Consider the following 57,025-nt stretch of genomic DNA (forward strand, 5'->3'; position numbering starts at 1 on the left):
GTATTTTCATATTCAAAATCAGTCGTATTTCTTAATCCTCTGATCAAAAATTGAGCGTCGTACTTTTTGGCTAAGGTAGAGGTAAGTTCATTGTAGACAACCACCTTTACACTTGGAATGGATACATAGACACTCTCGATTTTTTCTACCATTAAGTCGATTTCGAAGTATCTATTTTTTTTGGTGGAATTATAACCAATCCCTACAATGACTTCATCAAAAAGATTTAGACCCCGCATGACAATGTCGTGGTGCCCTTTGGTAAATGGATCAAATGACCCGGGAAAAATTGCTGTCTTTTTCATAGATCAATCATATTGCCAATAAGATTCAAACAGATTCTCAGACTTTAAATGCTTGAATCCATGAGAAAAGTTCTGATTGGCATGTGGTTTTTGTATTCTAAAGTTGGCAAAATAAGTGCTACCCCAAGTTTCTGAAATCCCAGTTTGTTCGGTTGCTCCATAGATACTAACCCTGACATGATTTCGGTCATACTTGAGCGCTTCCATCATAATCAGAATATACTTGAGCACATCTTCTTTTCCCTGAATTTCAAATCTATTGAATACGGCCAGCTCCTGATCTGTAAAGCCAGCTATATACACATGAGAATGAAAGTAATCTACGATGATTTCTTGTCCGATTAGATTAAATCTTTCTTTGAATAAATAAGAAAGGAATGAAGCAGAACCGTGATACAAAGTGACTTCAGCAAACCGGGCCTCCAGATGATTCTTTGTCTTTTGAGATAGAAAAGACAGAATCTGAATATTATTGCTGTCTACCGGTGTAGTAAAAAAATAGGGCGATTCACCTAGATCCCCCAAGATATCCAAGTATTCTTTTTCTTTCCCTTGCTGATAAAGTACACCGGGCACAAGAGTGAAAACTGGATTATGAATGTAGATTTTCGCTGGAACATCCAACTTTAAAAGAGGATCGGAATTGAATTGGTCCTCCATTTTGTTCCAAGAAAACTTCAAATGATGATGTACAGCGATGTTTGCTTGGTTTTTGTCTTTTGCAAAGACAAATAGAGTATTGGGATAAATAAAAAGTGATAAGCTCGCTGTGTCTTCCACATCAAACTTATCACTCTTATATACCTTGAGGTTATTTTCCAAGATCAGTACCGGTTATTTCCAGTTACCTTCTGTAGAAGCATCGGTTCTTGAACCAACTCTCAAAGCTTTTTCGTTATTGTTTGCTCTTCTCTTAGGGTTGATTGGAGATGGATCGCGGATTTCAAACACGTTAACCATGTATCCACCAGTTTTCTCGATTTTATCTGCAAAGAACTCAAATTGCTTTCCACCTGAACCTGGCACTACAGGAAGTAGTTCAAGCTTGAAATCAGGGTATTTTTTAGCACTAAAAAGGGAATCCATCACATTTACAGATCCAAGAGTATCAAAGCTCACCTTGATTTCTTCAGCTCCATAGTCAAGAAGCTTCGTAGTCTCAGTTCTCTGTACAATCCAGATGGTACCTGTCTCGATAAACGTTTTCAAAGAATCCCAAGTGCTCGCATATTTCCCATTTGATGCCTGATATGCCAGTTGAGCATTACGTAGCATTTCTAATTTTTCGATAGTGGCTGCCTCCAGTAAAGCGACTCTTTTTTCTGCTTCAACTACATCATCAACGCCTTTCCAAAGCAAGTAGCCCAGATATGCAGCGACGATAAAGAAAACTAACGAGAGAACTTTTGTAAGATTCATTTTGATTAAGATTTAGAAATCTGGTTAAGGTTGAAGGTTTTTAAAACGTGCTATTTTATAGAAATATTTCCAAAATTAAAATATCCTTTACACAATACCAGCTCAGAAAGTGATTTAATTCCCCAAAATATCCGATGTAGGGTGTTCTTTTCGAGGTAATGTAATTCTTCCAGGCTCATCCAGCGAATTTCAGCAAGTATCTGATTGGAGTTGGAAAGCTCGGGGTCTTTTCCCAGTACTGCAACACCTTTTACACTAATTACCCGAAAAAAGTGTTCCATAGCATGTAGGGGAGGTTCTAAAAATTCATGGACAAAAAGGTAGTCTCCTACTTCAATGGTTAATCCGGTTTCCTCTAAAAACTCTCGCTTGAGGTTATCTTTTGCGCTCATCCCATATACCATACCTCCTCCTGGAGTGGACCAAAATTCTCTGCCGTTGCCCATTAGGTGCTTGACCATTAGGATTTTTTCATTTTCTATCAAAACCCCATTGACTCTTGATCTGAGTTGGTGACCAAATTTTGATTCTATTTCTTTGCTGATCTTATCTTTTGACATTTACATTCGCTTATCAATGGATAAAATTAACCAGGGCAAACCAAAGCCTTCTGACTTGCTCGTAAAATATTTTCCTTTTCAACCCACGAAAGGGCAAGCTGAGTTTTTCAAAAAAATGGATCCTTTTTTTTCTAAAAAATCTGAAGATAAGCCAGTATTTATTTTAAAAGGATATGCAGGTACAGGAAAAACATCTCTGATTTCGGCATTGGTTAAAATTCTTCCTCGAATGGAAATGCGCTCTTTGCTTTTGGCCCCAACAGGAAGGGCAGCCAAAGTAATGAGCAACTATTCAGGAAGGGGGGCATTTACTATTCATAAGATCATTTATAAGCCCAAAGGTGATCCGGGGACCATGGGAAGTGGATTTGTGTTGCAGAAGAATTACTTCAAGGATACCCTTTTTATTATTGATGAATCTTCCATGTTGGCTGACGATGGGGGTATGTCAGGGAATTTGCTTTGGGATGTGATTACCTATGTTTTTTCCGGAGCAGGAAATCGGCTCATCTTTATAGGCGACACGGCTCAGCTTCCTCCTGTTGGCAGTACCTACAGTCCAGCACTTGAGTCTGGGTATTTACTTAGACATTATAGACTTGATGCTGATCAGATTGAGCTATCTGAAGTCATGCGTCAAAAGTTGGAGTCTGGAATTCTTTTTAATGCAACCGTTCTGAGGAACGAACTTGAGGCAGAAAAACCTACGGTCAGAATTCAGACCTTTTTATTCAAAGATATATTCAAGATGACCTCAGAAAGGCTGGAGGATGGCCTGAGGTATGCTTATGGTAAATTTGGAACTGAAAATACCACCATTGTCACCCGATCAAATAAAGCTGCTGTCCAATACAATTTGTACATCAGGCGTGTGATCCACTTTTATGAAGATGAGATCAGTACGGGAGATTTGCTGATGATAGTGAAAAACAATTACACCTATATGGCAGAATCAGAAAAGGTGAACTTTTTGGCTAACGGGGATATGGTGGAGGTGATGAAAATCAGAAGTTTCGAAGAAATGTATGGTTTGAGATTTGCCACTTTGGAACTCCGACTTTTGGATTATCCGGATGAGCCATTTTTTGATGCCAAGGTTATTTTGGACACACTTTATTCATCAAGTCCATCTCTGACTCGTGAGCAATACCGAAGTCTCTATGATCAGGTTTCGGCCGATTATGCCGATGTAGCTAACAAAACCGAGCGAATGGAGCATATCCGAAAAGACCCTTATCTCAATGCACTTCAAGTCAAATTTGCTTATGCCTTGACTTGCCACAAAGCACAAGGGGGCCAGTGGCAGGCGGTATTTGTGGATCAGGGATATTTGGTAGAGGATCAAGTTGACAAAGAATTTGTACGATGGCTTTATACAGCCATTACCCGAGCTACTGATGAGCTTTATTTGGTTAATTTCTCTCCTTCCTTTTTTGTAAAAGGATTAGTAGACCAGGAATAAACACACTTTTGCAAAATTTAACCTTTCCAACCTTAAAGAATTGGCATGTATTTTTCAGATTTGGAATTATATCAACTAGGTCTCGGTTATCTAGCTGAAAAGAGTCAAATTTGAAAATTGAACATCAAATCCTAACAACTTCTATGAAAAAGCTAGCAATTCTATTTAGTCTCTTCGCCTTTGTAATGGTCCTTCAGGCAAATGCTCAGGATGCGGGGTCAGGTGCTGTCATTTCATTCAAAGAAAATTCAATCGATTTTGGTGACATCGTTCAGGGACAAAAAGTAGAGCATACATTTGTTTTGACGAACACTGGAAAAAGTCCTCTTGTCATTTCTAATGTGGCAGCGACCTGTGGATGTACAGTGCCTAGCTGGCCAAAAGAGCCAGTAGCTCCTGGAAAATCAGCTGAGATTAAAGTCTCTTTCAATTCTACCGGTAAAATGGGTAAACAAAACTCTGTAGTTAGGATTTATTCCAATGCAACAGAGCCGATAGAGAAGGTTTCATTGATTTCCAACGTCATTCCAAAAACGAACTAAAATTCAAAATTTTATAAATTTCAAAGCCTGTTGATTCTAACAGGCTTTTTTCGTTCCACTAGATTCCTAACCATAAACTATGTCCCGTACCCAAAATAAAGAGCGCCGTGTCACCATGCGCCAGGTATTTTCTACTATTATTTGGCCTAGAAGAAAACACCTTTTCCTTGGACTTGGGTTGATTATAGTGAGTAGACTTTCAGGTTTGGTTCTGCCTGGAGCAAGTAAATATTTGATTGATGATGTGATTCCCAGCAACGATTTGAATATGCTGAAATGGCTTATTTTGATCGTAATCCTTTCGATTGTGGTTCAGTCTGTGACTTCTTACACACTGACTCAGATATTGAGTGTAGAGGCCCAGCACCTGATCGCTCAACTTCGATCCAAAGTCCAGCAGCATATTATCAAGCTTCCAATTAGGTTTTTTGATAATGCCAAAACCGGAGAGTTGGTATCTCGAATCATGACCGATGTAGAAGGGGTTAGGAATCTTGTCGGAACCGGATTTGCACAGATGATCGGGGGAATTTTGACCGCAATTATCTCACTTGGCTTACTTATATCCATTAGTCCGATGATGACCCTGTATGTGTTATTGCCTGTGCTCATTTTTGGATTGGTGTCCTTGAAGGCATTTGGGAAAATAAGGCCCATATTCAGAGAACGAGGAAAAATAAATGCACAGGTGACAGGTCGACTGACCGAAACATTGGGTGGCATCCGAGTCATCAAAGGCTTTAATGCAGAAGCTCAGGAAATCCGAACTTTCGAAAAAGGAGTCGATGAGCTTTTTCAAAATGTAAAGGCCAGCCTTACCGCCACAAGTTTTGTGACTTCTGCCGGTGCTTTACTGCTGGGTTTAGCCTCTGCGGGAATTATGGGCATCGGAGGATACATGATTATGGAGGGGAAAATGACCTTTGGGGATTTTCTGGCTTTTACCCTTTACCTCGGTTTTATGATTGCGCCGATTGTGCAGATGTCCAATATCGGCAGTCAATTGACGGAGGCATTTGCCGGATTGGACAGGACTGAAGAGATCATGAATATGCCTCTGGAGTCGGATGATCGCAAGCGTACGGTGCAATTGGATCAGGTCAATGGAGAAATTGTATTTGATCAGGTATCCTTTGCTTATGAATCGGGTAAGGAGGTTGTTAAAGGAATTAGTTTCAAGGCTCCAGCCGGCTCGGTGACTGCCTTAGTAGGTACTTCAGGCTCCGGCAAGACTACCATCGCTGGCCTAGCTGCTACATTCCTAAATCCAGACTCAGGGTTGATCTACTTGGATGGAAGGGATCTCCAAACAATCAGTCTTGATTCTTTCAGATCTCAATTAGGGGTGGTATTGCAAGACGATTTCTTATTTGAAGGAACGATCAGAGAGAACATTCTTTTTCCAAGACCCCATGCTAAAGAGGATCAACTGAAAATGGCTGTCCATGCTGCACATGTACAGGAATTTACAGATCGATTTGAGCAAGGATTGGATACGCTGATCGGAGAGAGAGGAGTTAAGCTTTCTGGAGGGCAGCGGCAGCGAATTGCCATAGCTAGGGCTATATTGGCAGATCCGAAAATTTTGATTTTGGATGAAGCTACTTCAAACTTGGATACAGAATCCGAGACCTTGATTCAGGAAAGCTTAAAAAAATTGATGGAAGGTAGAACTACTTTTGTGATTGCACATCGATTAAGTACCATCCGGCAGGCAGATCAAATCTTGGTTATCGAACAGGGCAAAATTGTCGAGCAGGGTAGGCATGAAGAACTTCTTGCCAAGGAAGGTCGCTATTTTCAGTTATATACGTACCAAGCAAGAATTTAAATGCTGTCCAAAATTTTCAGTGAAGTTTTAATCTTTTTAGCCAAAATCCTGTTTCTTTACTTGGAGTTAGTTTGAAATAGATTTGCAGAAGATTCGATAAATTTTGATTGTGGTTGGATTTCTCGATAAAATGAATTTTTTTAATCATTCAAGAATTTAATAATGGACTTGATAATTGTTGGAGCTAACAAATTGGGAGAATACATCGCAAAGAACTTTTCTCAGTTTGGACTGCGCCATAAAATCTTGGGTTTTGCTGATGAAAGTGGCAGCCTTGAAGGAAAAAAGGTTGCAGGTTTTCCAGTATTAGGTCAGCCTGATGAAATTCTTGCGGGTAAGAAAATCGCAGTGGTTATTGCCCTTCCTTCGATTTATGAGAAAGTAGGGATGATAAAAAAATTAGCTTCCTATAAGCAATTAGAATTTCCTAACCTGATCTCCATGGGATCTTGGATTTCAAGAGATTGTATTTTTGGTAAAGGGAATGTTATACTCGAAGGTAGTTTGATCAATTTTGGAACTATGGTGGGTAACTTTAATTTTTTGGGAGAAAAGTGTTCTATAGGACATGAATCTGTCATTGGTGATTGCTGCTACCTTGAAGACGAGGTAAATGTAGGAGGCTATTCTATTTTGGAAGGGATGGTGAATATGAAAAAGGGTTCAGGTATTAACCAAGGGATTCGAGTAGGTAAAGAATCAACAATTGAAAAATTTGCAGAGATCAAGGAAGATCTGCTTCCAAACTCATTGGCAAAGAAATGATCTATTTGGTCGGAAAAGAAACATAAAACTCTGATCCTATTCCTTCTTTACTTTTAAACCAGATTTCCCCGTTAAGCTTTTTGGTCAATTCTTGGACGATATTCAGACCCAATCCTGTTCCTTTTATGTTTCCGACATTTTTAGCTCTGTAAAAAGATCCAAAAATATTGTCATGCTCCTCTCTGGGTATTCCTATGCCATAATCTTTAACCATTATTTCTACATAGTTTCCGATGAAGCTTACTTGAACCTCAGGATCTAAAGAGTTTGGGGAATAGTTTAACGCATTTTGAATTAGATTTCTCAGTACATGGATCAGCATAGACTCATCCGTGTTGATCGTCTTATCGGTTTCGGGTAAAAATAATTTGACGGTTCTTCTTCCAAGGTTTTCGTCATTGATCTCAGCTACAAGCTGATTTACAAACTTTCCTATGAAGACCTTCTTTACGTTAAGGTTGATATCTTGCTGAATACTTTTTTCCAATAGCAATACATCACTCATGATGGATGTCAATCGGTTGCTTTGGTTGAGTACCTTGTCAATATGGCCAAGCAGCTTGGTTTTTATCTCTTCAGAAAATTCCTTGTCGAGGAGCATTTGCATGATCATTACACTGCTCACAATAGTGGCTATCGGCGTCTTGAATTCATGCGAAGCCATGGAAACAAACCTCGACTTCATCTGGCTGAGCTCTTTTTCCTTAAATGCGATGTCTTTAAATTTTTTCAGAACTTGTTCTCGCTCCGTGACATCTTTTCCAACACAAAAAATCAACTTCCCGGGGACTTCACTCAGGGAAACATGACGGAATTGGAATTCAAACATCAAGCTCCGCTTCGTTACCTTGGTTGAAATTGGGATCACCATTTTCTGGTTGGGCTTCATCAGAGGCAATGAAGGAAAATTGATGACTACCTCATTGAATTTGCGGCCAAGATTAGGCAAAACGGGTATTTCCAGTACTTTTTCAAAAGTCTCAGAAAGAAAAACAGCCTCCATTTCCTCATTTAAAATCACCATTACATCCTCGGTGTTTTCGAGGAAGAACTTGAGCATTTCGGGTTTATTAATGTCGATAACAGGAGCTGAATACATGCGAGTAATAGGGGATGATAGCCAAAATAATCTCTGGATATCCATCAATTTTTCATGATATGAATTTACATTGAAACAATTCCTGATTCAAACCTTGCAACAGCTTTATATTTACAATTAATTGCAAAGTGGTTGAAATGAAGGGTCGTATATTTAGTTTAAAACAGGTTTTCATGACTTTATTTCTATTTTTATACTTATGAAAAAAATCTTAATCGTAGAGGACGAGGAAGAATTAGCTTCCAATATTGCCGAGATTTTGACTGGCTTAGATTACCATGTGGCAGCGATAGTAGACAATGCCCAGAGTGCGATGGAGTTTCTCGATGGTAACTTAGTTGATCTTGTCCTGATGGATATTTTGATCAAAGGAGATGTGGATGGGATTGACTTGGCCTATCAAATCCGTGAAAAATATGACTTGCCCATTGTCTTCAGTACTGCGTATTCTGGGACTGAATTTTTGGAAAGGATTTCATCGGAAATTCATGAAGGTTACCTCTTAAAGCCCTTTACCATGGATTCTTTGAAAGCTGCGGTATTTTTTGGCCTCAAGCGACATGAAGAGAAACCTGCCAATTCCAACAAATCAAAAGGATCGCTCAAAGTGATGGATAAGGGATATCTGGTGCCTATTCCATTTAATGAGCTTCTTTATCTTAAAGCAGACGGATTATACACCAAAGTATTTACCAAAGTCAAATCCTACCTTGTCAGAGATATTCTAAAGGGATTTGAAGACAAGTTACCTGAAGAACAGTTTATTCGTGTTCACAAATCTTTCTTGATCAATGTGAATCATGTCACATCATTCAATGCAAAAAAAATTAACCTTGGAGATGTTTCAATTCCTATTCGAAGAGGATTGTACAAGGAGCTGATTGAAAAGCTTCATGTTGAGTAAGTAGCGTTTATTCCCATTGACTATTACCCAAGATTTCAAACCTATTGAATTTATGAAAAGGATTAAAGTGCTGTTGATTGAGGATAATCCTGGAGATGTCCTGCTGGCCACTGAAGCGCTGGAAGACAGTAAGTTTTTGGTGCAGTTGGAGGTGGTTAAAAATGGCAAGGAAGGTGTAGATTACCTGTTTGGAAAAGGGGAATATGCCGACAAGCCAAAACCAGACGTGGTATTGCTGGATATTAATTTACCCTTGAAGACAGGCCACGAAGTACTGACAGAGGTCAAGGAAAATGACGAAACTAGAGAAATACCGGTAATCATGCTCACCACTTCTTCCGTTCAGGATGATATTCTGAAAAGCTACCAAGAACAAGCAAGTTGCTATATCGTAAAGCCAGTCGAGGTGGAGCAATTCACCGAATTTATCAAGGTGTTTGACCGTTTTTGTGAAACTTTAGATATCTGATTTACTTTTTTTCTAAGCTAGATTCCTGATTTGTTGTCTTTGGATAGCGTCAAAAGCACTACGGTGAGTAGAATCAAAATCGTGCCTAGCCAATCTACTCCTGTAAAGGATACTCCAAGCCAAAATACAGCAGTCAAAGCCGCGGCCAATGGCTCCACACTACAGAGGAGGCTAGCATAAGTGGCACCAATGATGGTAACCGATTTTAAGAAAAAGTAAAAGGCGGTCACCGTACCAAAAAGAACAATGTAGGCGAAAGCCAGCCAAGTGCCAGAATCCCAATCGCCTGATACACTCCAAGGCTGTGTGTAAAGCGAAAAAAACAATCCACCTACGAGCATTCCCCAGCCCGTCACTGCCGCAGGAGAGAAAGTCCTCAATAATCCCACGGGTTGTATGGTGTAAAAAGCCAAAGCCAAAGCCGATAGAATTCCCCAAAAGATGGCTTGTTCTGAAATCACCAATTCATCCAAAGATCCATGCGTAACTAGGAGAAACGTACCAGATAATGCGAGAATTAAAGCTGCATACTCGGCGAGAATTGGCCATTTACGATTTTTGATGGCATAAAATGCAACAACAAACACGGGGCCGATGTACTGAAGAATGGTCGCAGTAGCTGCATTGGAAAGGGAGATGCTGTAGAAATACGTAAACTGAACAGCTACCATTCCGAGGATTCCGAAAAGCAAAAGCTTGGTAGCATTCTTTGGTTTTTTCCAGATTTCAAAAGCAACTTTTTTTTCTGTCGCTATTGAGAAAACAACCAAAATCGCACCGGCTAAAATCATCCGCCAAGTCACTAGCCAAGCCGGATCAAGCCCTTTTTTCTCAAAAAGAAATTGGGCACAAGTACCGGATATTCCCCAAAATATGGCTGATGACAAAGCCATTATCAAACCTGGGATTTTTTGATAGGAGGTGGGTTGGGGCATGGTGAATATTTGCTGAGCGAAGATATCAGCCTTAATCCTATTTGAAAAGCCAATTTTAGCGCTCGAACCAGGCTTCTTTTCACAAAAGCTAAAATTTAGTCTAATTCATCAAACAACTCCCGGGTTTCTGAAGGAATTTTAGTAAGATCGAGCTTTATTAAGCAGGTTGTTTTCAAAGTTGCTCTTGCTATGAACTCCGGTTTATTGATCCGTAAAGCCAATAAAGAGGACCAAGATTCCCTCTGGGAAATTATCTGTCCTATCATCAGGACAGGAGGGACCTACGTCTTTGACCCCAATTCCTGTAAGAAAAAGATGATGAATTATTGGTTAAATGACGATAAGCTTACCTATGCGGCAGAGATTGAGGGAGCTATTTTGGGTACATTTTACCTCAATGCGAATCAACCAGACCTTGGGAATCATATTTGCAATGCTGGGTTTATGGTTTCTGAAAAAGCATCCGGAAAAGGAATTGGAAAAGCCATGGGCAAATTTGCTCTGCTCGAGGCAAAGAGACTTGGGTTTGAAGCAATGCAATTCAACTTTGTGATCAAGACCAACGAGAAAGCCGTGGTACTTTGGAAATCATTGGGTTTTGAGGTGATCGGAGAGATTCCTGAGGCTTATCGCCATCCTCAGTTGGGCCCTGTTCCTGCTTTGATCATGTATCAAAAGCTTTGAATTATCTTGAATCGTATTGTATTCTAACCTATCCATGAAGACTGAAAACACTTCTAGAAGAAATTTTTTGAAAACTTCCTCAGCCGCCGTTTTTACCTTGGCTATACCTGATTCGGTGCTTTCTCTTTTTTCTCCAACACAAAAAACCTTCAAGATTGGGATGATCACCGACCTCCATGTCGATATCATTCATGATCCTGACACAAGGTTGAATGCCTTTTTGAATGAGATGAAAAAAGAGGAAGTAGATGCTCTAATCCAGCTCGGCGATTTTGCCATTCCCAAGTCTGAAAATATGCATTATATCCAGGCCTTTAATCAGGCTCATTCCAACGCGTTTCATGTCCTTGGCAATCATGATATGGATGGAGGATATTCCAGAGAAGAAGTGGTGAAGGAGTATGGGATGCCTTACAACTATTACTCAACAGAGGTCAATGACATCCTGCTATTAGTCCTCGATGGCAATGATACGGGCTCTCCAAGCTATAAATCTGGCTATCATTCCTACATCGGCCCTGAGCAACAGGCTTGGATAAGGGAGGAGTTGACTAAGGCTAAAAAACCTGTTTTGATTATCTCTCATCAGCCGATCGCCGGGATTTACACCATTGACAATGCCTTGGAAATACAAGGTTTGCTTAGTGAGTTTTCCGATAAAATCCTGCTCGCAGTCAATGGTCATGCCCATGTGGATCAGTATATTCAGGTAGGCGGTATTAATTATTTGCACCTTAATTCGGCCTCGTATTACTGGGTGGGAGAGAAGCTGGCCCATTTGAGCTTGTCAGCGGCAGAACATGACAAAAATCCATCTCTCCAGTTTACCTGTCCTTATTCGGATGTGTTATTTGGTGTATTGATTCTTGATCCGAATCAAAAAACAATCACCCTAAAAGGAAAAAAGGCCCAATGGATCGGGCCTTCTCCTTTAGAATTAGGATATTCGATTTTGTCGCCTGAGATGCAAAAGCAACATGTCAACCCTCAAATTTCGGATCTGAGGATTTGAGTTATTTTTTCGGTAGACTCTCCAAGACCATTTTCACCAACTCAGCTTTGTCTCCGTTTGGAATCCAACGAGCTACGATCAACAAGTCATTTTCCTGATCTACATAGATCATGTTGGTCCCGGCCCCGATATGCAAAAAGGCTGACTTGGGTGCGGCAGGCACTTCTTTTAGATCGTTGTTGAGAAAGTAATTCATAAATCCATAGCCTGGATTGGCAGGGGTTGGTGTGCGCGAAAGGTCAATCCATGATTTTGGTATGAGTTGCTTTCCATTCCAGTTGCCATTTCTCAATGTGAGGTAACCAAATCTTGCCTGATCCCAGGCAGAAAGCATCATTCCTCCACCCCAATGCGAACCGCCACTGACCGATTGGATAATCTGTCCATCCAGGTTTACATAGGAGTTTTCATAGCCAGTCCATCTCCACGTCGGGCTTGCACCGATTGGATCCATGATTTTTTCTTTGAGCACCACCGGAAGAGGTTTTCTCCAGACGTTCAAAAGTGCCAAAGCCAGCACATTGACCCGTGTGTCGTTGTATTCGTAAGCTGTACCGGGTTCGTTTTGTGGGCGGGTTCGCTTTTGTTTTACTCCCTCAGCAGGTCGATCAGCCCAATCGGGCTTGCCCCAAAGAGTACCTTCCCAGTCTGAGGTTTGACGGAGGAGGTGCTCCCAGGTGATTTTCCGATTGTGCTCGGTGCCAAAAAGGTCAAACACATCCTCCTGATCCAAATGGTCTGCTTTGTTCATCATCAGTCGATAGGGATCGTATGGATAGATTGGAGCCATGTAGGGATGTACGAGGTCTTTTTCTGATTTGATCAATCCCTCAGCTACTGCCAAACCGGCTGTGGTCGAAAGGAAACTTTTTGCTACGCTAAATGTCAGATCTACCCTGCTTGGATCACCCCATTGACCAATTACATAGCCTTTGTAAATAATCAGGCCGGTGGCGGGCCCACGTTCTTTCATTGGGCCGACTGGAAATCCAAAAGGTTCTCTGCCAAAAGCGCTTTCGTAGTGTGCCATTTTCAGATTGGGATTTTCCTTGCTTTCATGGGAAATGGCAAACTGGATGGCTTCTTGAACTTTGATTGGGTTGATTCCCAGTTCTTGGGGAGATTTGCTTTGCCAGTTGTTTTTTTCTGGGAAGTAGGTCTGCGCTAAAGTCCAGTTGGTACAAAGCAAAAGGACCCAAAGGGTGAGGATTGGCGTTTTCATAAGAAATCGGTTTGGTGCGAGTTTACACTTTTAGGAGGTGAAATATTTTCCGTTTGTCAAAAGTTTTTTCGTTTGGTTTCCAACTCAAAACTCTTTCAAAAAAGAACAGTTATCGCATTACCCAAGCACTACTTTTCTCAATTTTGAGAATAAAGCTTTTATTTACGTCCCCAAGGACAAGCACATGGAAGAAAAGAAGATTTATATTGTTGGAGCAGGTTTATCAGGGCTGATTGCTGCATTAGAATTGGAAAAAGGGGGACTTTCTCCCATACTATTAGAAGCCACCGATCGGGTAGGTGGTCGAATGAAGACTGATGAAATCGACGGGTTTAGATTAGATCACGGTTTTCAGGTGTTGAATACCGCCTATCCCGAGGCTAAAAAATACCTTGATTTCAAAGCACTTGGGCTTAAAAACTTTGATCCGGGGGCAGTCATTTTTGATGGAAATGATTCCTATGTGATCACGGATCCGCTCAGAAGTCCTCTCAAAATAGTTGGAATGGCTTTTTCTAGAGTAGGTACATTTTTAGACAAAGTAAAAATGTTTGCCTTGACGCAGGAATTGAAAAAGAAATCAAACGAGGAGATATTTTCTGGTCCCTCGGTGCCCACACACCAATTTTTAAAAGAGTATGGGTTTTCGGACCAGATCATTTCTAATTTCTTCAAGCCTTTTTTTAGAGGGATTTTTCTTGAAAAACACCTGAATACCAGTTCGAGAATGTTTGAATTTGTATTCAAAATGTTCTCACTTGGACATGCTGCTATCCCCGAAAAAGGGATGGGTGAGATTCCTGAAATGATTAAGAGGCAACTCTCCTCTTCCAGAATTTATTTCAATTCTCCTGTAAAGACAGTCGAGGGAAATATCATCACCCTGGAAACAGGAGAGGAACTTAAAGCAGACCGGGTAATTATCGCAGTGCAGCCTGACCGAGTTATGAAGCAGCTTCAGGGGCAATTTCCCCCTCCAAGAAAAGTCGCCAATCTCTACTTTTCCACCCAGAAATCTTTCCTGGCCAGACCGATGATCGGATTATATCCCGGAGATCACTTGGTGAATAACATTGTCTTTATGGATGATGTGTCCAAAGCGTATTCGACCAATGGACGTTCTTTACTATCAGTGACAGTTTTGGAATCAGATCTTCCAGAAAAAGAGTTAATTAAGGCTGTACAGGCAGAATTGGAAGTGATCTCAGGTGTAAAGGCGGAATATTTCAAGCATGTCAAATCATATTACATTCCCTATGCCTTGCCTCAGGTGGATGATTTAAAGTATTCCATTCCGTATACCGAGGCCAAAGTGTTTGACCAAGTATATTTAGCGGGAGATTACCTACTCAATGGATCGATCAATGCAGCGATGACTTCTGGACGGATCGCAGCGGAGGCAGTGATTCATTCGTTTATGTCCACACATTGACAAAAAAAAGGAAGGTGATTAGCCTTCCTTTTTTGTTATTTCTCATCGAGGTTGAAAATAGATTTCAGTTCTACGGCATCTTCCGGTTTCATTCGTTTAGCCAAAACCAGTCTCAGCTGTCTTCTTCTGAGTGCTCCTTCGTAAAGCTCCTGCTCTTCTTCAGATTCAGGGACTACTTCAGGCACTTCGATGGGTTTTCCGTTTTGATCCACAGCCACAAAAGTGAAGAATGCCCGATGGGTCATGATTTTTTTGCTCGCAGGGATGTCTTCAGCAGTCACTTCAATAAACACCTCCATGGATGAATTGAAAGCTCGGGTTACCTGTGAACGGAGCGTGACCACATTTCCCAAATTGATCGGTTGCTTGAAGGAAATGCTGTCTGCTGAAGCAGTGACTACGATTCGATTGGAGTGTTTTTGAGCAGCGATGGCCGCCACGATGTCCATCCAATGCATCAATCGGCCTCCCATTAGATTGTTCAGGGTATTGGTATCGTTAGGAAGCACCATCTCGGTCATGATAGTGACGGATTCCTTTGCTAACTTTTGCTTTGGCATAAAACTGAATTTGAGCAAAAATAAGAATAAAATTTTGTTTTAAGTTTTTGAAAAAACTTGATCAAAATAAAATATTGAAAAACCTGGTAAATCCAGTAATGGGTATCTTTAATCCTCTAGGGATTAATTTTTCCAACCTTCCTTTCCTAGCAAAGGGACAAAGGCAAAACCTTCGAATTCTTCTCTGATATTTTCTCTAGAAGATTTTTTGGTGATTTTAACCATAGCTTGTCGTTGGCGATCACCAACCGGAATTACTAAAATTCCACCCACTTTCAACTGCTGGATTAGCGCATCAGGCACGACTGGTGCACCTGCTGTGACGATGATTTTGTCATAAGGAGCGTGGGCTGGCAGACCTCCGGTGCCGTCTCCATAGAACAGATTCAGGTGTATTCCCAATCGCTGAAGAAATCTGGAGGTGTGTTCGAAAAGTTTTTTTTGATACTCGATGGTGTACACTTGTGCACCTAAAAGGTGTAAAATGGATCCTTGGTAACCAGAACCTGTCCCGATTTCGAGGATTTTATCCCCTGGTTTTACATCCAATAGCTCGGTTTGAAATGCGACAGTGTATGGTTGAGAAATAGTCTGACCCTCACCAATCGGGAATGCTTTGTCTTCATAGGCATGAGAAATGAGGGCCGTATCAAAAAAGAAATGTCGGGGAAGCGTATTGATGGCTTCAAGGACTCGCTCGCTTTGGATACCTTTTTTCCGCAGTTCGGCCACGAGGGCGCGGCGCTTTCCTTTGTGCAGGTAGGTATCTTCAAGTTTTAGCATTCGGGTTGGGGTTTGGTGTTCGAAGATAAATGAATATTTCCCTTACTTTGAACCCTGAAAGGCAATTTTTGCTTATTCAGTTGATTCATCGAAGTTTAAAAATTCAGGCATGTTTACCGGAATAATCGAGTCTTTTGGCACCATCCAACGCATCATCAGAGAAGGAAGCAATGTGCATTATGTATTGAGTTCGCCGATCAGTTCGGAGCTCAAAATTGACCAATCACTAGCCCATGACGGGGTGTGCTTGACAGTGGTAGAAGTGACGCCTGAACAATACCGTGTGACTGCCATCGATGAGACCTTGAAAAAGACCAACCTTTCTAGCTGGTCAGAAGGTAAAAAAGTCAACCTTGAGCGGTGCATGCCTGCCAATGGGAGATTTGACGGTCACATCGTCCAAGGCCACGTTGATCAAGTGGGTACCATCCAATCCATTGCTGACCAAGATGGTTCTTGGCTTTTTGAGGTCTCTTATGACCCAACTTTGGGAAATGTGACGGTGGAAAAAGGATCGATCACCATCAATGGCACCAGTCTGACTTGCTTCAATTCGGGCTTGGGTAAGTTTTCAGTGGCGATCATTCCTTACACTTACGAACACACCAATTTCCATCAACTACAGGTAGGAGATCCGGTCAATCTTGAATTTGATATTGTGGGTAAGTATATCCAGCGGATGGTGAAAGGGTATAGTCAGGGGTGAGTTTTGATTTCGTGTTGTCTGGTTGTCAAGGTTATCGAGTTGTCCGGTTTTCAGGTTGTCTAGTTGTCAAGGTTATCTGGTTGTCAAAGTTATCAGGTTGTCGAGTTGTCTGAAGGTTAGGTATTAGTAGGTAGTAATCTCCTCCGCTTGTTTTTATTGGTCAAGGTTATTATTGAATATGATTGTCCGCTTTTCTGCCAGTAATCAAATAAGATAAAGTTTAAAGTCTGATTAGAGGTGCTGTGGACTGTCGTCTGTGGTCAGTCGACGAATATCCGCGATATTTAGAACCTACGGCCTGCCTAGTGGTAAAATTGCGGATATTCAAATTATTCCATTCTCTCTAATTCTAGTACGATACCTGAGGGAGCATGTAATGCCTCAAGGGCTTTTCTCCCAACAGGTGCTCGATAAAATAATCCCAGCGCTTCTTGGTGAAATAATCTCCGGGAGGTCTGCCAAAGCTGTGATTTCGGCTCGGCCAGATGAACAGGTCAAAGTCTTTTCCAGCTTTGATCAATTCTTCGGCAAACTTGAAAGTTGCTGAGGGATTGACATTTTCATCGATGCCTCCATGGGCCAGAAGCAGGTGCCCTTTCAGCTTGGCGGCATTGGTGATGTTGGATTGCTCGTGATAGTAATCTCCCACAGGATAGCCCATATACATTTCAGGCCACCAGGCTTTTTCCATTCGGAAGTCATGATCGCCGGCCGAAGCTACTCCCACTTTGTAAAAATCAGGATGTAAGAGCATGGCTCTAGCCGCATCATACCCTCCTGCTGAGTGTCCGAAAATCCCCACTCGGCTGATGTCCAAAAATCTGTTTTTGCTCGCCAGTTGGGTGATGGCCAAGACATGATCGGTAGTGCCATCCCCCAAGTTGCGATAGGAGACGTCAGCAAAGGCTTTGGATCTTCCAAAACCGCCTAATCCATCCACTGTCACGACCACAAAACCCAACTCGGCCATCGGTTGCTGATGTCCCATCAGACCTGATTTGAAAGTCTTAGGCACGGTAGAGGTGTGGGGGCCGGTATAGGTGTAGTCGATGATCGGGTATTTCTTTTTTGGATTAAAGTTGGTAGGCAGAAAATACACCGCATGAATTTCGGTCTTTTGATCCTTTGCTGTGGCGGTAAAAGGAACAGGGAATTGATATCCTCTCTTTTTTAGGTTGGTGATGTCTGCTTCTGAGATTTTGGCCAACTGATTTCCAGTAGCTAGATCGATCAAGACGGATTGAGTAGGCTGATTGACGGTGGAGTAGTTATCGACCGCGTAGCGACCACTTGGACTGATTGAGAGTTCGTGAAAGGCATTTTCAGGAGTCAACAGTTTTAGGTTGGAACCGTCTAGGTTGACGCTGTACAGGTGATTGAAGTAAGGGTTTCTTCCGGGCTCTTTTCCTGAGGCTTCAAAATAGAGTACCCCTTTCGATTCATCCAAAAAGGTCAATTTGTTCACTACGTACTCTCCAGAAGTGAGGGGAAAGATTTCTTTTCCCGTTTTCCAATCCATGAGATACAATTGATTCCAACCGGATTTCTCTGATCCCAAAAGAAACTGATCGTTTTTAAGCTTTCTAAAAATATTGTCTCTGTTGATGTGGGTGGGAGATGATTCTGAATAGATTTTTCGGATCGATAAGTCAGAAGTCTGTATCTCTAGCAGATGAAATTCCTTGTAACCCCTTGGAAAATGAAACCCACTTAGACTTCTACTATCATCAGACCATCGAAGCTGAATGCCAATGAAATGTGGGACGCTGAGTTCGGGAATTCGCTTTTCCTCTTTTTTCTCCAAATCAAAAATCACCGGAACATACATCACCACCGTACTGTCTCCGGGAGAACCTCGGTAGTAGGAAAGAAGGTCCGGCCTGAATTTCTCCTCTTTGCTGAAGTCCAGTAGGTACATTTTTTCTGCCAGGCGGAGGTCTACGATTTGGGTGAAAATCTTTTTGGAATCAGGAGACCATTGCACCATAAAGCGATCCGGCCTTTCCCCATTTTCACCTTCGATTAGGTCGCTCCATCCATAGTATGAGGCATATTCCAATCCTTTTTTTCCTTGAGTGCTCAGCTGTGTTTCCTGACCTGTTTCCAGATTTTGAACATAGAGGTTGTAATTTCTGGTGTATGCCTTCCATTTTCGATCAGGTGAAAAAGATTCCATCTCATTCCTCGAATTAATGGGTAGTGCGCTCAACGAATTCTCTTTGGTATTCCAGACCCATTCTTGATTTCTCCATCGAAAGGTGACAATATGACTATTACGCACACCGGTGAAGGTAATCGGCAAGTCCTTGTGATCGAGGGTCTCTCCAGTTTTGGATTGGATCAACTCGGCTAAAACCACGGGGTCAAATGCTTCTGTGGTCTCAAAGGTCTTGGCATCTGTTGTAAAGAACCGTTTTCCTTTCTCGGTAAATGCTGAGTGAACAAAGAGTTTTTCTCCTTCCAGCCAAGTGGGAATAACTTCCAAGTGATACACTTCCTTTTGGATCGAATTAGTCAAAAAGTAGCTGGCGCGATCGTAAGTGGCTTCGGTAATCTGTGATAAGGATGGAAAAGTCAGGATGAGATTGAAGCTGAAAAATAGACCAATGGCCATGGTGAAGTTGTTTTTCAGAGTAATCATAGGGCGAGTTTGGGGTTTTCATGAAGATAACCAAAAACAAAAAGGGCCAATCTGCTTTTTCAACAAATCGGCCCTTTAAGGGATGAGGGGTAAGAATTTTTCTGAGATATTTTTAAAAAATCCTCAGAATTCTAGTTCGGTATAGACGGGATAATGGTCAGAACCCTGAGCAAGTTGAGTTTTTAGGCTTTGAATTACAGGGTCATTTTTCTCCAAAAATGGATTCCAAACTTGCCCCTTCAATACCTTAAGTCCTTGGCTCACTAAAATGTGATCGATCAGCACATTGAATAGATCCCCTGTGATCCGGTCTTTGAACCTACCGGAATAGGGCGTCCAGCCGTGGGCAGTCAGTTTGGGCCGGGGTAGGGTAGACCTCAGGACCCATTCAGGTTTCCACAGATCTCCCAAGAGAATCTCGACCGCACTTTTTGAAAAGCGATTTTCGTAGAAATCCAATTCAAACCCATCATTAATATCACCCATCACAATCACTTGCTGTCCCTTGCTGAGGTATTGATCGCAGCGCTCACGGATGTGCATGCATCCTCCAAAAAGTCTCAATCGATCCCGTTGAGAGAGTTGCTCAAATCGGGCATAATCCACCTTGTCAAAGATCCCCTTGGATTTGGTGTGTGCAATGATGACTCTAGAGAGGAGGCGATTGTCAGGTGCCAGCAGACTGAGCTCCAAGGGCGGGCGGTAATGCTGGTATTGCTCTTTGATCATCCGATTGGTGGTGTCCATCAAGAATGGCTGATTGAATCGGTCTCCTTCTTTGGTTTCGGGAGTGAAGAGGACGTTGAGTTTGTCGGGCTTGTAGAGAGCGCAGAGCTCCTGCTGACCAGCAGATGGATAGCCATGTATCCCTTTGAAAGTCTTGTCGGGCAGGTAGTGTGCGGCCCATGCTTCAAGTTGTTGGGTAGAAGTTTTACTTCCGTTGACAAGGGTGTCAGGACCCTCGACGATTCCGAGGAAATCCGGATCCATCCCCCGAATGATATCAGCGAGTTGCCGACTTTTGATTCCTTCTTTCCCGGTGGTTTTTGGGTTGCCGTTGGATTCAAAAAGATCCCGCATCCAGGCAATGTTGTAGACTCCGATTTTGAGTTGCATAAAAAAAGGCTTTTGGTTAAACAGTCTTGGAAGTTTACTATTTGTGCCAAAAGCCTTTCCTATTCAAAGGTCCTTTTTAGACTTTGACGTAGATTTTCTTCTTATCCATCCAGAGGCCAATCAGCCAAATAAGGAGCATGTAGGCGATGGCAAAAAGGAAAGAAGCATTTTTCGGATCCAGCCAACTGGTAAAGAGATTGGCATAAATCCAGCCTTTGAAGGTGGTGTCTCCTACAGGGATCATGGAGAAAATGGATACGACCACACCCGAACACACATAAAGAATCAGTGGGTTGCGGCCAAATGCCTGAAAGAAATAAGTCCAACGGGTCAGTTTCTGGATTTCAACCAGGAAAATCAAACCTGCCAAGAGCAACAAGTCCCATCCAACAGTGAGCAATACATAGGAACTTGTCCAGATTTTCTTATTGATCGGGAAGCCCAAATCCCAGAGGTAAGCGAGGGCCAAAAGGACGATTCCTGCAATTCCTAACACCTGAACTGTAGAAGTAGTATTTCCTTTTTTCTGTATGAATTTGCCCACAATAAAACCTGCCAGGACATTGACCATGGAAGTGAGTGTGCTCAGGATACCTTCCGGATCAAAAGGAATTCCTTCGCCCATATACATGCGCTTTTCTCCGATCAGGAGTAAATCCAATTTGATTTGCGCATTTCCAGTGAGGCTGTAGGGATCACCTGCATCACCAAAGAAATACATGATAGGCCAAAAAATGACTAAGGAACCAAGCCCTACAATCCAAGCACCTTTATCTCCAGTCCAATACACGACCAAGGCCGCCAGTAAATAGGAGAGAGCAATCCGCTGCAAAACTCCCAACAGTCTGACTTCTGAAAGTTTGACGGCGACCATCACCCCAGCTTCGTTATAATCGAAAAACGGGAAATAATTTAATAGCCAACCAATTAGAAAAATCAAAGCCGCCCGCTTGAATACTTTTTTGTAAAAGTCGGAGGAGCTCATTTCATTAAGCTTTTTCAAGGCGAAGCTCATGGCATTTCCCACCACAAACAGGAAGGTAGGGAAAACCAAGTCAGTGGGGGTGAATCCGTGCCAATCGGCATGAGCGAGTGGTGCGTAGAGGTCTCTCCAGCTTCCCGGTGTATTGACGATGATCATAAAAGCGATGGTCATGCCCCGCAGGACATCCAGCGCCAGATAGCGGTTGTTGAGGATTTTGGATTGGTGGTCAATGGTCATAGAAGGGGTGGTTGTGATGGGTGTATCAAATCGGAATTTGATAATTGATAGAAAGTATGAACTTTATAAAAATAAAGTTTTCATCCAATTCAAAAAACTTCCTGTTGACGTTTTATGATCAATCGTATGCTATCCCGATTCATAGTTGTCTGTACAGTATTTTTCTTTTCGACTCAGATTGGTATTAGTCAAATAAAAGCTGAATGGAAACTAATGGATAATCAACTCACTTCGCCTCAGCGTCACGAAGCAACTATTTCCATTTCAAATGAGAGCACAAATCAGCTTTCGGCAGGATGGAAGCTTTATTTCAATACGGTCTTTATCTCAGTTCGACCTGAATCCCTATTGCCAAACACCACAATTCGACATTTGCAGGGAGATTTCTTTGTATTGGAGGGAAATACGCCTGAGATCCAGGCTGGTCAGCAACTCAAGATAGGGTATAAAAGCCGAGGTGCTTTCTTGAAAAACTCCTATGCGCCGGAAGGATTGATTTTGGTACATGCTGACGGAAAAGTGGAGGAAATTGTGGCTTATTCTACTCAGGTATTATCAGAAAAGGAGTTAGCTGACATGGCTAAATCGACTCCATTACCGATTCCGACTTCTGCCAAAAGGTACGAGGAAAATCTTGCGGTGAGCGAGTTGCTTGGATCGGAGATTCCGCCCTTTTTACCTACACCTAAGAAATGGAGCTACACAGGCGAAGCCTTGAAGATCACCAATGCAGGAGTTGCAGTCGTCGGATCCAAGGAGTTTTTGGAAACTACCAAATACCTGCTTCTCACGCTAAGGGATGGATATAAGCCACAAGTAAACCGAAATGAAGCTCCTGTCAATATCAAAGTAACCAAAGTGGATGGCCTAAAACCTGAAGCTTATCACTTGAAAATCACCAATCGCCGAGTGGATATTTTGGCTTCTGATGAAAGGGGAGCTTTCTATGGAGTTCAATCTTTTCTGGCCTTAATGCCTGTGGATTTTTGGTCCAAACCAGGAAACACGCTCACCTTGCCCCAAGTGGAAATTGAAGATGAACCTGCCTTTGGCTATCGTGGATTCTTTTTGGATGTGGCCAGAAACTTTCAGCCCAAAGAACAAATTCTAAAGATCTTAGACTTAATGGCTTTTTATAAGCTTAATGTATTTCACTTCAATCTTGCTAATGATGAAGGTTGGAGAATTGAGATTCCTGGGCTTCCTGAATTGACCGATTTTGGTGGCAGAAGAGGATTTTCTACCAATGAATCAGAGTTTCTATGGCCGTATTATGCTTCCGGTGAAGATCCTCAAAAGAGCCCTGCCGGTTCAGGATATTATACCGTTTCTGATTTTATGGAAATTTTGGCCTACGCCAAAGCCCGACACATTGAGGTCATTCCCGAATTGGGAGTTCCGGCGCATTCTCGAGCGGCCATTCAGGCGATGGAAAAACGGCATCAAGCCTATCTCAAATCAGGTAATCCAGAGCAAGCTTCTGCTTATCGCTTGGCAGATCCGAATGATCAGTCGAGCTATCTTTCTGCTCAAAATTTCAAAGGAAATACCGTCTGTGTGTGCCAAGAGTCAACCTATGCTTTTTATGAAAAGCTCGTGGTGGAAATCAAGAAAATGTATTCCGATGCAGGTGTCCAACTGAAAAACTGGCATACGGGAGGGGATGAAGTACCAAGAGGAGTCTGGAAGGAATCTCCGATTTGTAAGGATTTTTTGGCTAAAAATCCCGAGGTGAAGCTGGAGGACTTGAATGATTATTTCAGAAGCCGCACCGCCAAGATCCTGGAAAAGCATGGACTAGCCATGGGGGGTTGGGAAGAAGTAGGACAAACACATCGGGGTGATGAAGTGATGCCTAATCCGAAGTTTGCCAACCAAAACTGGAGGCTCTATGCTTGGAATGCCGTGGCAGGATGGGGAGGAGAGGACATGGCTTACCGATTGGCCAATGCCGGCTATCCCGTGGTCATTTGCTCTAGTGCCAATTTTTACTTTGACTTAGCCTACGATTGGGATCCTGATGAGCGAGGTCATACCTGGAGTGGAGTATCCGATATGTATCAATCCTGGAAAACAGTGCCTGGCAAACTCTATCTCTCTCATGATCAGACCATCGAAGGGGAAACTTGGGATTGGACGGAGGCGGAAAAGCGCTTTACCCAATTGACTGAACAAGGAAAAAGAAATATCCTCGGTGTCTCGGGTCAGCTTTGGACGGAGACTGTGAAAAGTCCTGAAATGCTGGAATACTACCTGCTTCCAAAAATGTTGGGCTATGTGGAAAGAGCTTGGGGCGGTGACCCAAATTGGTCCAAGCAGTCCAATATCAAAGAGATGAAAAGTCAACGTGCTGCCGAATGGAATCAGTTTTCCAACTTGGTGAGCAAGGTGGAATTTCCTCGATTGGAAGTCATTTTTGGAGGATTCAACTTTAGGCTTCCCAAACCTGGTGTTACAATCAAAGACGGAAGAGTGTTGGTTAATTCCGAATTGCCGGGTTTACTTATCCGCTACACAGACAATGGCACAGAGCCTAATGAAACTTCTCCGCTTTACCGTGAACCGATCCCCTATTTCAATGGATTTTCTCCAAAGTTTAAATTGTTTTTGCCTTCGGGGAAAAGCGGCAGAGAAGCGACCCTAGATTAAAGCCCCTTCACCAAAGGCTTGTATTGGGTAAGAAGGGCTTGATTATTGGCTTCTCCCGCATCAGAATTGGAGCTGATATATACTTCGGGAGTGATGCCTTCCTCTAAAAGTAATCCCACTGCTTGCACCATGATGGATTGGAGAAGAGCCGTTCCGATTACGGTGGAAGTGGCACCTACTTTTCCATCCAGCCCGTCAAAGGCAATGGAAGCATCTCCGATTTCTCCGAAATTGTCCAAAACCAAATCAGCTATCTGATAGAGTTTAAGCCCTGAAGAATGTCTCGATTGCACCGATTTGCTGTGCTGAAGGTTGGTTATAGCAATGACCTTCGCGCCTTTTTCTTTAGCCAATTGTGCTATTTCGATGGGTACTGCATTCCTTCCAGAATTGGAGGAAATAAAAAATACATCCTTCGAGGAAATGGGATAGGACTCGAGAAGTTTGGCTGCATAACCTTCCGTGCGCTCTACGTCGGTACTTGCAGCGGCATCTTTGTGAAGCATTAGTGCTTCATCAAAGATCGGCCTTACCCTTGCAAATCCTCCTGCCCGATAGAAAATTTCCTCAGCAAGCATGTGTGAATGTCCCGTACCCGTGGTATAAATCCACCCCTCAATTTTCAGACAATCCGCAATCCATCTGGCCGCCAACTGGATTTCTTTTTCCTGACTAAAGGCCTTTTGCAGCTTATCCACCACGGAGTCCTGGTATTGTTTGAAGGGGGCTTTGCTCATTTGGACACTTTGGATAGTTGTTAAATGGAATTGGAAGGGAAATTAATCTTTGAAATCAATTCAATACGATTTCATCCACAAATACCCAACCCTTTGATCCGGCACCCTGATGCCAGGAAGGCAGTTTGCCGATAGGTTTCAGTTTGATTTTAACCTGATCAAAAGAGCCTTGAGGTAGGTCAAATGCAAGTAATCCATATCGGATCTCCTCAGTTTTAGTGGATTGTGGAGTGGGAGGGATCGTGACTTTTGACCAAGTTCCGGCATTTCCTGTCCAGATTTCAACTGTTTCAGGAGGGAAAATATAAGCTCCTTCATGAAGTAGTAAGCTTAACTCAACCGCTTTGGGCTTTTGATCTTTCTCCAAGAAAATCTCTATTTCCAACGGTGAATCGGTGTATCCTAGCCATTCACCTGAAGTATGGTTTGCCTTTCCTTTTACTCCGTCAAAAAGGGTAGTGGCTCCTTTTGCTTTATAGCTTTTATGAGGCTCGTCAGTCAGCTTGTATGATTTGGGTTTCATTCCTTCCCGAAATAGCAAAGTTTTGGTTTCCTCACTTCCAATCCAGCCTTTCGCAAAAGCTTTTGCCCTGATTTGAGATGTTTTCGTCAGAGAAATTGCTTCCTTATACACTGGGGAGTTAATGCTGTCCGGTTCGGTACCATCCAGGGTATATCTGATCTCTACAGAACTTATCGGATGCGTGATTTTTACTTCGGTAGTGCCCTGAAACATAACTTTATCAAAATCAATTTTAGGCGAGTTCAAGGGATAGATGATTCCCTTGTCGTCAAATCCAAAATCAATTTGAACGGTTGAAAGTGCTTTTTTCAATTCTTCTCTTCCACTTTCAGAAATTCCTGACTGCCAAATAAAGAGTCGCTTGAGTTGGGTCAGTTTTTTAAGATTTTCCAATCCTTCTTCTCCAAATGGATTACCTGAAACAGCCAGGCTTTTCAGACTTTGAATTTTTGAAAGTCCTTCCAATTGACCGCTTTTTAGTCCGGTAAAGTTTAATTGAGCTTCTTCAAGGTTTTGGAAATCAGAAAGAAAAGAGAGGTCGACATTTTCAAGAGGCATCCTGTTCAGGTTGATTTTCACCACTTGTTCCTTGATGTTTTTGAGATCAGACAATGAACTGGCATCAAAGGTAGAAGCTCCAAAATAAGCCACTTCCAAAGCAGGTGAGCCAGGGAAAATGGGCTTTACTTTTCTGAAAAAGTTATTGAGCTCCTTGACCTCATCCTCATCTGCTGCGGCAAAAGAATAGGTCTTTTCTGTCGTGAATTTATTGGAAGCTAATTGGAATAGCGGTTCTTCCTGAGGCAGTTCCATGACTTTTTGCTCGAAAGAAGCCCCTGACATCACCCAAAGTCTCAGAATTTCAATTTCTTCCTCAGTAAGTTGTAGCTTGTTTTTCGGAGGCATGTGCTCCTCATTTTCCATAGGAAGATGAATTCGCTGGATCAACAGAGACTCGTCCAAGTTGCCTGCGAGGATAAATGGCCCTGATTTTCCGCCCTTTTGTAATCCTTCCAAATGATCCATTCTCAGTTCACCCTTGATTTTGCCCTCTTTATGACAGGCAATGCACTTCGATTCAAAAATGGGTTGAACCAAGTCTCTGAATACTTCCGCTTCTTCCAAGGCAATCATTTTGTCCTCTTTAGGCATCAGTGGACCAAAAAGGAAATCTTCACCATGTGTCAAGTTGGCGCCAAAGTGCCCGGTAAGTAAAATGAGTACAGCCAATCCCGAACCAGCAAGCCGAAATAAGTTGGCTACTTGATCAAGGAAAAAGTAGATGAATACTGAAAATCCCAAGGATACTACACCCAGCCATTTGTGCCAGGCAAGTGCATCTCCCTCGTAATCTTCAGAGGCTAATAACAAGCCTGCCACCACAGTGATTCCCGTGAAATTAGCTCCAATCAATAAGAGATTTTTACCGAATCCTCTCCAGCTTTCCTCCTTCATCCAAAGCAAAGCGATGGCAAGAAGTAAAAGCACAATCGGGAAATGCAGCATCAGCGGGTGCATTCTGCCCGCCACTTGCAGCCAGGAAGGAATTACTAAATTATCGCCGCCGATCGATAAAATGAGGGACAACCCACACCAAAAGAACAGCAGATTTTCCAGCAAGGAAATGCCTTTGGAATATCGAGACATAAATAGGAATTAAGCGATGATGTCTTTTACTACATGTCCATGGACATCGGTGAGGCGATACCTTCTGCCGAGATGCTTATAGGTAAGCTTTTCATGGTCGATTCCCATCAGGTGCATCACGGTTGCCTGGAAGTCATGCACATGGACTGGGTTTTCGGTGATATTGTATCCAAAGTCGTCTGTTTCTCCATAGACGATTCCTGACTTCACGCCGCCGCCTGCCATGAAAATGGAGAAGGCTCTAGGGTGATGGTCTCGTCCATAGTTTTCCGGAGCGATTTTTCCTTGACAGTAGTTGGTTCGGCCAAATTCTCCACCCCAAATCACTAAGGTCTCATCGAGTAGTCCACGCTGCTTCAAATCCGTAATCAAAGCCGCCGATGCTTGGTCCACATCTTTGGCTTGTCCTATCATTTGATTGGGAAGATTGTCATGTGCATCCCATCCCTGATGGTAGAGTTGCACAAAGCGCACTCCATTTTCGGAGAGTTTTCTGGCCAAAAGACAGTTGGCGGCATAGGTTCCGGGTACTAAGCAGTCCGGTCCATACAATTTCACAATGCTGTCAGGTTCTTTTGTCACGTCTGTGATTTCTGGAACGGCTGTTTGCATGCGATAAGCCATTTCATACTGTTGGACTTTGGCAGTAATTTGGGGATCGTTGAATTCGTTGTAGCTGAGATCATTCATAGCTGCGATCTGATCCAGCATTTTTCTACGCTGATCTCGGGACATACCATTTGGATCGGAAAGGTAAAGTACCGGATCCTCTGAATTGGAAAACTGAACCCCTTGATGGCGGGCATCCAAGAAGCCATTGGACCAAAGCTTGGAATACACCCCTTGGCCATTTCCTTTTCCTCGACTGAGTAGAACACAGAAAGCAGGCAGGTTTTCGTTTTCACTTCCCAATCCATAACTCAGCCAAGATCCCATGCTCGGTCTGTTTCCTACCTGTGCACCGGTTTGGAAAAAGGTTAATGCAGGGTCGTGATTGATAGCTTCCGTATGCATGGATTTGATGATGCAAAGGTCATCTACCACTGAGGAAATATGTGGGAACAGGGAGGAAATCCACGCCCTGCTTTGTCCATATTGGTTGAAATCGAAGTAGGAACCCACCAGTGGAAAAGAGCTCTGTCCCGCAGTCATTCCGGTGAGGCGCTGTCCATTCCGTATGGATTCGGGGAGTTCTTGGCCAAAATTGCTTCGCAACATGGGTTTGTAATCAAAAGTCTCCAGTTGGGAAGGTGCTCCATTTTGGAAAAGGTAAATTACCCGTTTTGCTTTGGGAGCAAAATGAGGTAGCGCTCTCATTAGGGAGTCTTCGGCTTCTTTTTTTCCAGAGAAAAGGTCAGGAATCAACAGAGATCCCAAAGCCACACTTCCAATTCCTAAGCTGATTCGGGAAAGAAATTTTCTTCTGTTATGATTCAACCCCTGCTCTAATATTTCTTTTTCCATGTTAGCTCTTGGTAATGGTTTCTTCTAGGTTGTACAGACTCACGATGACTTGCATCAAGGCAGCGTTTTGTGGGGTCATGGCGCCTGGATTCATCGGGTATTCACCCACATCCAGTGTTTTTTTGACTTCATCCGGATGACTTTCGTAGTGGCTGAGTTCACTTTCGAAGTAGTCCAGTAGTAAGGATTTTTCTTTTGATTTCATTTCGCGGCATACAATCCGCTTGAAGGCTTCTTCAATCGCCTTTTCAGGATCTTGGTGCGACTTGCTGAGTTTTGTGGAAAGGACACGGGAAGCTTCCAATACCATCGGATCATTCATCATGACCAAAGCCTGAAGAGGCGTGTTGGTTCTGTTTCTGGTTATTTCGCATCGGTCTCTGTTGCTCGAATCAAAAATGATCGCTTTGGGAGGAGGGACAGTCAGCTTGATAAAGTTATAGATGCCTCTACGGTAAAGTTTGTCACCCGTATCTTGTACATAAGTGGCCAGCGTACCTCGACCTGAAGTAGCTGCTTCCCACAGACCAGAAGGCTGGTAAGGCTTCACACTAGGTCCTCCAATCTGATTTACCAAAAGGCCACTACTGGCAAGTACTAAGTCCTGAATGTTTTCCGCAGGCAATCTGAGGCGAGGAGCTCGTGCCAAATAGAAGTTATCAGGATCCACTTCCATGTGTTTGTCGCTGATGGAAGCAGATTGGCGGTAAGTCGAGGACGTCATGATCATTTTGAGTAGACGTTTGATATTCCATCCGTTGTCCATGAAGTCCGCTGCCATCCAATTCAACAGTTCGGGATGCGTAGGAAGGTCGCCCTGCATGCCAAAATCGCCTGCTGATTTTACAATTCCTTTTCCAAAAAGTTCCTGCCATACCAGATTGACAAATACTCTTGAGGTCAAAGGATTGTCCCGGTGAGTAGTCCATTTGGCAAGTCCCAACCTGTTTTTTTCAAAATTTTCAGGGAATTTCAACACTGAGCTAGGAGTGGATGCCTCTACAGGAACCGTAGGGGAATCATAAGCACCGCGATCCAAGATGTAGGTCTGTCGTCTTTCAGTTGAATCAAGTTCTCCCATGACAGACACCATTAATTTGGTGGTGTCTTTATGGTTGATAAACTTCATGATGCCATCTATATCCTGCCGTTCAATCCATAGGATAGGGGTTTTGGCGGGTTTAGTTTGACTGATATCCCCTTCGAAGCCCTTTTCTTTGGAGTTGTTGAAAAACGCATACAGCTCAAAATACTCCTTCTGGGATACAGGGTCGTATTTGTGATCATGGCACTGTGCACATTCCATGGTTAGCCCAAGAATACCTTTGCTGAAGGTATTTGTCTTGTCCAGGACATATTCCACCCGATACTCTTCGTGGATGACCCCTCCTTCTTCGGTGTACTTGTGGTTTCTGTTGAACGCTGTGGCAAGAATCTGTTCTTTCGTCGCATTGGGCAATAAGTCACCAGCCAATTGCCAAGTGATGAACTGATCGTAAGGAAGGTTATTGTTAAACGCGTGGATGACCCAATCTCGATAGGGCCATTGACCCCGGGCTTCATCATCTTGGTAGCCATAACTGTCAGAATATCGAGAAATGTCCAACCAAAGAATCCCCATTTTTTCTCCATAGGAGGGCAAGGCCATTAGTTCGTCCAGCAATTTTTCATAAGTGTTTGAGCCTTTGAATCCTGCGTATTTATCCAAGATTTCAGGACTTGGAGGAAGTCCGGTAAGGTCAAGACTTGCTCGTTTGATCAGTTCGTAGGAGTTCGCTTCAGGGTTTGGTTCAAGGCCCTTGGCTTTGATTTTTGCATGGATAAAAGCATCAATTTCATTTTTGCCCCAGTCAGTAGTGGGTACCGATGGCTTTTCGACTTTCATAAAAGCCCAATGCGGTTCGTATTTTGCCCCCTGCTCGATCCAGCGTTTGATCAGATCGATTTCTGCGGGAGTAAGGGAAAGGTTGGATTCAGGTGGAGGCATGATCGCCCCTGGATCTGTGGAGACAATTCGGTGGTATACCTCAGATTCCAGCGGTTTGCCCGACACTAAGGCAAATTTCCCCGGACTTTCTTTCAAGGCAGCAAAGGCACCTTCCTCAGTATCCAATCGAAGATCTGCTTCACGCTTGTTGGCGTCAGGACCGTGGCAGGCAAAGCATTTATCGGAAAGGATGGGTCGGATATGAAAATTGTAACTGATTTGGTCGCCGCTGGCCAAATCCAAATTTTCAGTGCTTTTTTCAGCACAGCTAAATGCCGTAAATAAGGAAACTGTCCAAAATAAGTAGCTGGACTTTTTGAGATAGATCATTTGGGTAAATCTTAATCGGTGATTAAGTTATGAAAAAAAATTATAAAAGTTGAGTTGATATTTTTTAAATTTTTATAATGATCACTAGTAGCAATTACTTATGGATGCGACAAAAAAGTTGAATGTTTGATTTTCTATTTACTTGTAATCCAATCATATAAGGCTTAATTATTAAATCTAAATGTGAATTGATAAGAAGGTTTACCTAGAAAAGCAAAAAGCCACTTTTTGAAAGTGGCTTTTGTGGAAAATGTTATTCTTACTTAAGCTTTGATTACTGAAAAATCGAAGGTCTCCAAAAATTTCGTGGTGAAGTTTCCTTCTTTAAACTGTTCGTTTTCCAGTAAAGCAATATGGAAAGGGATTGTAGTTTTGATTCCATCAATTACAAATTCTTCCAAAGCCCTTTTCATCCTAACGATTACTTCTTCTCTAGACTGACCGCTTACAATCAGTTTAGCAATCATAGAATCATAATTTGGCGGAATCACATAGCCAGCATACACGTGGGAATCGACACGAACTCCTCTTCCTCCCGGAATATGCAGGTAATTGATTTTTCCTGGACTTGGTCGGAAGCCATTGGCAGGATCTTCTGCATTGATTCGACATTCCATCGCATAGAGCTTAGGGAAGTAGTTTCTACCAGAGATAGTTTCTCCAGCAGCCACTTTGATTTGCTCTTTGATTAAGTCAAAATCAGTTACTTCTTCCGTGATGGGATGCTCCACTTGAATTCGGGTATTCATCTCCATGAAGTAGAAATTGCGGTGCTTATCTACCAAGAATTCGATGGTACCTGCACCTTCATAGCCGATTGCTTCAGCACCTTTGATGGCAGCTTTACCCATCGCCTCACGTAGTTCTTCAGTGATAAATGGAGAAGGGGTTTCTTCGACTAGTTTTTGATGTCTTCTCTGGATAGAGCAATCTCTCTCAGAAAGATGGCAAGCTTTTCCGGTCCGATCGCCTACCACTTGAATTTCAATATGGCGGGGTTCTTCTACGAATTTTTCCAAATAAAGACCATCGTTGCCAAAAGCAGCTCCGGATTCCATTTTCGCGTCATCCCAAGCTTTTTTGAATTCTTTGTCTTCTTTGACAATACGCATTCCGCGACCACCACCTCCAGCAGTTGCTTTGAGGATGACAGGGTAGCCCATTTCATTGGCAATCTTCAAGCCTTGCTCAATGGAGTCCAACAATCCGTCAGATCCTGGGATGGTAGGGACTCCTGCTGCTTTCATGGTAGCCTTTGCGGTAGCCTTATCACCCATTTTGGCGATCATATCTGGAGAAGCTCCGATGAATTTGATGCCGTATTCTTCACAGATTCGTGAGAATTCGGCATTTTCAGACAGAAACCCATAACCGGGATGGATCGCATCCGCATTGGTGATTTCTGCGGCGGCAATGATTCTAGGGATATTGAGATAGGATTCACGGCTGGGAGCCGGTCCAATACACACTGCTTCGTCTGCAAATCTCACATGAAGGCTGTCTTTATCAGCAGTGGAATAGACGGCCACCGTTTTGATGCCCATTTCTTTGCAGGTTCGGATTACCCTCAGTGCGATTTCACCACGGTTAGCTATTAAGATTTTCTTAAACACGCTGTTATTGATTTAGTGGAAAAATCATCCTGCAGGATCGACCAAGAACAATGGCTGATCGTATTCTACAGGTGTTGCATTGGAAACTAGGATTTTTACAATCTTTCCTGAAATCTCAGATTCGATTTCGTTGAAAAGTTTCATTGCCTCAATGATGCAGACTGTCTGACCTGCTCTAATTGATGCACCTTCAGTTACAAAAGGAGCGGAATCAGGATTAGGAGTAAGATAGAACGTACCGATCATTGGAGATTTAATTTCTACCAAATTGGAAGGGGTAGAAGCAGGAGCTGCTGCGGGAGCCGGAGCCGGTGCTGCAGGAGCAGCAGCGACAGGAGCCGGTGCAGGGGCATGCATGAACACTTGTGGAGCTGGTGCTACCGCAGCGGAATCAGCGTATTTTTTGATAGAAAGTTCGAACTCTTCTGTCTTGATTTTGACTTCTGCCAGGCCGGAGTTGGAGATATAATCGATCAGCTCCTGAATCTCTTTCGCTTTCATAGGATTCTTTTTTTGTTCAATGTCTTTGGACATCATGTGGTTGGGTTAAAAACAATAAAGCTGTGTAATTTAAAGAAATCACACAGCCGATTATATTTATTTTACTCTTTCTGAGTACGAACCATCTCGGGTATCTACTCTGATCAAAGTGTCTTGATCCACAAAAAGAGGGACCATTACCGTTGCACCGGTTTCTACCGTGGCAGGTTTAAGTGCATTAGTAGCCGTATCACCTTTGATGCCAGGCTCAGTATAGGTGATCATCAATTCTACAAAAGGAGGTAACTCCACCGATAGGGGGGTTTCTGTTTCTGCGTGGACTAAAATATCTACGTTTTGTCCATCCTTTAGTAGTTTTGGTCTTTCGATCAGTCTTTCTTCCAAAGAAATCTGTTCAAAAGTCTCCGTGTCCATGAAGTTGTATCCCATATCATCTGCATAAAGAAACTGATGGGGTCTTTTCTCAACTCGTGCAGTGGTTACTTTTTCACCCGCATTAAAGGTCTTATCCAGGGTTTTACCAGTTCTTAGACTTTTTAGCTTGGTGCGTACGAAGGCTGCTCCTTTTCCTGGTTTAACGTGCTGGAATTCAACGATAGAGAAAATATCGTTGTTCATTTCCAGACAGAGTCCATTCTTAAAATCTGCAGTACTTGCCATAGTTTAGGTATATTCTGTTTGTTTATTTCGGATCCAAAGCCCACTTTAGGTAGATGGCGCCCCAGGTAAATCCGCCACCAAACGCAGCAAGGATCAAGTTGTCTCCTTTTTTAAGCTGGTTTTCATATTCCCATAGACACAACGGGATGGTAGCGGCCGTGGTATTACCATATCGCTCAATATTCATCATTACTTTTTCTGGACCTACTCCCATTCTGTTGGCAGTAGCATCGATAATTCGCTTGTTTGCTTGATGTGGAACTAGCCAAGCAATGTCATCACCTTTCAATCCGTTTCTTTCCATTACTTCGGCACTTACGTCTGCCATGTTGGTTACCGCAAATTTGAATACAGTAGCACCTTCCTGATAGGCATAGTGCTCACGATTCGCCAAGGTCTCAGCTGTTGCAGGTTTACGGCTACCACCGGCCTTCATGTGGAGGTAAGCTTCACCCGAACCATCAGCTTTCAAAATAGCGTCCATAACGCCGTACTCTTCAGTGGTGGCTTCCAATAGAACCGCTCCGGCACCATCTCCGAAAAGGATACAGGTGGTTCGGTCTTGGTAATCCACAATTGCTGACATCTTATCGGCTCCTACCACCACCACTTTTTTGTGAGTGCCGGCTTGGATAAATTGTGCTCCAAGCTGAAGTGCGTAAAGGAAACCAGAACATGCTGCTCCGATATCAAAAGAAAAGGATTTTTTAGCACCTACTTTGTCCGCAATGATGTTTGCAGTAGCAGGGAAAGGCATGTCAGGAGTGACTGTGGCACAAATGATCAGCTCAATGTCCAATGGATCAGTTCCGGTTTTTTCGAGAAGGCCCTTTACCGCCTCGATTCCCATGACTGATGTTCCTTGATTTTCTCCTTTGAGGATTCTTCTTTCTTTGATCCCGGTGCGAGAGGTTATCCACTCATCATTGGTTTCTACCAGAGATTCCAATTCTTTGTTGGTGAGTCTGTATTCAGGGACATATCCTTGAATACCGGTGATCATGGCTCTTATTTTGTCCATTGTGTTGGGTTTGGTAGGTTTGATTGCTTTACAATCGCGTCTCTTCGGATCATTTGGTTCAAAGGCGTTTTCCGAGAGAGGCCAAAAATAGTATAATGACCTTTGTCCACCAAAGCCTTACTTCCTTACTTTATGTAAAGTGTTGGTTTTCAGGTTTCTTGTATTTACGCATAAAAAAATCCACTCTTTTGGAGAGTGGATTTTTATGATTTTTATAAAGAAAATTAAGCTCTAACTTCCTTTTCGATGATTACTTGTCCCTTGTAGTACAGTTTGCCATCAAGCCAAAAAGCTCTGTGAGGCAAGTGCATTTCACCGGTGGTTGGGCATTTTGCCAATCCAGGTGCTTCCAGTTTATAATGAGTTCTTCTCTTATCTCTTCTGGTTTTCGAAATTTTGCGTTTAGGATGTGCCATCTTATACGTGGTTTATGATTGTTCTTTGTTTTTTAATTTTAACAGCTGTTCCCATCTTGGATCAACTGGCTTTGGTTCTTCTTCTTCATTCGAATCTTCAGACTCCTCTGTTTCTTGATCGAGAAAAATAAACCCTCCCTCGGTATCAAAATCGTCTTCGTCGTCCAATTCATTTTTGTAGTCCGGATGGATTTTTTTGGCAGGTAATGCCAAAAGGATAAACTCGTAAATGAGCTGGGCTACATTGATGGAAGGGGTATCCCTCGTGATCATGTAGACTTTTTCGTCTATTTCCTGCTCCTCTGAACCATATTTATAAATCATTTTCTCAGTAAAGTTGAGATCATGGTCAAATATCTCCAGACTCCGGTCACAGGTGAGTTCCACCGTTCCTTTGATCAAAAAGGTTAGCTCAATCACATTGGCTCCCTTTTCCATGATGACCCGTACGGTCAGCTTGCCTTTTTTCAGAAGTTCATTGTCTTCGAAACTTTGAAAGAACTTGTCTTCAATTTCGAAGTCAATTTCGTGGCGTCCTTCTTTAAACTTAATGACTTCAATATCAAATGTTTTCCAGAATTTCACGATTCACGCTCCTGATTTAAGACCGCAAATGTAGGTAATTATTTAAAATAGCTGAAACAGATTTAAAATAAAATTTGGTTTTCAGCTTCTTTTTTGGATTCCCTTAACCTTCTTCCTCTTCGCCTAAGTGCAGATTTACAATATCTGCTGCCAAATGTAGGGCTGCTCTCATAGAACCTTCTTCGGCTACATTTTTACCGGCGATGTTATATGCAGTGCCATGGTCAGGTGAAGTTCTTACCACAGGAAGTCCTGCAGTAAAGTTTACTCCCGTGCTGAATGCCATAGACTTGAAAGGGATCAATCCCTGATCGTGATACATAGCCAGCACCCCGTCAAAGCGTTTTTGGTGCATCATTCCAAAAAATCCATCCGCTGGATAAGGTCCGAATACGTAGTGATTTTTGTCCTTCATCTCCCGGATAGCTGGCTTGAGTATTTCTTCCTCTTCTGTGCCCAATAAGCCATCTTCCCCGGCATGCGGATTAAGTCCCAAAATGGCAATTTTCGGTTTGTCGATTCCAAAATCCTCTTTTAAACTCTTGAGGAAGATGTTGATTTTTTGAAGTACTTTTTCCTTGGTGAGTGATTGAGAAATTTGGGATACTGGGATATGGCCAGTAACTAAACCCACTCTCAAATCCTCACTGACCATCATCATCAGGCTATCTTTTGCACCTACTGTTTGGGTAATGAATTCAGTATGGCCAACAAATGGAAGCTCTTCCGAATTGATATTATTTTTATTCACAGGAGCTGTGACCAAACCTTGGATTCTACCGGATTTCAAATCTTCCATAGCTGCCTTGAGTGACTCCAAAGCAAATTTTCCAGCTTCATGAGTTTCTACGCCTGGGATAACCTCGGGGCTTTCTTCTACGATATTGATCACATTGACTTTTCGGTGCTGAACTTCTTCTATGGATCTGACTTGAGCAAAATTAAACTCCTCTAGGTTTAGAAGTTTTTTATAAAATGATAAAACCTTTCCATGTCCATAAATCAGCGGAGTAAACGATTTGTAAATTCTGACATCAGCCAAAGCTTTCAAAGTGACTTCTACACCGATTCCATTGATATCTCCGATGCTGATTCCGATGATGGGTTTATTTTTTCTCACGTTTATGGTAGTTTAATCTCCCTAGTTGGGTCATTGACAATTTTCCGAAGCATTTTGGAATATTCCCGTATTTTTAGGCCTGCAATTTATGAAAATTTATCACAGCCAACCGATGGAAAAAGTCAAACCCAAAAAGCACCTCGGGCAGCATTTTTTGACCGATTTGAGTATTGCCGAGCGTATTGCTCAGGCTGTCAAAGGTCATGGAGGTGTTTCCAAAGTATTGGAGATTGGCCCTGGTATGGGGGTGTTGACTGATTTTCTATTAAAGGGGAATTTGGACCTTTACTTGATCGATATCGACAAGGAAAGTATCGATTACCTTCACCAGAAGTATCCTCAGCTAAGTGATAAAATCATTGAAGGGGATTTTTTGAGGTACGATTTTTCTCAAATCTTTCCTGAGCCTTATGCCATTGCAGGTAATTTTCCCTACAATATTTCCTCGCAGATCTTCTTCAAGGTGCTGGAAGAAAAAGACCGGGTGACGGAAGTGGTATGCATGCTTCAAAAAGAAGTAGCCCAGCGAATTGCCTCACCTAAAGGAAATAAGGATTATGGGATTCTTTCTGTATTGCTTCAGGCTTGGTATGATATTGAGTATCTGTTTTCGGTGCCTCCTGGAGTGTTTAATCCACCTCCCAAGGTCAATTCGGGAGTGATCCGGCTTACCCGAAATCAGACCGATAAACTGAATTGCAATGAAAAATTATTCAAGCAAGTCGTCAAGGCGGGCTTTGGAAATCGAAGGAAAACGCTTCGAAATTCACTGAAATCCTTCCAACTTGCCGATGAATTCAAATCCAATCCGATCTTGGACAAGCGTGCCGAACAATTGGATGTGGCAGAGTTTGTGTTTTTGACCCAACAAATCGAAAAAGGGCGTGGAACCAATTAAGCAATTTGAGCTATCCAAAGAGTACCTTGAAAGTCTCCAGCTGGGGATCGAAGAGGGAAATATTGACTTCATCCTCGAGTCTCTCGATGGAGTCAATGTAGCCGATATTGCCGCTTTGCTGGACGAATTGTCCATGCAGGAGTCCATCTATGTACTTCGCCTTCTGGAAAAGCAATTGGCATCCGATATTTTGATAGAATTGGATGAGGATACGCTGGCTAAGGTTCTTCCCGAATTAGAAATCCCAGAGATTGCTTCTTGGATTGAATTGATGGACTCCGATGATGGAGCGGATATTGTGAGTTTTTTCCCTGAAAAAGAGCGGGAAGAAATCATCGCAGAGATTCAGGATCGAATCAAATTGGATCAAATTCTCGAACTCTTACGCTACGAGGAGGATTCTGCCGGGGGTATCATGGCCAAGGAATTTATCCGGGCCAATAAAAACTGGAATGTAGTTCAGACCATCAATGAGATCCGCAGACAGGCGGAAAATGTGGAGAAAATCTACTCCATCTATGTGGTTAACAATAAGCAGCAACTTCTGGGACGAGTTTCTTTGAAGAAAATCATTCTGGCTGCGGCCGAAACAAAGATTGAAGACATTTTTGATGAGGATGTAGTTTCCGTGCCTGTTCACATGGACCAAGAGGAGGTCGCCTCTGTCATGAGAAAGTATGACTTGGAATCTGTACCTGTAGTCAATGCTAAAAACAAATTGGTAGGAAGGATTACGGTCGATGATATCTTGGACGTCGTGCAGGAAGAAGCTGATGAAGATATTCAGGCCATGGCCGGGGTGTCGGCGGACATTGAGGAATCCGACTCCGTATTTACCATTTCCAAAGCGCGGCTTCCGTGGTTATTGATTGGGGTGATTGGGGGATTAATGGGGGCGAAGATTATCGGATTTTTTGAAGATGGATTGAGTAAATACTTGGCCCTGGCTTCCTTTATTCCCTTGGTTGCGGCTACAGGTGGGAATGTCGGGATTCAAGCCTCTTCCTTAATTGTACAGTCTTTGGCTTCCAAATCTGCCTTTGATGATACGCCTTGGCAAAGATTCCTGAAAGGCCTTTTGGTGGCATTATTGAATGGTTTTGTCTTAGGCGGATTTGTCTTTTTGGTGGTAGTTTTTCTTTACGGCTTTGACCCAATTTTTGGGATTACGGTAGGAACTGCGCTGTACTGCGTGGTATTACTTTCTTCCTTTATGGGTACAGTGACTCCCTTGGTACTCAACCGATTTGGAATCAATCCTGCCATTGCATCAGGTCCCTTTATCACGACAACCAATGATCTTCTTGGATTAGCCGTTTACTTTGGCGTAGCCATGCTGTTGCTTAAACTATAATGATGAAGATTTTAATCATTGACGAGATGCACTTAAGCATCCTCGATATGCTGGAGAAGGAAGGTTTTCAAGTTACCTATTCTCCAAAAATCACCAGAGCAGAAATCATCGATCAAGTTGGAGCGTATGAAGGATTGATCATTCGGTCTAAAACTCCTATGGATCGAGAGCTTTTGGAAAAAGCCACCCGGCTGAAATTTATCGGAAGAGCAGGGGCAGGCTTGGATCAGATTGATCTCGATTACCTAAATGATCGTGGAGTAAAGCTTTTTCACGCAGCAAAAGGAAATCGGGATGCGGTGGCCGAACATGCCATCGGGGGTCTTTTGGCTCTCTTTAACCATATCCCAAAAGCTGACCAAGAAGTGCGAAAGGGAATTTGGGATCGAGAAGGGAACCGTGGCCATGAGCTGATGGGGAAAACGGTAGGCATTTTTGGCTATGGAAATATGGGAAGTGCTTTTGCCAAGAGGTTGAAGGGCTTTGGCGTCCAAATTTTAGCCTATGATAAATACAAGGTCGATTTTGGTACGGAGACCGTACATGAAGTGATGTGGGAAAAAGTCAAAGCGGAAGCAGATGTCTTGAGTATCCATGTGCCATTGACTCCGGAAACCCGAGATTTTTTTACGTTAGAAGAGCTGAAAAGCTTTGCCAAACCATTTTGGCTGATCAATACCGCACGAGGTGAGGTAATCAGTTTTGAGACACTCAATCAGGCTTTGGATCAGCGAGTCCTCAAAGGGGCAGTGTTGGATGTGTTGGAAAATGAGAAGTTTCAGAAATTCTCAGCCTCACAAAAAGCAGAGTTTGAACGGTTGGCTCAGCGGGAAAACGTGATTTTTTCCCCCCATGTGGCTGGTTGGACTTTTGAGTCATATATCAAGATCAACGAGGTTTTGGTGAAACAAATCAAAAAGGCCTTCAGGAATTAAAATCCCTCAAATTGGGCTTTTTCGCAGTGTTTTGTGGCTTGCTTTGTCGAAATGCTTTCCTATCTTTGCAACGTACATAAAGGCAAAAACAAAGTAACGGTCTCCGACAAGTGACCGTTACTTTGTTTTTTGTGCCTTTCGAAAATCAGTTAGCTATGTCAAAAGTACAGTATTACACCGAAGAGGGACTAAAGAGATTGAAAGATGAACTTCAGGAATTGAAGACCAAAGGAAGAGCAGATATTGCGCGTCAGATCGCTGAAGCCAGAGACAAAGGTGATCTTAGCGAAAATGCTGAATATGATGCTGCAAAAGATGCTCAGGGCCTTCTCGAATTGAAAATTGCTAAGTTGGAAGCTGTCGTAGGCAATGCGCGTGTGTTGGACAATTCACAGATGGATAGCTCCAAAGTGGGTATCCTTAGTACTGTGAAAATCAAAAATGTAAAGAATGGAATGACTGTGAGCTACAAATTGGTGTCTGAGGAAGAAGCCGATTTGAAAGCGGGCAAGATTTCTTTGGCTTCTCCGTTTGGTAAAGGATTGGTTGGAAAGACTGTAGGCGAAATTGCTGAGATCAATGCTCCTGCAGGAACACTTCAATTCGAAATCCTCGAAATCACGTATTAACTATCTTATGGAATCCCGGTAGGTCTATCGGGATTTTTTAATTCTGAAAAGTTATGGCAAGCATCTTTACCAAAATCATCAACCGTGAAATCCCCGCTCAAATCATTGCAGAGGACGAGCAGCACATCGCATTTTTGGACATCATGCCTTTGGTTAAAGGCCATGTGTTGGTAGTACCCAAGCGAGAAGTGAATTATATTTTTGCTATGGAGCCTGATGAATTGGCAGCCCTTCACCTTTTCGCCCAAACAGTGGCTAAAGCTATGGACAAGACCATTCAATGCACCCGAATCGGTGTGGCAGTGATTGGTTTGGAAGTTCCCCACGTGCACATTCACTTGGTACCCTTGAGGACGATGGATGACATCAATTTTACCAGACCTAAGTTAAAACTGAGTCCTGAGGAATTGGCAGAAATTGCTGAAGAGATAAGAGGGGGATTTTGAGTAGTGATCAGTATTCAGTGTTCAGTCACAGTTTTTGCAAGAAGTAAACAGTGACCAGTCCTGGTAGAAAGTCAGATTGACAGTTTTTGTAAGCAGTAACAAATAGTTTGTGTTCATTCATCGCGATCAGTTATCACGTAATCATTGGATTTTTTTAAAGTATTAGGTCATTTATTTGAAATTGCAGAACCATTTTTTTAAAACTAGCTCTTTGATTGGAGTTTTGATCCGAATTTTTCCGGATAAAGCATCATGAAATTCAGCAGTTTCCCTATTTCAATCACTTCTAAGACCAATCTTTCGCGGGTTTCTTTTTCAATATACTCACATGAAAATGCGAATTCGAGCCAAACATGGTTTTCACTATTCTCCATGTCAGCATCACTGAGTTTTGAGATGAAATGAGCCTGATACTTTCTTTTTCGATAAGGTTCAGCGATGCAAGCACAAACGGACCTGCTACACCTTCTAATTTGATCTGTTAAAGCGTATTGTTCTTCTTTTGGAAAACTTTTGGAAAGTTGAAAAATCTCCATCGCAAGTTTGAATGCCTTTTGGTATGCTAAAAGATCTTTGAAGTCCATTATAGTGTCTTATATTCTTACTAAATCTAAAAAAATAGCCTAAACATTTCTATAAGCATAGGCAGATGGTAGGGCCAATCTTTAGCTTTCTTAAGCTTATAAAAATCTATTTTCTCAACACTTACTTACTCCTATAGGCTTCTCCACTTGTTACTGAGACTGATCACCAGTGAATAATGAAAACTGAACACTGTCTAATGAACGTTAGCCAACGATACAGACACTGGACTGATCACTGAACACTAATTCACTTCACCGCCTTAATCCAAATATTGCGATAGAGCACATCATGGCCTTCGGCTTGAAGTTTTAGACCACCTGGGGTATCAGTGATGCCTTTTCCTCCATCATTTCCACCATCGATGCCGGAATTAGGCCCACCCCAAACTTGCTGGATTTCGACATTGTCATGGATTTTTACCCCGTTGAAGAAAACAGTGACTCTGGCTTTTTCAGTCAGTTTTCCATTTTCAAATCGGGCAGCACGAAACTTAATATCGTAGGCATTCCACTTTCCAACGCCATTATATGCCTGTTGTGAAGGAAGTTTTTCATTAATCACTGCGGCCATGCCATGCAGGCCATAATCTCCATCCAGAATTTGGATTTCGTAGCGGTTTTGGAGGTAAACGCCACTGTTTCCTTTTTCCTTCAAGATCAAAAACTCGACGTGGGCTTCAAAATCTCTGAATTCGTCTTTTGTCACGATGTCCGCTGCTCCGTACTTTCCTCCGGCACCGGCAGGATCATTGGATGAAATAGCCTTTTTCCCATCTACAGGATCGGTGGTTTCAGGCCATTTGATTGGCATTTCACCCGAAAAGCGAGGCCCTTCCCAATATTTCCAGTTTTTATGAAGCGATTCTTTGGTGCCATCGAGGTACAGTTTGGCGCCTTTTGGAGGCTTGGTACCCAGATAGCTTGCTTGTTGGGCAAGTGAAGCCAGAGAGAATGCAACCACAAAAAGCAGGGTAGCCAGTAAAGTGAATCGTTTCATAGGTGAAGGGTTTGTTGTTTGATGGCAGAGGAAAATTTCAGAATAGGCAAGTTCATGTTTTTTTGATTCAATCAAAGTGATTTCTACCAAATGGACTTGATGTTGTCTTTTTGTATAAAGTATTGGGATAGATGGTTTATAATTTTTTGAAAAAGACAATCATTAAAACCAACCCATGACAGCCCCAACACTCTTGAGACCAAGTATGAGTGTGATCAGCCAAATAACTAATCCAAATACAATAGCTTTTGAACTCAATGCACGAGAACCAAGAAGGGATTTTTGACTTGCTGCCCAAATCAACCATGCACTGATTACCGGTAATAGTACTCCATTTGCAAGTTGGGCCAGAGTGATCAATGTGACGGGCTTGATGCCAAAGGAGGAGAAAATGATTCCTAAGAGCAAAATACCTCCCATGCTTGCTCTCATCGATTTGGATCGAATGTCTTGGTTCCACCCTAGTATCCCGCAAATCACCAATCCACCGGCAAGTGGTGCGGTGAGAGAGGAAGTAAGTCCGGCGGCGAGGAGGCCAAATCCCATTAAGTAAGTGCCAAAAGCCCCAAAAACTCCCGTCAGACCTCGTGCGATATCTTGTGCTGTTTCCAAATTTTCAGACGGGTTGGCTGCCCCAACAACCAAAATAGCCATGGATACAATTCCGCCCAAAATCACAGATATACTGATGTCCCTGGTCATTTTTGGAAGGTCATCTGCATTTTTCCATTGTTTTTTGACTAGGCTAGCGTATAGAAATAGGTTGTAAGGAACGACGGTGGTACCGATCAGGGCTACGATCGTGGGGAGTTTTTCTGTAGAAAAAGAGGGAATAAAGCCATGGAAAAGCACGCCAAGATCAGGTTTGATCAAGATCGACGTACCTAAAAAGGCAATTGACATGAGTAGGACCAAGCCTACCAAAAGCTGTTCGAGTCGTTTATAATTGCCCGACCAGAGCAGCACCAAGGCGAGTATTCCTATAGTCAGATTGCCTGATTGAATAGAAAGTGGCCCCATGTTCCAAACGGGGAATTTCAAAAAAATCCCTAAGCCTAGATTTGATCCTGAGATATTTCCACCTTGATAGGCAGCGTTTCCAAGGCCGATCGCAATCAGAATCAAGGCCATGATTCCTATTCGAATGCTTTTGTTTCCTTTCTGCGATCGTACTAGTTCGCTAAGGTCTTTTCCAGTCACGATTCCCAATCTTCCGGATAATTCCTGAAGAAAAACTGTGGCTACAATGCTTAGCACCAGTGCCCAAAGCAAAGTGTAATCAAATCGGATTCCTGCCAATGTACAAACCGTAACAGTGCCGGGGCCGATAAATGCTGCTGTGATTAAGGGACCGGGACCTATGGATGCCAGGATTTTTTTTGGGTTCACGGATGGAAGTTTTCGGGAAAATAGAGATTTGGGAAGATTTTTTGTAGGTTTTGTTTACCACTTGGAAAAATTATAGCATGCGTTGGGTTAATCGGATTTTGAAAGTACTCGCTTTGGTGGTGCTTTCCTTGGTGTTTTTTTTGGCTTTGCTCTTCAGAAGTGATATTTCCGCTGATGAAGCAAACGAAAAATACCTTACTCCACAGTCTCATTTTATAGAAGTCGATGGAGTAAATGTCCATGTTCGATTTCTGGGAGAGGGTGAGCCTATCTTTTTACTTCATGGCAGCTTTTCTTCCCTTCATACTTGGGAGGTATGGCAGCAAGAGTTGAGTCCGTATTACATGACGATCTCGTTGGACTTTCCCGGGCATGGATTGACTGGCCCGGATGAGTTGAAGCGATATTCAATTGAGGATTACAGTCGCTTGGTGCTTTTACTGGCAGAAAAGCTAAATCTTCACAAATTTCACCTTGCGGGCAATTCCATGGGTGGGGCTGTTGCGCTGCAAGTAGCTTCTGATCGTCCGGATAAGGTCCTTTCGTTAAATCTGATCGACGCCTCCGGAGCACCTAGGAGAGAAACAAGAGTGCTCGATTCTACCCAAACTCAGCAAAGAGGTGGTGGTGCGTGGATTTTTAAAGTGGCGACCAACCCAATTTTTTCCAAAATACTTCTGAAGTGCACGCCTAAGTTTTTGTTTGCGATGAACATGAAAGAGGTCTATGGGGATGATAAAAAAGTCACGGATCAAGCGGTCACGAGGTACTATGAATTGCTGCTAAGGGAAGGAAATAGGCAGGCTACGATCGATCGATTGACTCAACCTAGAGCATCTTCAATCCAGTTTGAGCGAATTGCGATGCCGACGTTGATACTTTGGGGAGCGAAGGATACCTGGATTCCGCTTGCACAAGGTCAGGCCTTGGAAAAAGCCATTCCAGGTTCTAATCTGGTGGTCTTTGAGGAAGCAGGACATGTACCCATGGAGGAAATCCCGACGGAGTCTGTCGCAGAATACCTAAGCTTTCTCGGGGTAGAAGTAAGAAAAAACTACCTTGAGCCACCCAAACAAGTGGCTTATGCAGATTGAATTTCTGATTTATCTTTTGTTGGCCTCGCAGGTGGCCCTCATTTTAATTTTCCTTTCAGGAAGAAATAAGTCAAAGGAAAATCAACTTCTTCGAGATGAACTCCAACGCATCAATCGAGACCTCAATCTGGCTCTGACTGAGGCAAGGAAAGAGTCCTCAGAAAATCTGATTCGACAGTTTCAATTGGTTTTTGAAAACCAACGATCAGGTTCCAAAGATCAAAATGAAGCCTTGAGACAATTTGGGGATACTTTCAGACAATCGATGCAGGATCTCAGCAACATGCAGCGTGAAAAGCTTTCCGAGCTCAGTCGTAGACAAGAGGAACTGGTCAAGAATACCGAAGAGCGACTTGAGAAGATTCGAGAGACTGTTGACGAAAAGCTACAAAAAACACTCGAAACCAGACTAGGCCAATCCTTTGAGCTGGTAAGTAATCAGCTTCAAGCGGTCCAAAAGGGTCTGGGTGAAATGCAAAGCCTAGCCAATGGAGTAGGGGATCTCAAGAGAGTCTTGACCAATGTCAAGAGTCGAGGGGTGTTGGGTGAATACCAGCTTCAGGCCATCTTGGAAAACCTGCTTTCCCCGGATCAATACCTAGTTAATGCTTCAGTGAATGGCTCGAGAGATCGGGTGGAGTTTGCTATCAAAATGCCCGGTCAGGAGGAGGCTGTATTGTTACCGATTGATTCCAAGTTTCCTCAAGAATCCTACTTGAGATTGGTAGATGCTTATGAAGCCAATGACAAAACTACGATTGACTTTTCCCGAGCCGAACTGATCAAAGCAGTAAAAAAATCAGCTGCTGATATCCAATCCAAATACATTCATCCCCCCGGTACAACAGATTTTGCCATTCTTTTTCTTCCAGTAGAAAGCCTTTATGCAGAGATCCTTAGGGAACCAGGGCTAGCCCAGCAGATGCAGCAGGATTACAAAGTCATTGTCACCGGACCAACAACGCTTTCGGCAATTTTAAATTCCCTTCAAATGGGATTTCGCACCTTGGCCATCCAAAAAAGAAGTGCGGAAGTGTGGCAGGTCTTGGGAGCGATTAAGACTGAATTTGGGAAGTTTGGAGAATTGCTGGAACGAACCCAAAAGAAACTCACCGAGGCAAATTCGGAGTTGGACAAGTTGGTGGGAGTGCGGACGAGGGTGATTCAGCGTAAGCTTAAAGAAATCCAAGAACTCCCTGAAGCCCAGTCCAAAGACCTATTGGATGACTGATGGAATCCTTGTCTGATTCTAAAAAAAAGCCTCGAAAGGCTTTTTCAATTCGGTTGTTTACTTACCTTTTCTGAAGTTTTGAAAACAAAGTGGCTTAAATCCTGAAAACCACAGGTAAAGCATTTAATTTTGCCACTTCTTCGATCACCAGAATTGCCTCTATGGGAATGAGTATTGTGATCGCAGGCGCTGGAGATATGGGATATCACCTCGCTGAGCGATTGAGTTATGACAACAAGGATATCACCCTGATTGATACCGAACGTGATGTCTTGGATTATGCAGCTTCCAAGCTGGATGTGCTGACCATTCAAGGAGACGCTACCTCTCTGGATATTTTGCAGCAAGCTAATGTTGACCAAGCTCATATGGTCTTGGCAGTTACGACTTCCGAAAAAACCAATATTGTGACTGCTTTACTTGCCAAGCAATTAGGTGCTAAACGGGTGATGGCTAGGGTTCGAAACCATACTTACCTCAAGGAAGACAATGTCCCTTATTTCAATAATTTGGGTATTGACAACCTAATTTCTCCGACTATGCTTTGTTCGCGAGAGATTTTTAACATGATTGAAAACTCCAGCTTTACGGAGGTTTTTGACTTTGGCGGAGGCAAACTCAATATTGTAGGGATTACCCTTGACCAATACAATCCACTGGTCAATCAGCGAATCATGGATACCAAGTCCAACCCGATTTATGAGGACATCCGGATTATCGCTATTGTAAGGGATCAAAAGACCATTATTCCCAGAGGAAATACTATTCTGAGAAATAATGATCATGCCTACTTTATTTCTTACAAGAAAAATTCAGAATCAATCATTGAGGCTCTTGGCCAAAAAAAGGTCAAGATCAAAAATATCATGATTATCGGTGGAGATGATATGGCAGTCACCACAGCCATTAAGCTTCAGGATAAATACCGCGTCACCTTGGTGAATAAAGAAAAGGAACGTTGCAAATGGCTAGCCGAACACCTTCCGAATACGTTGGTCATCAATGGGGATTATAAAAATATCGAAATGCTAGTGGAAGAGGGGTTGGAGCAAATGGATGCATTTTTGGCACTTACCGAATCTTCTGAAACTAATATCATCACCAGTCTTTCGGCTAAAAATCACGGAGTTTATAAGACTATTGCCCATGTAGATACCCGAGAATACATCCACATCTCTCATAGTATTGGAGTCGATTCTCTGATCAACAAACGATTGGTGGCAGCCAATGAGATTTCCAGATACCTTAAAAAAGGTACGGTGGATGCTGTATCCGGAATCTATGGGGTCGATGCGGAATTTATCCAATACAGTGTCTGCAAAACCAACCGTTTGACCAAGCACCCGATACGAGAACTTCATTTTCCGGAGACAGCCTTGGTAGCAGGAGTGATCCGAGATGAAGAAGTATATATTCCTGATGGTGATTTTAGACTACAAATAGGGGATAAAGCCATTGTTTTTGCCTTGCCGGAGGCAAAAGTTTCTTTGGAAAAACTGTTTCATTAAGGCATGATTCACCTCAAGGCCATCGGTAAAATCATGGGAGCGCTCTTGTTCTTAATAGGAGTGCTAATGCTTCCAGCTGCTTCCATTTCATGGATCTATCGAGAAGATTCTTCTCCCATCATGATTTCAGCAGCCATCTCATTATTCATAGGAATGGCACTTTTCTTTTCATTTTCAAAGCAAGATGAATTTGTGAGAAAGAGGGAAGGATACCTCATTGTAGCCCTCAGCTGGATTTTTATGACAGGATTTGGGATGCTTCCATTTATCCTCTCCAAAGAAATTACCAGTGTTTCGGATGCACTTTTTGAGACCATGTCAGGATTAACTACCACGGGTGCCTCAATTTTGACTGATATCGAGGCAATGCCCAAGGGCTTGCTTTTTTGGAGAAGCATGACTCAATGGATCGGTGGATTGGGAATTATTGTATTGACCGTTGCCATTTTTCCTCTTTTGGGGATCGGTGGTATTGAGCTTTTTGTAGCCGAATCTCCAGGACCAACTTCTGATAAGGTTCATCCGAGAATTTCCGAAACTGCCAAACGTCTTTGGTATGTGTATGGCGGTCTAACGGCTTTGGCAGCAATCCTATATTGGGCAGGAGGCATGACACTTTATGATGCGGTGAATCACGCGTTGACAACACTGGCTACAGGTGGTTTTTCAACAAAAAACGCCTCTATGGCATACTATGATGCCTATCCATTTATCCAGTATACTGCAGTAGTATTTATGTTTTTAGCAGGTACGAACTTTACCCTCATTTACTTTGGACTGGTGGGTAAGTTTAGTCGGATATTGAAAAGTGATGAGTTTAAATCCTACGCTTTAGCGGTGGTCATGCTTTCTTTCATTTTGTTCGTTCCGATTTATGCTCAGTCTGATTACGGTTGGGAGTTTTCCTTGCGTAAAGCGATGTTTCAAGTGGTTTCCCTGATTACGACCACAGGTTTCGTATCAGATGACTATACCCAATATGGTCAAGGAGTGGCCTTTATTTGTTTTATGCTATTGTTTTTGGGTGCATCTGCTGGTTCTACGGCAGGAGGGATCAAGTTTGTTCGTCACGCTACTTTCTTGAAAAATACCTGGCTAGAGTTTAAGCGGATTGTTCACCCTAGAGCAGTTGTTCCTTTGATTATCAATGGAGAACGAGTAACAGGGAGGATCATCAATAACATCATGAACTTTTTGCTCATCTATCTGATCACATTCGTGGTGGGATCTTTGGTGATATCCTTGATGGGGTATGATTTTGCAACATCTTTAGGTGCGGTAGCCACCTGTTTGGGCAATGTTGGACCTGCCATTGGGGATGTGGGTCCAGTCGATAATTTTGCATTCTTTTCTCCACAGGCTAAAGTGATGCTGTCGTTTTTGATGCTCTTGGGAAGACTTGAATTGTTTACGATTCTGATTTTATTCACTCCGTTTTTCTGGAGAGCCAATTGATCAGTCCATTTCCATTTGTGCCAAAATCTTAGCCACTTTGTCCTCCACACTTTCGGAAGAAATATTGGTTCGGCTGAGTCTGTCCACCATGATCGGGAAAGAGAATGGTGTAAACTGAGTTGGATGCTTCACAACGATCTCTAAGCGATTCAGTTTTTTCATCGCTTGGATAAACATCTCCTGTTCCATTTGTTGATTCAGCGCTTCTTCGCGTGCCTGTTTTAGTAGAAGGTTATCCGGATCGTACTGCTCAAAGACCTGGAAGAGCAAACTTGAATTAGCCTGGATGTGCTTAAAGGAGGTGGGTTTGCCGGGGTAACCCTGAAAGACCAAACCGGCTATACTCGCAATCTCTCTGAATTTCCTTCGTGACATCTCGCTTTCATTCACACAGTGGAGAATGTCATCTTCGATATTTTTTAGACTAAAGATATCCTCTTCCAAAATCTCTTCGGCAGAAATAGGTACGTCCGACAGAATCTCAAAACCATAATCATTCATCGCCATATTGAGCGAAACGGGGAAACTCTGAGAAATCCGGTAGGCAATCAGCGCACTCATCAGCTCGTGCATCATGCGCCCTTCGAAGGGATAGAAAAATAAATGATATCCGTCCCGACTTTGTAGGGATTCGATAAGAAAAGTGTTTTCGTCCGGGACGATGGAAAGCTTACTCTGTAAATCCAGAATCGGTAAGACCTTTCGTACTTCCTCCGAGCGGATGATTCCTTGGTTGTATTCCCGGAAAATTTCCCTGATTTTGTGCGAAAGCATGGAGGAAAGCGACATTCTTGCACCCATCCAACTCACCACATTGCTGTTTTTCTTTTCGGTGACTTTGACAAAGACATCAAGTCCTTTTACCTGAAGCAACTCCAGATTCCTTCCGGCAAAGAAAAAACGGTCGCCTGTTTTCAGTTTGGAAATGAAGTATTCCTCGACAGTGCCCAGGTAGGTGCCGTTTTTGAATTTCACTTTCAGGGCCACATCACTCACAATGGTACCCATGCTGAGGCGATGCTTCATGGCTATTTTCTTGTTTTTCACCCGATACTTTCCATCCTCATCTTCCACTACTTTGAGGAAATCTTCATAGCTGCCCAGTGATGCACCACCCTTGGTAATGAAATCCATCACCCATTGAATTTCTTGATCGGAAAGCTTGGTGAAAGAAGAAGTCTTTTTCACTATCGGGAAAATCACTTTTGGATCAAACCCATCACCTACTGCCAAGGTGACCAAAAACTGAATCAGCACATCGTAGGGGAGTTCGGGCGTAAACTGAGACTCCATTTCTTCCTGCTCAATCGCACTTCTTAGAGCCGCCACTTCAATCAATTCAAGCGAATTGGTCGGCACAAAGTAGATCTCGGAAGGTAATCCAGGCTGATGACCTGCCCGGCCTGCTCGCTGTACAAATCGTGAAACTCCCTTCGGGCTTCCCACCTGAATCACCCGATCCACAGGTCTGAAATCCACACCCAAGTCCAAGCTCGAGGTACAAACTACCAGCTTGAGTATGCCTTCATGAAGCGCATTTTCTACCCAAGACCTTACGGAGGTGTCAAGCGAACCATGATGCATGGCAATCCAGCCTGCCCAATCGGGACGGGCTTCCAATATTTTCTGGTACCAAATCTCTGTTTGCGAACGGGTATTGGTGAAAAGAAGCACAGATCTACCTCCCTCAATGATCTCGATCACCTGATCCATCAGCTTGATTCCCAAGTGCCCCGACCACGGGTATTTCTCTATTTCCTCCGGAAAAACAGAATGGATGATAATCTCCTTTTCCACCTTGGCTTTCACGATGTGGACAGGAAGGTTGCTGCCCAAAAGAGTTTGAGCGGCTTGGCTTAGATTGCCGATGGTAGCTGATACTGCCCAACGCTTGAATCTGTTGGGGTTGATACTTTGCATGTATTCCAATGCCAACTGCACTTGTACGCCGCGTTTATTTCCCACTAGTTCATGCCATTCGTCTACGACTACGGCGCTGAGGGATTGGAAAAGCTCTTTGTGATCCTTTTGAGAAATCAGAATGTGAAGTGTTTCCGGTGTAGTGATCAAACACTCCGGAGGCCTTCGCTTCATGGCTGAGCGAGTTTTGGGGTCGGTGTCTCCATTTCGTACAGCCACTTGCCAAGGCAGACCGATCACCTCACAGACTTCTTGCATGGCTTTTTGGAGATCTTGTGCCAAAGCCCGAAGCGGCGTCACCCAAATAAGCTGGATTCCATTGTTTTGAGGTTTTTGCCAAGTATCAGGATGGTTTTCGATGTATTCTAAAAGTGCCGGAAACCAAAGTGCAAAGGTCTTTCCAGAACCAGTGGGTGCATTGAGCAATCCGGATTTTCCGTCCAAAAAGTCTTGCCAAGCTTGGATTTGGAAAGGAAAGGGAGTCCAGCCTTTCTTTTGAAAGTACTCCAGTCCGATTTTTAGTCGCTTATCCTCCATACTGCTTTAGCAAGGCTTTGAGGTCCTCCAACGTGTTGGCCTCCTCCTTGGGTTTGTCTTTTCTCCAGCGTGAAATTCGAGGAAATCGCAATGCAATCCCACTTTTGTGACGAGGGCTGTCTTGAATTCCTTCAAATGCAATTTCAAATACCAATTCAGCTGTGACAGTACGAACCGGACCAAATCGCTCTCGTGTGTTTTTCTTGACAAATGCATCCACCTCTCGGATTTCTGCATCGGTCAATCCCGAATACGCTTTGGCAAAAGGAACTAATGCTTCTCCATCCCATACCGCAAAGGTGTAATCCGTGTACAAATCAGCCCTGCGACCATGGCCTTTTTGGGCGTAGATCATGACGCCATCTATGGTCAAGGGTTCGATTTTCCATTTCCACCAGCTTCCACGCTTTCGTCCGGTTTCATAGCTCGAAGAGGCCTTTTTCAGCATTAGACCTTCGGCTAGGTAATCCCTTGAGGACTGCCTGATTTGGGTCAGTTCTTCCCAGGACTGGGCTTGCACGCGTTGGGAAAGCTCGAATCGGGGATGCGGATTGGACTGATGGAGAGATTCCAAAAGCGATCTTCGTTGGTGCATGGGCCAGTTTCGAATATCTTGACCTTTCCATTCTAGGATATCATAAGCGATAAAGCTTACAGGAGCTTCCTGCAACTGTTTTTTGCTGATGTTTTTTCTACCAATTCGAGTTTGAAGAATTGAAAAAGGGAGTGGGAGACCGTTTTGGAAAGCGATGATTTCACCATCCAACACAGTGCCTTCGGGAAGGCTTGCCGCCAAATCCAAGATTTCGGGAAATTTCTCGTTTACCAGTTCTTCTCCACGGCTCCAGATGAAGGATTGATTTTCTCTGCGGATCAACTGTCCCCGAATACCGTCCCATTTCCATTCAGCAATCCATTCCTCGATTTCTCCCAAATCAGAAACAGCAACTTCTAAAGGATGCGCGAGGAAAAAGGGATAGGGTTTGGAACTGTCTTTGGTCACTCCTACAGGAGATCTTAGCATCTCCATGGTGGTTTGTTCGGGATCCCAATTTCCCATCAAGGCATGGGCAATTTGTGATTTGTCTACTCCAAGGTGCTTGGCGAGGGCTTGAATGATAAGGCTTTGGCTTACGCCAATTCGGAATCCTCCGGTGATTAGTTTGTTGAAAACAAATCGCTCTGTTCGATCAAGACAATCCCAGGAAGAGCGAATGAATTTCCTTTTAGTTTCTTCCTCTTGATTTTCAAGTGATTTTAATTCCTCAATCCAATCGGATAAGTTTTTCTCATGGCTGGACTGACCAGGTGGAAGCAGGAGTGCGATGGTCTCGGCTAGGTCCCCCACGGATTGATAACATTCTTCAAACAACCAATCGGGTATGCCAGCCTGTTCTTGGCACCAGGTTCGCAATTGGCGTGTATTGACTTGGCGTTTGGGTCTTCTGTGAGAGAAAATTGCAATTCCCCAGATTTGGTCTTCAGGAGATGCCGTTTTAAAAAAGGATTCCAAAGCCTCGAGTTTATCTCCGGTTTTGTTGGACTGATCCAGTCTAGTAATTAACTCCGCAAAATTTTTCATGATTGAGCGCTGCTTTAACCGGATTTGATGAGAAGGAAGAATTGCTTTGCGGGCGAAATTGATAATTTTAGAAGAAAAATGAACAGCATCTACATGCTCTTCGTTTTAGCTCAAAACTGGCAATCCATGAAAAAGTTACTTCTTGTTTTTTTAGCAGCTCTTTTCTTTACCTCATGTTCGGAGTCTAAGGAAGAAAATTACACGGGTGAAGAATTGGAGTTTTCTTTATATCAATCCAGTACCTATAATTTTCGAGGAAAGGTGCTGATCAGAGAAATGACCAATGGTGGCTTGGAGATGACTTTACGAATGGATGGATCAACAGCTAACACGGATTATACCTATCCTGCTCATTTGCATTTTGGAAGTTACGATCAGAAGGACAGCCCGATTGCTTTTTTGCTGAATCCAGTATCTGCCAGAAGTCTGGAATCTGTGACTGTCTTGGGGATTTTGTCTGATGGTTCCAAACTTACCTTCGAATCGATGAAATCCTTTGATGGGCATATCAAAATCCACCTGGCCAACGAAGGTCCTGATTACGGAGTGATTCTCGCCTCGGGTAATATTGGTCCAAAATCAACAGCCAAGTTTGCTCTTGACCAATTGGCTATATGTGGGAACACATTTTAAAAATTAGACTGAATGGCCAGTTTTCCTGATCAGATTTAAATTATTTTTTTAATTCTTATTGGTGTTCTGTAATTCAATTTCGAATTGACTGATTTGTTTTTTCCTTTCCTTAGCTTAGTTTCATAGCTCATAGTTTTTATTATGACCTCAATTCAGAAAAGTTATCTATTCGCTGTCCTCGTACTAATGGTTTTATCCTGCAGCGGGAAAGAATCTGTTGAGGAAGAAAAGATGGATACCCAACCATCTGAGGAGTCCATGGAGGCAACTTTTCAAAAGTTAGAACTCGGTCTCAGTCAAAAATCAGCCTGGAAATCGCATTGGACAAGCCAAGGTATCAACATGGCAATGGAGGAATTTGAGTGGGTATTTACGGACTCCATAGATCCTATGGAAATGCCTGAAAAAAATCCTATTCTGGTGGGAGATCCTCTTTTTCCTTACCAGTTTGCCCATCCTGAAGGCAATGGTACCGTCGATATTTATTCTTACAAAATTGAAGCACAAGACGGATTGGATAAGCCTTACCTTAATCCTGACTCAGAAGTGATTTGGTATCGGGCGGATGGAATGAAGGAGCGTTTGCTCTTTATGGGACCTTCTGGGATGTTTGAAGAAGGCCTTTGGTTGAGTCCGAGTGAGTTTTTGGTCATGGGATATTTTCAGGAGGATGAAGGATTTAGACCCATGCTTTGGCTTATTCGTACTGACAAGCATCTGTTGAGCCAATTTAAATTGAAAAAGGTGGTTGGTGAGTATTCTCCTGAATCGTATCTGAGTCGTAGGCTGAAGGGATTGGACCTTTCCACAAATGGAAATTGATTTTTTAAAAGAACTGTTGTCTAAAGCTTTTCAAAACCCTTTGCCGGGAATGGATGCTCATCTTCACATGTCGCCACTACCGGTGGATATGAGGAGATTTTCTCCAAAAATTCCAGACAATCACCGAAAAAGTGCTGTCCTTCTTTTGTTTTTTCCTGAGGATGGAAAAGGTTTTTTTCCGCTGATTAAACGACCTGTATACCCAGGTGTCCATAGTGGTCAAGTAGCTTTGCCAGGAGGAAAAGTAGAGCCAAATGATCCGGATGTGTATTTTACCGCACTCCGAGAAGCAGAAGAGGAGATTGGAATTGAGGCCGGAAAGGTGGAAGTATTGGGAAGACTATCAGATTTGTATATTCCGACCAGTAATTTTTTGGTTTCTCCTGTGGTAGGATTCCTAGCCGAGACGCCATACTTGGTACCTGAGCAAAAGGAAGTTGCTCGAATCATCAGAACTGAAGTTAGCTCAATTTTTCAACCCCAAATCAGAAAACGAACTCAGCTTGATCTAGGTGGAGGTTTACAGTTGGAAACACCTTACTTTGAAATTGATGGAGAGATAGTATGGGGTGCTACGGCTATGATCCTGAGTGAATTGATTCACCTATTGGAAGGGAAAAAGGCCTAGAAATTGGTCTTTTTGGGCTTTTGTTGGTATTGTTGTACTTAGAAATTAAGCCCAAATTATGGAAGAAAGCACTCCTTTATTGACCAATGATGCAGTAGTTTTTGGTCTGCTCATGGCGACCTTAGCCTTTGTTTTTGCAAGTTCAGCGAGTAAGCATCCATTTTGGGTTAAGTTTTATACCTATGTGCCTACAGTTCTCCTGTGTTATTTCATCCCGGCAGTTTTCAATTCCTTGGGCTTGATTTCAGGAGAGTCTTCCAATTTATATAAAGTCGCCTCCCGCTATTTGTTGCCTGCTTCTTTGGTCCTATTTACGATCAGTATTGATCTTAAAGGAATATTGAAGCTGGGGCCCAAAGCCTTGACCATGTTTTTGGCGGGCACGGTAGGGATTATGCTCGGAGGACCTTTTGCTTTGATTGTTGTTGGCTTGATTTATCCGGATATCTATGCGGGTACCGGGCCGGATGAAATATGGAGAGGATTATCGACCATCGCGGGTAGCTGGATTGGAGGAGGTGCCAATCAGACAGCGATGCTGGAGGTATTTGGTGCAAGTCCGGTACTCTTTGGACAAATGATTGCGGTAGATGTTTTGGTTGCCAACCTGTGGATGGCCTTTTTACTTTATTGGGCTGCCAAACCTGAAAAGCTGGACAAACTGCTAAAAGCAGATACCACTGCTATTTATGAATTGAGGGACCGAATCGCGAAGTTTCGAGAAGGGATTATGAAGATCCCGAGTCTAAAGGATACCATGCTGATTTTCGGAATTGGTTTTGGAGTCACGGGAGTTTCCCATTTTGCAGCCGACTACATCGCACCTTGGTTTGGGACTAACTATCCAGAATTGGATCAGTATTCCTTGAATTCAGCTTTTTTCTGGATTGTGGTGATTGCTACGACAGCGGGTTTGCTTCTTTCGTTTACCAAAGCTCGGGAATTGGAAGGAGCAGGAGCTTCCAGAATGGGTTCAGTTCTTCTTTACGTGCTGGTGGCTACTATTGGGATGCAAATGGATCTTGGAGCTGTGTTGGATAATCCCATTTTATTTTTAATCGGGATTATTTGGATTGTTTTTCATGTATTGATCATGATAGTGGTAGCTTGGATCATCAAAGCGCCGTTTTTCTATGTTGCCGTAGGAAGTCAGGCAAATGTGGGTGGTGCAGCGTCTGCCCCTATTGTTGCTTCGGCATTTGATGCGTCGTTGGCACCAGTAGGAGTGTTATTAGCCGTGTTGGGTTATGCTGCAGGCACCTATGGCGCTTACCTGAGTGGCTTGATGATGCAGTGGATATCCGGTTTGTGATGAAGCACTCAAAGACCTTGGTTTTTTGTTGTACAGGATCGGATTGTAAAAAATCCGGAGGTAAATCGCTGAGGAAAGAACTTAAGGAGTCTGCAAAGTCAGGTGACATAAAAGGCAATGTAAAGCTGATAAGAACCCAATGTATGGAT

53 protein-coding genes (2 of these 53 only partly in view) are annotated in these 57,025 nt (G+C 43.0%); 25 read left to right on the forward strand and 28 right to left on the reverse strand.

Annotated features, from left to right (window positions below; all coding sequences use genetic code 11):
• The 4 genes in view from coaD to ACFPIK_RS01930 are tightly spaced (at most 50 nt apart) and all read right to left on the reverse strand, a layout consistent with a single transcriptional unit that may run on beyond the window.
• Positions 1-305: the 5' portion of a pantetheine-phosphate adenylyltransferase gene (gene coaD, locus ACFPIK_RS01915; protein ID WP_377911644.1), read on the reverse strand. 151 nt of this gene lie to the left of the window's left edge; the window shows 305 of its 456 coding nt (coding positions 1-305); it begins with the start codon at positions 303-305; its stop codon lies off the left edge, out of view.
• Between the two features lie 3 nt (positions 306-308).
• Entirely contained in the window at positions 309-1,127 is an 819-nt protein-coding gene (locus ACFPIK_RS01920; protein WP_377911646.1) for a DUF3822 family protein, read from the reverse strand.
• Between the two features lie 12 nt (positions 1,128-1,139).
• Entirely contained in the window at positions 1,140-1,724 is a 585-nt protein-coding gene (locus tag ACFPIK_RS01925; protein ID WP_377911648.1) for a hypothetical protein, read from the reverse strand.
• A 50-nt stretch (positions 1,725-1,774) separates the two neighbouring features.
• Entirely contained in the window at positions 1,775-2,284 is a 510-nt protein-coding gene (locus tag ACFPIK_RS01930) for an NUDIX domain-containing protein (protein WP_377911650.1), read from the reverse strand.
• 16 nt (positions 2,285-2,300) lie between these two features.
• Between ACFPIK_RS01930 and ACFPIK_RS01935 the strand changes: the two genes are divergently transcribed.
• The 4 genes from ACFPIK_RS01935 to ACFPIK_RS01950 all read left to right on the forward strand — a co-directional run bounded on the left by ACFPIK_RS01935 (position 2,301) and on the right by ACFPIK_RS01950 (position 6,884).
• Positions 2,301-3,746 (forward strand): ATP-dependent DNA helicase, encoded by a 1,446-nt coding sequence (locus ACFPIK_RS01935; protein WP_377911652.1) that lies wholly within the window; start codon positions 2,301-2,303, stop codon positions 3,744-3,746.
• Positions 3,747-3,889: 143 nt separating this feature from the next.
• Positions 3,890-4,288 (forward strand): DUF1573 domain-containing protein, encoded by a 399-nt coding sequence (locus tag ACFPIK_RS01940; protein ID WP_377911654.1) that lies wholly within the window; start codon positions 3,890-3,892, stop codon positions 4,286-4,288.
• A 79-nt stretch (positions 4,289-4,367) separates the two neighbouring features.
• Positions 4,368-6,119 (forward strand): ABC transporter ATP-binding protein, encoded by a 1,752-nt coding sequence (locus tag ACFPIK_RS01945; protein ID WP_377911656.1) that lies wholly within the window; start codon positions 4,368-4,370, stop codon positions 6,117-6,119.
• A gap of 162 nt (positions 6,120-6,281) precedes the next feature.
• Positions 6,282-6,884: an LbetaH domain-containing protein gene (locus ACFPIK_RS01950; RefSeq protein WP_377911658.1), complete on the forward strand. Its 603-nt coding sequence runs from the start codon at positions 6,282-6,284 to the stop codon at positions 6,882-6,884.
• A 1-nt stretch (position 6,885) separates the two neighbouring features.
• Here the strand turns inward: ACFPIK_RS01950 and ACFPIK_RS01955 are convergent, their stop codons facing one another.
• Positions 6,886-7,944 (reverse strand): sensor histidine kinase, encoded by a 1,059-nt coding sequence (locus ACFPIK_RS01955; protein WP_377911660.1) that lies wholly within the window; start codon positions 7,942-7,944, stop codon positions 6,886-6,888.
• A gap of 238 nt (positions 7,945-8,182) precedes the next feature.
• Between ACFPIK_RS01955 and ACFPIK_RS01960 the strand changes: the two genes are divergently transcribed.
• Together ACFPIK_RS01960 and ACFPIK_RS01965 are read left to right on the forward strand one after the other, a co-directional pair.
• Positions 8,183-8,887, forward strand: coding sequence for a LytR/AlgR family response regulator transcription factor (locus tag ACFPIK_RS01960; RefSeq protein ID WP_377911664.1), 705 nt, complete (start codon positions 8,183-8,185; stop codon positions 8,885-8,887).
• 52 nt (positions 8,888-8,939) lie between these two features.
• Entirely contained in the window at positions 8,940-9,356 is a 417-nt protein-coding gene (locus ACFPIK_RS01965; protein WP_377911666.1) for a response regulator, read from the forward strand.
• 17 nt (positions 9,357-9,373) lie between these two features.
• On the opposite strand, the gene ACFPIK_RS01970 is transcribed toward ACFPIK_RS01965, so the two are convergent.
• A complete protein-coding gene (locus ACFPIK_RS01970) occupies positions 9,374-10,249 on the reverse strand; it encodes a DMT family transporter (protein ID WP_377911668.1) in 876 nt (291 codons plus the stop codon).
• Positions 10,250-10,480: 231 nt separating this feature from the next.
• Here ACFPIK_RS01970 and ACFPIK_RS01975 point away from each other — a divergent pair, with 231 nt between their 5' ends.
• Positions 10,481-10,975: a GNAT family N-acetyltransferase gene (locus ACFPIK_RS01975; RefSeq protein ID WP_377911670.1), complete on the forward strand. Its 495-nt coding sequence runs from the start codon at positions 10,481-10,483 to the stop codon at positions 10,973-10,975.
• A gap of 34 nt (positions 10,976-11,009) precedes the next feature.
• Positions 11,010-11,987 carry a metallophosphoesterase family protein gene (locus tag ACFPIK_RS01980; RefSeq protein WP_377911672.1) on the forward strand — a complete coding sequence of 326 codons (978 nt, stop codon included), beginning with the start codon at positions 11,010-11,012 and terminating at the stop codon, positions 11,985-11,987.
• Between the two features lies 1 nt (position 11,988).
• Here the strand turns inward: ACFPIK_RS01980 and ACFPIK_RS01985 are convergent, their stop codons facing one another.
• On the reverse strand, positions 11,989-13,209 hold the full coding sequence (locus ACFPIK_RS01985; protein WP_377911674.1) for a serine hydrolase domain-containing protein: 1,221 nt from the start codon (positions 13,207-13,209) through the stop codon (positions 11,989-11,991).
• A gap of 184 nt (positions 13,210-13,393) precedes the next feature.
• Between ACFPIK_RS01985 and ACFPIK_RS01990 the strand changes: the two genes are divergently transcribed.
• Entirely contained in the window at positions 13,394-14,641 is a 1,248-nt protein-coding gene (locus ACFPIK_RS01990; RefSeq protein WP_377911676.1) for an NAD(P)/FAD-dependent oxidoreductase, read from the forward strand.
• Positions 14,642-14,676: 35 nt separating this feature from the next.
• On the opposite strand, the gene ACFPIK_RS01995 is transcribed toward ACFPIK_RS01990, so the two are convergent.
• Both ACFPIK_RS01995 and ACFPIK_RS02000 read right to left on the reverse strand, forming a co-directional pair.
• Positions 14,677-15,201 carry an acyl-CoA thioesterase gene (locus ACFPIK_RS01995; protein ID WP_377911678.1) on the reverse strand — a complete coding sequence of 175 codons (525 nt, stop codon included), beginning with the start codon at positions 15,199-15,201 and terminating at the stop codon, positions 14,677-14,679.
• Positions 15,202-15,324: 123 nt separating this feature from the next.
• Entirely contained in the window at positions 15,325-15,984 is a 660-nt protein-coding gene (locus ACFPIK_RS02000; RefSeq protein WP_377911680.1) for a protein-L-isoaspartate(D-aspartate) O-methyltransferase, read from the reverse strand.
• Between the two features lie 109 nt (positions 15,985-16,093).
• Between ACFPIK_RS02000 and ACFPIK_RS02005 the strand changes: the two genes are divergently transcribed.
• Positions 16,094-16,690, forward strand: a complete 597-nt coding sequence (locus ACFPIK_RS02005; RefSeq protein WP_377911682.1) for a riboflavin synthase — start codon at positions 16,094-16,096, stop codon at positions 16,688-16,690.
• Positions 16,691-17,039: 349 nt separating this feature from the next.
• On the opposite strand, the gene ACFPIK_RS02010 is transcribed toward ACFPIK_RS02005, so the two are convergent.
• The 3 genes from ACFPIK_RS02010 to ACFPIK_RS02020 all read right to left on the reverse strand — a co-directional run bounded on the left by ACFPIK_RS02010 (position 17,040) and on the right by ACFPIK_RS02020 (position 21,669).
• On the reverse strand, positions 17,040-19,331 hold the full coding sequence (locus ACFPIK_RS02010; protein ID WP_377911684.1) for a S9 family peptidase: 2,292 nt from the start codon (positions 19,329-19,331) through the stop codon (positions 17,040-17,042).
• Positions 19,332-19,454: 123 nt separating this feature from the next.
• The gene (locus ACFPIK_RS02015; RefSeq protein ID WP_377911686.1) at positions 19,455-20,447 is read right to left on the reverse strand and encodes an endonuclease/exonuclease/phosphatase family protein; all 993 of its coding nucleotides are present in this window, start codon (positions 20,445-20,447) and stop codon (positions 19,455-19,457) included.
• A gap of 76 nt (positions 20,448-20,523) precedes the next feature.
• Complete coding sequence (locus ACFPIK_RS02020) at positions 20,524-21,669, reverse strand: acyltransferase family protein (protein WP_377911688.1); 1,146 nt, start codon at positions 21,667-21,669, stop codon at positions 20,524-20,526.
• 213 nt (positions 21,670-21,882) lie between these two features.
• Between ACFPIK_RS02020 and ACFPIK_RS02025 the strand changes: the two genes are divergently transcribed.
• Positions 21,883-24,318, forward strand: a complete 2,436-nt coding sequence (locus ACFPIK_RS02025) for a family 20 glycosylhydrolase (RefSeq protein WP_377911690.1) — start codon at positions 21,883-21,885, stop codon at positions 24,316-24,318.
• On the opposite strand, the gene ACFPIK_RS02030 is transcribed toward ACFPIK_RS02025, so the two are convergent.
• The 11 genes from ACFPIK_RS02030 to pdxA all read right to left on the reverse strand — a co-directional run bounded on the left by ACFPIK_RS02030 (position 24,315) and on the right by pdxA (position 36,928).
• A complete protein-coding gene (locus tag ACFPIK_RS02030) occupies positions 24,315-25,055 on the reverse strand; it encodes a sugar isomerase domain-containing protein (RefSeq protein ID WP_377911692.1) in 741 nt (246 codons plus the stop codon). The two genes, ACFPIK_RS02025 and ACFPIK_RS02030, sit on opposite strands and share 4 nt — an antisense overlap.
• Positions 25,056-25,110: 55 nt before the next feature.
• Positions 25,111-27,225: a c-type cytochrome domain-containing protein gene (locus tag ACFPIK_RS02035; protein ID WP_377911694.1), complete on the reverse strand. Its 2,115-nt coding sequence runs from the start codon at positions 27,223-27,225 to the stop codon at positions 25,111-25,113.
• 9 nt (positions 27,226-27,234) lie between these two features.
• The gene (locus ACFPIK_RS02040; protein ID WP_377911696.1) at positions 27,235-28,689 is read right to left on the reverse strand and encodes a DUF1501 domain-containing protein; all 1,455 of its coding nucleotides are present in this window, start codon (positions 28,687-28,689) and stop codon (positions 27,235-27,237) included.
• A 1-nt stretch (position 28,690) separates the two neighbouring features.
• Positions 28,691-31,006, reverse strand: coding sequence for a PSD1 and planctomycete cytochrome C domain-containing protein (locus ACFPIK_RS02045; protein WP_377911698.1), 2,316 nt, complete (start codon positions 31,004-31,006; stop codon positions 28,691-28,693).
• 263 nt (positions 31,007-31,269) lie between these two features.
• A complete protein-coding gene (gene accC / locus ACFPIK_RS02050) occupies positions 31,270-32,619 on the reverse strand; it encodes an acetyl-CoA carboxylase biotin carboxylase subunit (protein WP_377911700.1) in 1,350 nt (449 codons plus the stop codon).
• A gap of 24 nt (positions 32,620-32,643) precedes the next feature.
• The gene (accB, locus tag ACFPIK_RS02055) at positions 32,644-33,120 is read right to left on the reverse strand and encodes an acetyl-CoA carboxylase biotin carboxyl carrier protein (RefSeq protein WP_377911702.1); all 477 of its coding nucleotides are present in this window, start codon (positions 33,118-33,120) and stop codon (positions 32,644-32,646) included.
• Between the two features lie 96 nt (positions 33,121-33,216).
• Positions 33,217-33,780 (reverse strand): elongation factor P, encoded by a 564-nt coding sequence (gene efp / locus ACFPIK_RS02060; protein ID WP_377911704.1) that lies wholly within the window; start codon positions 33,778-33,780, stop codon positions 33,217-33,219.
• A gap of 22 nt (positions 33,781-33,802) precedes the next feature.
• Positions 33,803-34,801, reverse strand: a complete 999-nt coding sequence (locus tag ACFPIK_RS02065; RefSeq protein ID WP_377911706.1) for a beta-ketoacyl-ACP synthase III — start codon at positions 34,799-34,801, stop codon at positions 33,803-33,805.
• A gap of 224 nt (positions 34,802-35,025) precedes the next feature.
• Entirely contained in the window at positions 35,026-35,217 is a 192-nt protein-coding gene (gene rpmF, locus ACFPIK_RS02070; protein ID WP_206568919.1) for a 50S ribosomal protein L32, read from the reverse strand.
• A 12-nt stretch (positions 35,218-35,229) separates the two neighbouring features.
• Positions 35,230-35,802, reverse strand: a complete 573-nt coding sequence (locus ACFPIK_RS02075; RefSeq protein WP_377911708.1) for a YceD family protein — start codon at positions 35,800-35,802, stop codon at positions 35,230-35,232.
• Between the two features lie 103 nt (positions 35,803-35,905).
• On the reverse strand, positions 35,906-36,928 hold the full coding sequence (gene pdxA / locus ACFPIK_RS02080; RefSeq protein ID WP_377911785.1) for a 4-hydroxythreonine-4-phosphate dehydrogenase PdxA: 1,023 nt from the start codon (positions 36,926-36,928) through the stop codon (positions 35,906-35,908).
• An 82-nt stretch (positions 36,929-37,010) separates the two neighbouring features.
• Between pdxA and rsmA the strand changes: the two genes are divergently transcribed.
• The 5 genes from rsmA (at position 37,011) to ACFPIK_RS02105 (ending at position 41,184) form a co-directional block, all read left to right on the forward strand.
• Entirely contained in the window at positions 37,011-37,820 is an 810-nt protein-coding gene (gene rsmA, locus ACFPIK_RS02085; RefSeq protein WP_377911710.1) for a 16S rRNA (adenine(1518)-N(6)/adenine(1519)-N(6))-dimethyltransferase RsmA, read from the forward strand.
• Positions 37,807-39,174 carry a magnesium transporter gene (mgtE, locus tag ACFPIK_RS02090; protein WP_377911712.1) on the forward strand — a complete coding sequence of 456 codons (1,368 nt, stop codon included), beginning with the start codon at positions 37,807-37,809 and terminating at the stop codon, positions 39,172-39,174. The genes rsmA and mgtE overlap by 14 nt, the downstream gene beginning before the upstream one ends.
• 2 nt (positions 39,175-39,176) lie before the next feature.
• Positions 39,177-40,109 carry a 2-hydroxyacid dehydrogenase gene (locus ACFPIK_RS02095; protein ID WP_377911787.1) on the forward strand — a complete coding sequence of 311 codons (933 nt, stop codon included), beginning with the start codon at positions 39,177-39,179 and terminating at the stop codon, positions 40,107-40,109.
• Between the two features lie 155 nt (positions 40,110-40,264).
• Positions 40,265-40,738: a transcription elongation factor GreA gene (greA, locus tag ACFPIK_RS02100; protein ID WP_377911714.1), complete on the forward strand. Its 474-nt coding sequence runs from the start codon at positions 40,265-40,267 to the stop codon at positions 40,736-40,738.
• A gap of 53 nt (positions 40,739-40,791) precedes the next feature.
• Positions 40,792-41,184, forward strand: coding sequence for an HIT family protein (locus ACFPIK_RS02105; protein ID WP_377911716.1), 393 nt, complete (start codon positions 40,792-40,794; stop codon positions 41,182-41,184).
• Between the two features lie 203 nt (positions 41,185-41,387).
• On the opposite strand, the gene ACFPIK_RS02110 is transcribed toward ACFPIK_RS02105, so the two are convergent.
• The 3 genes from ACFPIK_RS02110 to ACFPIK_RS02120 form a co-directional block, all read right to left on the reverse strand.
• Complete coding sequence (locus tag ACFPIK_RS02110; protein ID WP_377911718.1) at positions 41,388-41,768, reverse strand: four helix bundle protein; 381 nt, start codon at positions 41,766-41,768, stop codon at positions 41,388-41,390.
• A gap of 247 nt (positions 41,769-42,015) precedes the next feature.
• Complete coding sequence (locus ACFPIK_RS02115) at positions 42,016-42,765, reverse strand: 3-keto-disaccharide hydrolase (RefSeq protein WP_377911720.1); 750 nt, start codon at positions 42,763-42,765, stop codon at positions 42,016-42,018.
• Between the two features lie 162 nt (positions 42,766-42,927).
• A complete protein-coding gene (locus ACFPIK_RS02120; RefSeq protein ID WP_377911721.1) occupies positions 42,928-44,154 on the reverse strand; it encodes an Nramp family divalent metal transporter in 1,227 nt (408 codons plus the stop codon).
• A gap of 77 nt (positions 44,155-44,231) precedes the next feature.
• Here ACFPIK_RS02120 and ACFPIK_RS02125 point away from each other — a divergent pair, with 77 nt between their 5' ends.
• The 4 genes from ACFPIK_RS02125 to ACFPIK_RS02140 all read left to right on the forward strand — a co-directional run bounded on the left by ACFPIK_RS02125 (position 44,232) and on the right by ACFPIK_RS02140 (position 49,442).
• Positions 44,232-45,248: an alpha/beta fold hydrolase gene (locus ACFPIK_RS02125; RefSeq protein ID WP_377911722.1), complete on the forward strand. Its 1,017-nt coding sequence runs from the start codon at positions 44,232-44,234 to the stop codon at positions 45,246-45,248.
• Positions 45,238-46,479 (forward strand): DNA recombination protein RmuC, encoded by a 1,242-nt coding sequence (locus ACFPIK_RS02130; protein WP_377911723.1) that lies wholly within the window; start codon positions 45,238-45,240, stop codon positions 46,477-46,479. The genes ACFPIK_RS02125 and ACFPIK_RS02130 overlap by 11 nt, the downstream gene beginning before the upstream one ends.
• Positions 46,480-46,640: 161 nt before the next feature.
• A complete protein-coding gene (gene trkA / locus ACFPIK_RS02135; protein ID WP_377911725.1) occupies positions 46,641-47,987 on the forward strand; it encodes a Trk system potassium transporter TrkA in 1,347 nt (448 codons plus the stop codon).
• Between the two features lie 3 nt (positions 47,988-47,990).
• Complete coding sequence (locus ACFPIK_RS02140) at positions 47,991-49,442, forward strand: TrkH family potassium uptake protein (RefSeq protein ID WP_377911727.1); 1,452 nt, start codon at positions 47,991-47,993, stop codon at positions 49,440-49,442.
• Here the strand turns inward: ACFPIK_RS02140 and ACFPIK_RS02145 are convergent, their stop codons facing one another.
• The gene (locus ACFPIK_RS02145) at positions 49,443-51,899 is read right to left on the reverse strand and encodes a ligase-associated DNA damage response DEXH box helicase (protein ID WP_377911729.1); all 2,457 of its coding nucleotides are present in this window, start codon (positions 51,897-51,899) and stop codon (positions 49,443-49,445) included. It abuts the gene before it with no gap.
• Entirely contained in the window at positions 51,889-53,481 is a 1,593-nt protein-coding gene (locus ACFPIK_RS02150) for an ATP-dependent DNA ligase (protein ID WP_377911731.1), read from the reverse strand. The genes ACFPIK_RS02145 and ACFPIK_RS02150 overlap by 11 nt, the downstream gene beginning before the upstream one ends.
• 126 nt (positions 53,482-53,607) lie before the next feature.
• On the opposite strand from ACFPIK_RS02150, the gene ACFPIK_RS02155 reads away from it, so the two are divergent.
• The 5 genes from ACFPIK_RS02155 to ACFPIK_RS02175 form a co-directional block, all read left to right on the forward strand.
• A complete protein-coding gene (locus tag ACFPIK_RS02155) occupies positions 53,608-54,114 on the forward strand; it encodes a hypothetical protein (RefSeq protein ID WP_377911732.1) in 507 nt (168 codons plus the stop codon).
• A gap of 186 nt (positions 54,115-54,300) precedes the next feature.
• Entirely contained in the window at positions 54,301-54,936 is a 636-nt protein-coding gene (locus ACFPIK_RS02160; protein ID WP_377911734.1) for a hypothetical protein, read from the forward strand.
• A 49-nt stretch (positions 54,937-54,985) separates the two neighbouring features.
• Entirely contained in the window at positions 54,986-55,564 is a 579-nt protein-coding gene (locus tag ACFPIK_RS02165; protein ID WP_377911736.1) for an NUDIX hydrolase, read from the forward strand.
• A gap of 58 nt (positions 55,565-55,622) precedes the next feature.
• A complete protein-coding gene (locus tag ACFPIK_RS02170) occupies positions 55,623-56,876 on the forward strand; it encodes a DUF819 family protein (protein ID WP_377911738.1) in 1,254 nt (417 codons plus the stop codon).
• On the forward strand, positions 56,876-57,025 hold the 5' portion of the coding sequence (locus ACFPIK_RS02175; protein WP_377911740.1) for an NAD(P)H-dependent oxidoreductase subunit E. 93 nt of this gene lie beyond the right edge of the window; the window shows 150 of its 243 coding nt (coding positions 1-150); it begins with the start codon at positions 56,876-56,878; its stop codon lies off the right edge, out of view. The genes ACFPIK_RS02170 and ACFPIK_RS02175 overlap by 1 nt, the downstream gene beginning before the upstream one ends.

The organism is Algoriphagus aquatilis (assembly GCF_042657405.1).
Lineage (GTDB): Bacteria > Bacteroidota > Bacteroidia > Cytophagales > Cyclobacteriaceae > Algoriphagus > Algoriphagus aquatilis.

What these genes read in the sequence shown, in the direction of transcription:
- ACFPIK_RS01925 (WP_377911648.1), bottom strand. Translation starts at nt 1,724, where the DNA reads ATGAATCTTACAAAAGTTCTCTCGTTAGTTTTCTTTATCGTCGCTGCA.
- ACFPIK_RS01930 (WP_377911650.1), bottom strand. Translation starts at nt 2,284, where the DNA reads ATGTCAAAAGATAAGATCAGCAAAGAAATAGAATCAAAATTTGGTCAC.
- ACFPIK_RS01935 (WP_377911652.1), top strand. Translation starts at nt 2,301, where the DNA reads ATGGATAAAATTAACCAGGGCAAACCAAAGCCTTCTGACTTGCTCGTA.
- ACFPIK_RS01940 (WP_377911654.1), top strand. Translation starts at nt 3,890, where the DNA reads ATGAAAAAGCTAGCAATTCTATTTAGTCTCTTCGCCTTTGTAATGGTC.
- ACFPIK_RS01945 (WP_377911656.1), top strand. Translation starts at nt 4,368, where the DNA reads ATGTCCCGTACCCAAAATAAAGAGCGCCGTGTCACCATGCGCCAGGTA.
- ACFPIK_RS01950 (WP_377911658.1), top strand. Translation starts at nt 6,282, where the DNA reads ATGGACTTGATAATTGTTGGAGCTAACAAATTGGGAGAATACATCGCA.
- ACFPIK_RS01955 (WP_377911660.1), bottom strand. Translation starts at nt 7,944, where the DNA reads ATGCTCAAGTTCTTCCTCGAAAACACCGAGGATGTAATGGTGATTTTA.
- ACFPIK_RS01960 (WP_377911664.1), top strand. Translation starts at nt 8,183, where the DNA reads ATGAAAAAAATCTTAATCGTAGAGGACGAGGAAGAATTAGCTTCCAAT.
- ACFPIK_RS01965 (WP_377911666.1), top strand. Translation starts at nt 8,940, where the DNA reads ATGAAAAGGATTAAAGTGCTGTTGATTGAGGATAATCCTGGAGATGTC.
- ACFPIK_RS01970 (WP_377911668.1), bottom strand. Translation starts at nt 10,249, where the DNA reads ATGGCTTTGTCATCAGCCATATTTTGGGGAATATCCGGTACTTGTGCC.
- ACFPIK_RS01975 (WP_377911670.1), top strand. Translation starts at nt 10,481, where the DNA reads ATGAACTCCGGTTTATTGATCCGTAAAGCCAATAAAGAGGACCAAGAT.
- ACFPIK_RS01980 (WP_377911672.1), top strand. Translation starts at nt 11,010, where the DNA reads ATGAAGACTGAAAACACTTCTAGAAGAAATTTTTTGAAAACTTCCTCA.
- ACFPIK_RS01985 (WP_377911674.1), bottom strand. Translation starts at nt 13,209, where the DNA reads ATGAAAACGCCAATCCTCACCCTTTGGGTCCTTTTGCTTTGTACCAAC.
- ACFPIK_RS01990 (WP_377911676.1), top strand. Translation starts at nt 13,394, where the DNA reads ATGGAAGAAAAGAAGATTTATATTGTTGGAGCAGGTTTATCAGGGCTG.
- ACFPIK_RS01995 (WP_377911678.1), bottom strand. Translation starts at nt 15,201, where the DNA reads ATGCCAAAGCAAAAGTTAGCAAAGGAATCCGTCACTATCATGACCGAG.
- ACFPIK_RS02000 (WP_377911680.1), bottom strand. Translation starts at nt 15,984, where the DNA reads ATGCTAAAACTTGAAGATACCTACCTGCACAAAGGAAAGCGCCGCGCC.
- ACFPIK_RS02005 (WP_377911682.1), top strand. Translation starts at nt 16,094, where the DNA reads ATGTTTACCGGAATAATCGAGTCTTTTGGCACCATCCAACGCATCATC.
- ACFPIK_RS02010 (WP_377911684.1), bottom strand. Translation starts at nt 19,331, where the DNA reads ATGATTACTCTGAAAAACAACTTCACCATGGCCATTGGTCTATTTTTC.
- ACFPIK_RS02015 (WP_377911686.1), bottom strand. Translation starts at nt 20,447, where the DNA reads ATGCAACTCAAAATCGGAGTCTACAACATTGCCTGGATGCGGGATCTT.
- ACFPIK_RS02020 (WP_377911688.1), bottom strand. Translation starts at nt 21,669, where the DNA reads ATGACCATTGACCACCAATCCAAAATCCTCAACAACCGCTATCTGGCG.
- ACFPIK_RS02025 (WP_377911690.1), top strand. Translation starts at nt 21,883, where the DNA reads ATGGATAATCAACTCACTTCGCCTCAGCGTCACGAAGCAACTATTTCC.
- ACFPIK_RS02030 (WP_377911692.1), bottom strand. Translation starts at nt 25,055, where the DNA reads ATGAGCAAAGCCCCCTTCAAACAATACCAGGACTCCGTGGTGGATAAG.
- ACFPIK_RS02035 (WP_377911694.1), bottom strand. Translation starts at nt 27,225, where the DNA reads ATGTCTCGATATTCCAAAGGCATTTCCTTGCTGGAAAATCTGCTGTTC.
- ACFPIK_RS02040 (WP_377911696.1), bottom strand. Translation starts at nt 28,689, where the DNA reads ATGGAAAAAGAAATATTAGAGCAGGGGTTGAATCATAACAGAAGAAAA.
- ACFPIK_RS02045 (WP_377911698.1), bottom strand. Translation starts at nt 31,006, where the DNA reads ATGATCTATCTCAAAAAGTCCAGCTACTTATTTTGGACAGTTTCCTTA.
- accB (WP_377911702.1), bottom strand. Translation starts at nt 33,120, where the DNA reads ATGAAAGCGAAAGAGATTCAGGAGCTGATCGATTATATCTCCAACTCC.
- efp (WP_377911704.1), bottom strand. Translation starts at nt 33,780, where the DNA reads ATGGCAAGTACTGCAGATTTTAAGAATGGACTCTGTCTGGAAATGAAC.
- ACFPIK_RS02065 (WP_377911706.1), bottom strand. Translation starts at nt 34,801, where the DNA reads ATGGACAAAATAAGAGCCATGATCACCGGTATTCAAGGATATGTCCCT.
- rpmF (WP_206568919.1), bottom strand. Translation starts at nt 35,217, where the DNA reads ATGGCACATCCTAAACGCAAAATTTCGAAAACCAGAAGAGATAAGAGA.
- rsmA (WP_377911710.1), top strand. Translation starts at nt 37,011, where the DNA reads ATGAAAATTTATCACAGCCAACCGATGGAAAAAGTCAAACCCAAAAAG.
- ACFPIK_RS02095 (WP_377911787.1), top strand. Translation starts at nt 39,177, where the DNA reads ATGAAGATTTTAATCATTGACGAGATGCACTTAAGCATCCTCGATATG.
- greA (WP_377911714.1), top strand. Translation starts at nt 40,265, where the DNA reads ATGTCAAAAGTACAGTATTACACCGAAGAGGGACTAAAGAGATTGAAA.
- ACFPIK_RS02105 (WP_377911716.1), top strand. Translation starts at nt 40,792, where the DNA reads ATGGCAAGCATCTTTACCAAAATCATCAACCGTGAAATCCCCGCTCAA.
- ACFPIK_RS02110 (WP_377911718.1), bottom strand. Translation starts at nt 41,768, where the DNA reads ATGGACTTCAAAGATCTTTTAGCATACCAAAAGGCATTCAAACTTGCG.
- ACFPIK_RS02115 (WP_377911720.1), bottom strand. Translation starts at nt 42,765, where the DNA reads ATGAAACGATTCACTTTACTGGCTACCCTGCTTTTTGTGGTTGCATTC.
- ACFPIK_RS02125 (WP_377911722.1), top strand. Translation starts at nt 44,232, where the DNA reads ATGCGTTGGGTTAATCGGATTTTGAAAGTACTCGCTTTGGTGGTGCTT.
- ACFPIK_RS02130 (WP_377911723.1), top strand. Translation starts at nt 45,238, where the DNA reads ATGCAGATTGAATTTCTGATTTATCTTTTGTTGGCCTCGCAGGTGGCC.
- trkA (WP_377911725.1), top strand. Translation starts at nt 46,641, where the DNA reads ATGGGAATGAGTATTGTGATCGCAGGCGCTGGAGATATGGGATATCAC.
- ACFPIK_RS02140 (WP_377911727.1), top strand. Translation starts at nt 47,991, where the DNA reads ATGATTCACCTCAAGGCCATCGGTAAAATCATGGGAGCGCTCTTGTTC.
- ACFPIK_RS02145 (WP_377911729.1), bottom strand. Translation starts at nt 51,899, where the DNA reads ATGGAGGATAAGCGACTAAAAATCGGACTGGAGTACTTTCAAAAGAAA.
- ACFPIK_RS02150 (WP_377911731.1), bottom strand. Translation starts at nt 53,481, where the DNA reads ATGAAAAATTTTGCGGAGTTAATTACTAGACTGGATCAGTCCAACAAA.
- ACFPIK_RS02155 (WP_377911732.1), top strand. Translation starts at nt 53,608, where the DNA reads ATGAAAAAGTTACTTCTTGTTTTTTTAGCAGCTCTTTTCTTTACCTCA.
- ACFPIK_RS02160 (WP_377911734.1), top strand. Translation starts at nt 54,301, where the DNA reads ATGGTTTTATCCTGCAGCGGGAAAGAATCTGTTGAGGAAGAAAAGATG.
- ACFPIK_RS02165 (WP_377911736.1), top strand. Translation starts at nt 54,986, where the DNA reads ATGGATGCTCATCTTCACATGTCGCCACTACCGGTGGATATGAGGAGA.
- ACFPIK_RS02170 (WP_377911738.1), top strand. Translation starts at nt 55,623, where the DNA reads ATGGAAGAAAGCACTCCTTTATTGACCAATGATGCAGTAGTTTTTGGT.